The 46,014-nt window shown below is 51.8% G+C and carries 37 protein-coding genes; 16 read left to right on the top strand and 21 right to left on the bottom strand.

Annotated features, from left to right (window positions below; all coding sequences use genetic code 11):
- Nucleotides 1-215: 215 nt before the first annotated feature.
- From EKK48_02735 to EKK48_02715, 5 genes are all read right to left on the bottom strand, one after another.
- Entirely contained in the window at nt 216-857 is a 642-nt protein-coding gene (locus EKK48_02735) for a hypothetical protein (GenBank protein RTL45371.1), read from the bottom strand.
- A 76-nt stretch (nt 858-933) separates the two neighbouring features.
- Nucleotides 934-1,347: a hypothetical protein gene (locus EKK48_02730; protein RTL45370.1), complete on the bottom strand. Its 414-nt coding sequence runs from the start codon at nt 1,345-1,347 to the stop codon at nt 934-936.
- 157 nt (nt 1,348-1,504) lie between these two features.
- Nucleotides 1,505-1,978 carry a hypothetical protein gene (locus EKK48_02725; protein RTL45369.1) on the bottom strand — a complete coding sequence of 158 codons (474 nt, stop codon included), beginning with the start codon at nt 1,976-1,978 and terminating at the stop codon, nt 1,505-1,507.
- A gap of 116 nt (nt 1,979-2,094) precedes the next feature.
- Entirely contained in the window at nt 2,095-3,852 is a 1,758-nt protein-coding gene (locus tag EKK48_02720) for a pyruvate, phosphate dikinase (protein RTL45368.1), read from the bottom strand.
- 134 nt (nt 3,853-3,986) lie between these two features.
- Nucleotides 3,987-6,758, bottom strand: coding sequence for a pyruvate, phosphate dikinase (locus tag EKK48_02715; GenBank protein ID RTL45367.1), 2,772 nt, complete (start codon nt 6,756-6,758; stop codon nt 3,987-3,989).
- Nucleotides 6,759-7,227: 469 nt separating this feature from the next.
- Between EKK48_02715 and EKK48_02710 the strand changes: the two genes are divergently transcribed.
- Nucleotides 7,228-9,060 carry a tetratricopeptide repeat protein gene (locus EKK48_02710; GenBank protein RTL45366.1) on the top strand — a complete coding sequence of 611 codons (1,833 nt, stop codon included), beginning with the start codon at nt 7,228-7,230 and terminating at the stop codon, nt 9,058-9,060.
- Between the two features lie 63 nt (nt 9,061-9,123).
- Here EKK48_02710 and EKK48_02705 read toward each other — a convergent pair whose 3' ends face one another.
- Nucleotides 9,124-11,892: a hypothetical protein gene (locus EKK48_02705; protein ID RTL45365.1), complete on the bottom strand. Its 2,769-nt coding sequence runs from the start codon at nt 11,890-11,892 to the stop codon at nt 9,124-9,126.
- Nucleotides 11,893-12,114: 222 nt separating this feature from the next.
- On the opposite strand from EKK48_02705, the gene EKK48_02700 reads away from it, so the two are divergent.
- Nucleotides 12,115-12,837: an SIMPL domain-containing protein gene (locus EKK48_02700; protein ID RTL45364.1), complete on the top strand. Its 723-nt coding sequence runs from the start codon at nt 12,115-12,117 to the stop codon at nt 12,835-12,837.
- A 12-nt stretch (nt 12,838-12,849) separates the two neighbouring features.
- On the opposite strand, the gene EKK48_02695 is transcribed toward EKK48_02700, so the two are convergent.
- A complete protein-coding gene (locus EKK48_02695) occupies nt 12,850-14,697 on the bottom strand; it encodes a PAS domain-containing sensor histidine kinase (GenBank protein ID RTL45363.1) in 1,848 nt (615 codons plus the stop codon).
- Nucleotides 14,698-14,833: 136 nt separating this feature from the next.
- Here EKK48_02695 and EKK48_02690 point away from each other — a divergent pair, with 136 nt between their 5' ends.
- Nucleotides 14,834-16,996, top strand: coding sequence for a hypothetical protein (locus EKK48_02690; protein RTL45362.1), 2,163 nt, complete (start codon nt 14,834-14,836; stop codon nt 16,994-16,996).
- On the opposite strand, the gene EKK48_02685 is transcribed toward EKK48_02690, so the two are convergent.
- Nucleotides 16,993-17,670 (bottom strand): response regulator transcription factor, encoded by a 678-nt coding sequence (locus EKK48_02685; protein RTL45361.1) that lies wholly within the window; start codon nt 17,668-17,670, stop codon nt 16,993-16,995. The genes EKK48_02690 and EKK48_02685 overlap by 4 nt on opposite strands.
- A 141-nt stretch (nt 17,671-17,811) precedes the next feature.
- Between EKK48_02685 and EKK48_02680 the strand changes: the two genes are divergently transcribed.
- Nucleotides 17,812-19,437 carry a tetratricopeptide repeat protein gene (locus EKK48_02680; protein ID RTL45360.1) on the top strand — a complete coding sequence of 542 codons (1,626 nt, stop codon included), beginning with the start codon at nt 17,812-17,814 and terminating at the stop codon, nt 19,435-19,437.
- A 188-nt stretch (nt 19,438-19,625) separates the two neighbouring features.
- On the opposite strand, the gene EKK48_02675 is transcribed toward EKK48_02680, so the two are convergent.
- A complete protein-coding gene (locus EKK48_02675; GenBank protein RTL45359.1) occupies nt 19,626-19,856 on the bottom strand; it encodes a hypothetical protein in 231 nt (76 codons plus the stop codon).
- A 169-nt stretch (nt 19,857-20,025) separates the two neighbouring features.
- Between EKK48_02675 and EKK48_02670 the strand changes: the two genes are divergently transcribed.
- The gene (locus tag EKK48_02670) at nt 20,026-22,035 is read left to right on the top strand and encodes a CPBP family intramembrane metalloprotease (protein RTL45358.1); all 2,010 of its coding nucleotides are present in this window, start codon (nt 20,026-20,028) and stop codon (nt 22,033-22,035) included.
- A gap of 55 nt (nt 22,036-22,090) precedes the next feature.
- Here the strand turns inward: EKK48_02670 and EKK48_02665 are convergent, their stop codons facing one another.
- Nucleotides 22,091-22,666, bottom strand: coding sequence for a hypothetical protein (locus EKK48_02665; protein RTL45357.1), 576 nt, complete (start codon nt 22,664-22,666; stop codon nt 22,091-22,093).
- 380 nt (nt 22,667-23,046) lie between these two features.
- On the opposite strand from EKK48_02665, the gene EKK48_02660 reads away from it, so the two are divergent.
- The 3 genes from EKK48_02660 to EKK48_02650 all read left to right on the top strand — a co-directional run bounded on the left by EKK48_02660 (nt 23,047) and on the right by EKK48_02650 (nt 27,056).
- The gene (locus tag EKK48_02660; protein RTL45356.1) at nt 23,047-25,086 is read left to right on the top strand and encodes a hypothetical protein; all 2,040 of its coding nucleotides are present in this window, start codon (nt 23,047-23,049) and stop codon (nt 25,084-25,086) included.
- Between the two features lie 161 nt (nt 25,087-25,247).
- Nucleotides 25,248-26,126, top strand: a complete 879-nt coding sequence (locus EKK48_02655; GenBank protein RTL45355.1) for a class I SAM-dependent methyltransferase — start codon at nt 25,248-25,250, stop codon at nt 26,124-26,126.
- Nucleotides 26,127-27,056 carry an SDR family oxidoreductase gene (locus tag EKK48_02650; protein RTL45354.1) on the top strand — a complete coding sequence of 310 codons (930 nt, stop codon included), beginning with the start codon at nt 26,127-26,129 and terminating at the stop codon, nt 27,054-27,056. It begins immediately after the preceding gene.
- Here EKK48_02650 and EKK48_02645 read toward each other — a convergent pair.
- Both EKK48_02645 and EKK48_02640 read right to left on the bottom strand, forming a co-directional pair.
- Complete coding sequence (locus EKK48_02645) at nt 27,019-28,017, bottom strand: serine/threonine protein kinase (GenBank protein RTL45353.1); 999 nt, start codon at nt 28,015-28,017, stop codon at nt 27,019-27,021. The genes EKK48_02650 and EKK48_02645 overlap by 38 nt on opposite strands.
- A 209-nt stretch (nt 28,018-28,226) precedes the next feature.
- Nucleotides 28,227-28,496 carry a hypothetical protein gene (locus EKK48_02640; GenBank protein ID RTL45352.1) on the bottom strand — a complete coding sequence of 90 codons (270 nt, stop codon included), beginning with the start codon at nt 28,494-28,496 and terminating at the stop codon, nt 28,227-28,229.
- A 181-nt stretch (nt 28,497-28,677) separates the two neighbouring features.
- On the opposite strand from EKK48_02640, the gene EKK48_02635 reads away from it, so the two are divergent.
- Nucleotides 28,678-29,139, top strand: coding sequence for a hypothetical protein (locus EKK48_02635; GenBank protein RTL45351.1), 462 nt, complete (start codon nt 28,678-28,680; stop codon nt 29,137-29,139).
- A gap of 10 nt (nt 29,140-29,149) precedes the next feature.
- On the opposite strand, the gene EKK48_02630 is transcribed toward EKK48_02635, so the two are convergent.
- From EKK48_02630 to trxA, 5 genes are all read right to left on the bottom strand, one after another.
- Nucleotides 29,150-32,563, bottom strand: coding sequence for an AAA family ATPase (locus EKK48_02630; GenBank protein ID RTL45350.1), 3,414 nt, complete (start codon nt 32,561-32,563; stop codon nt 29,150-29,152).
- 21 nt (nt 32,564-32,584) lie between these two features.
- Nucleotides 32,585-32,836, bottom strand: coding sequence for a hypothetical protein (locus EKK48_02625; protein ID RTL45349.1), 252 nt, complete (start codon nt 32,834-32,836; stop codon nt 32,585-32,587).
- 328 nt (nt 32,837-33,164) lie between these two features.
- Entirely contained in the window at nt 33,165-33,713 is a 549-nt protein-coding gene (locus EKK48_02620; protein ID RTL45348.1) for a hypothetical protein, read from the bottom strand.
- Between the two features lie 217 nt (nt 33,714-33,930).
- On the bottom strand, nt 33,931-34,437 hold the full coding sequence (locus tag EKK48_02615; protein ID RTL45455.1) for a fasciclin domain-containing protein: 507 nt from the start codon (nt 34,435-34,437) through the stop codon (nt 33,931-33,933).
- 411 nt (nt 34,438-34,848) lie between these two features.
- A complete protein-coding gene (gene trxA / locus EKK48_02610; GenBank protein ID RTL45347.1) occupies nt 34,849-35,172 on the bottom strand; it encodes a thioredoxin in 324 nt (107 codons plus the stop codon).
- A 209-nt stretch (nt 35,173-35,381) separates the two neighbouring features.
- On the opposite strand from trxA, the gene EKK48_02605 reads away from it, so the two are divergent.
- From EKK48_02605 to EKK48_02595, 3 genes are all read left to right on the top strand, one after another.
- Nucleotides 35,382-36,872 carry a HAMP domain-containing protein gene (locus EKK48_02605; protein RTL45346.1) on the top strand — a complete coding sequence of 497 codons (1,491 nt, stop codon included), beginning with the start codon at nt 35,382-35,384 and terminating at the stop codon, nt 36,870-36,872.
- A gap of 88 nt (nt 36,873-36,960) precedes the next feature.
- Entirely contained in the window at nt 36,961-37,182 is a 222-nt protein-coding gene (locus EKK48_02600) for a hypothetical protein (GenBank protein ID RTL45345.1), read from the top strand.
- Nucleotides 37,183-37,334: 152 nt separating this feature from the next.
- On the top strand, nt 37,335-38,126 hold the full coding sequence (locus EKK48_02595; GenBank protein RTL45344.1) for a hypothetical protein: 792 nt from the start codon (nt 37,335-37,337) through the stop codon (nt 38,124-38,126).
- Between the two features lie 19 nt (nt 38,127-38,145).
- Here EKK48_02595 and EKK48_02590 read toward each other — a convergent pair whose 3' ends face one another.
- Complete coding sequence (locus EKK48_02590) at nt 38,146-39,168, bottom strand: hypothetical protein (protein RTL45343.1); 1,023 nt, start codon at nt 39,166-39,168, stop codon at nt 38,146-38,148.
- A 67-nt stretch (nt 39,169-39,235) separates the two neighbouring features.
- Complete coding sequence (locus EKK48_02585) at nt 39,236-40,402, bottom strand: ATP-grasp domain-containing protein (GenBank protein RTL45342.1); 1,167 nt, start codon at nt 40,400-40,402, stop codon at nt 39,236-39,238.
- Nucleotides 40,403-40,591: 189 nt separating this feature from the next.
- Here EKK48_02585 and EKK48_02580 point away from each other — a divergent pair, with 189 nt between their 5' ends.
- Nucleotides 40,592-41,311, top strand: a complete 720-nt coding sequence (locus EKK48_02580) for an esterase (protein ID RTL45341.1) — start codon at nt 40,592-40,594, stop codon at nt 41,309-41,311.
- 157 nt (nt 41,312-41,468) lie between these two features.
- Here the strand turns inward: EKK48_02580 and EKK48_02575 are convergent, their stop codons facing one another.
- The gene (locus tag EKK48_02575; GenBank protein ID RTL45340.1) at nt 41,469-42,482 is read right to left on the bottom strand and encodes a LysM domain-containing protein; all 1,014 of its coding nucleotides are present in this window, start codon (nt 42,480-42,482) and stop codon (nt 41,469-41,471) included.
- Between the two features lie 208 nt (nt 42,483-42,690).
- On the opposite strand from EKK48_02575, the gene EKK48_02570 reads away from it, so the two are divergent.
- Both EKK48_02570 and EKK48_02565 read left to right on the top strand, forming a co-directional pair.
- On the top strand, nt 42,691-43,401 hold the full coding sequence (locus EKK48_02570; GenBank protein RTL45339.1) for a hypothetical protein: 711 nt from the start codon (nt 42,691-42,693) through the stop codon (nt 43,399-43,401).
- Nucleotides 43,402-43,425: 24 nt separating this feature from the next.
- A complete protein-coding gene (locus EKK48_02565) occupies nt 43,426-43,815 on the top strand; it encodes a hypothetical protein (GenBank protein ID RTL45338.1) in 390 nt (129 codons plus the stop codon).
- 8 nt (nt 43,816-43,823) lie between these two features.
- Here the strand turns inward: EKK48_02565 and EKK48_02560 are convergent, their stop codons facing one another.
- On the bottom strand, nt 43,824-44,783 hold the full coding sequence (locus tag EKK48_02560; GenBank protein ID RTL45337.1) for a response regulator transcription factor: 960 nt from the start codon (nt 44,781-44,783) through the stop codon (nt 43,824-43,826).
- Nucleotides 44,784-44,833: 50 nt separating this feature from the next.
- On the opposite strand from EKK48_02560, the gene EKK48_02555 reads away from it, so the two are divergent.
- Nucleotides 44,834-45,844 carry a hypothetical protein gene (locus EKK48_02555; protein RTL45336.1) on the top strand — a complete coding sequence of 337 codons (1,011 nt, stop codon included), beginning with the start codon at nt 44,834-44,836 and terminating at the stop codon, nt 45,842-45,844.
- Nucleotides 45,845-46,014 lie beyond the last annotated feature (170 nt).

Genomic DNA, 46,014 nt, shown 5'->3' with positions numbered 1-46,014 from the left:
AAGGGGTATAACACTATACTCTATAATAAAACGAAAACAAAGAAATAGTCAAGGTGCTGCAATATGATGAGACCCCTGCCGGTTTTTAATTTCTCATTTGAACGACTCTGCTGCAATTTTGTTGTGGTATTGCATGTGGTGGCATGATGGCCAAAAAATAATACGAAGATGGACAGAAGCCAGTCTTTATGTGACTGGCTTCTATCCACTATCTGTCAGATCGACACGGCTTTGCCTGTAGTAACTACCGTTTGGTAGCCGGCAATGAGCGCGTAGATCACATTGGCGACCCTGGAGTAGCGTTCGACGGAAACAGACCATGTGCCGTCGGCAGCTGGCGAGATCGTTGCCAGCAACCGACCATCCGGCGAGTTCACGATGAATGCACCGGAATCGGCATCACGGCTGCCTTGTGCCAGAAGGTTGCCTGCCGCATCGGTGATGCGTATGGCTTGAGCGCCTCTGTCTTCGATATGCACATTCGCCGTCGCCACGCCGTCCCAGTTGAAGATCTGTAACTGGTGCCCGCCGTCGGCTGCAGACAGGTCTGCGCGCATCAGCTTCGAGCCGTTCAGAGCGGTGTAGAAGACCTGAGTCATCACGCCGCTCTTGTGAGACGAAGGTGGAACTGCAATCTCGCCGCGCACGTGCTCGGGGTCGCCGACGAAAAAGCTGATGTACTCCGGATCACAGCCCCAGCACTTTTGCTCTTCGAGCAAGGCGAAGGACTGCGGCAAGTTCAGTGCCGGACTCTCCCGGGTGGGGAACATCCAGATTGCCAGACCCAGACCGGCGGTGACGCCTACCAGGCCGGCGATGACGCCTGCGCCGATGAAGGGAACCCATTTCTTGAACATGACATATCTCTCTGGCTTTGCCGACAGCGTGTGCTGCCAGCATGGTGGAAGGGATATTGCTCGGGAATCCGTCTCTTTAACGGCGCTCCGGCCAGAAGGTCAGCTTCGGATTGATGAAGCCAGTGGCGTAGGCGGCGCCCCATACAGCCATAGTGTTGACGAAAGCGAACGGTACCGCCGCCAGCCAGCCCTGACTGATGACGATGCTGGGAAAAATCCAGCCCGTGATCGCGATGGCGGCTGCACCGGAGACAGTGCCGAGCACCGTGGGCAGTGCATAGCCGGGACGGACGACACGCAGCGGCAGGCAGACCGCTACTCCGACCACGCAGTAGATGAGCCAGGCCAGACCCGTGACCAGAAGCGCCGTGAGCAGAAGGCTGCCGGCGGGGAGGAGCGGGAACGTGCCGAGCGAGAAGAATCCGCAAATGAAGATGAGGATGGCGGTGACGACGAAGATGATCGAAACGCCAATCAGTGGACGAGGCATGTTGTGTTTTCCCTGGAAGACATGGTTGCAAGAGCACCAGAGCGATTGCTCGTTTGAGCAACGGCTCCGGCGAAGTGATTAGACGATCGGCGCACGTAAGGACAGAGCGACTTGCCCGAAGACGGAGCGGCTCAAGCCTCTGCGTGCGCTTTAGTGGTTAAACGACTTGCGCGTTGGGCGGCAGCTTGAAGCGGTTCCAGTTGATGCCGTTGATGTCGTTGCAGGCGTGCCCGACCACTTCGATGAGGCTGTCGGGATAGCGCTGAGCAAGTCCGAGCACGGTCGCCTGGACGCAGCCGTGCACGTTGACGCCGCAGACTCGGAAACGTTCCGTCGGCATGTTCTTGTGCGCAGCGGCATCTGCCACCCGTTCGCTGCCATCGAGCGTGGCTTTCACGCGCATGGCGAACACGTCGCAGTTGCCGGCGGCCGCGGAAACGAGGTACTGGTACGTGTCGCCGAGCGATCGGGGCGGGCTGTGATGCATGTACTCCAGGATCACGATGCCCCAGTCTTCTCCGCGTGCCGTCATGATTTCTTGATAGACGGCTCCCTTCAGCCAGTCCTCGTGAGAGGCGGGCAATCCGGGCTGCATGTCGACGATGACCAGTGTTGTTCCTTCGCGAGTCATATGTTCTCCTGTCTCAAAAGCCCTCGCGGTCAGTGCAGAAAAGATCTGCAGATGAAACCGTCCGCGAGGGGGTTTATGGCATTACTGCCGGTAAGTTTTGGCGAGCGAGGGCGATGCTAGATGGTGCTGCCCGTTTCGCCTTCCTTGCCGGTATCGATGCCCAGTTCCCGAGCCCAGGCGATCAGGGTGTCGAGATGAGTCGACTTCCTGACCGCAGTCGGGTTGACGGTGCCGGCGTAGATTTCGCCGTTGGAGCCATCGATGGAGATGACATCGTTCTTGAAGAACGCGTGCCGTCCGACGATGACGAGCTGGTTGTGCCGGTCGACCTTGAGCGAGTCGCAGCCGGCAATGCACGGTTTGCCCATGCCTCGGGCAGCACCGGCGCCGAAGCAGGTCATGCCACCACGCGCGGTGATGATGCCTTCGGCGGGCGCGATGCCGACGAAGTCTGCCGGGCACATGTCTGAGCCGACGAGAATGACCTTCTCGCCCGCCGCAGTGCGCTCGGCCGCTTCCTTCGGATCAAAGACGATCTTGCCCACCGCGGCACCGGGAGCGGCAGCCAGGCCGGTGGCGACGTGCCGGCCCATCATCTTCGCCGCAGCCAGGTTCTCGCCGCTGAAAACCGGGCGCAGCAGCTGTTGCCACTGCCCGGTTGCGATGCGGCTGACGGCTTCGGCACGGCTGATGGCGCCTTCGTTGGCGAAGTCGACGGCGATGCGCACTGCAGCTTCTGCCGTGCGCCAGCCGGGGCGCGACATGAGCACGTACAGCTCACCATTCTCGATGGTGAAGTGGACCTCCTGCATGTCGCGGTGGTCGTTCTCGAGACGCTCGGCGATGCGCTTGAGCTGCTCGTAGGTGGTCGGCATTTCGCCTTGCAGCCGGAAGATCAGCTTGGGTGTGCGAATGCTTGCCGAAACGTCGCCGCCCTGAGAGTTGAACAGGTATTCGCCGGCCAGATTGCCGGGCTCACCTGTGCGCGGATCGCGGCTGAAGCACTGCCCGGTGCCCGACTGGTCGTTGCAGTTGCCGAAAACCATCGCCTGCACGATCACGCCTGTGCCGGTGTCATGGCAGATGCCGTTGATGTTGCGATAGACCACGGCGCGGTCGCTGTTCCACGAGGCAAGCACCGCCTCGATGGAGCGCTGCAGCTGCTCGTACGGGTTCTGCGGGAACGGTGTTCCCGACTGATCCCAGACGAAAGTCTTGTACTCGTCGACCAGGGCGCGCAGCTGCTCGACGCTCAGGTCGATGTGGCTGGGCACTCCGGCCTGGTTGATGGCGTCGGTGAGCAGCCGCTCGAAGTGCGCCGCTTCGATGCCCAGCACGACTGTGCCGTAGTTCTCGATGAAGCGCCTGTAGCTGTCGACCGCACAGCGCTCGCCGAGCTGCTGGGCGAGCAACTCGGTGCTGTAGTCGGTGAGCCCGACGTTGAGCACGTTGTCGAGCATGCCGGGCATCGAGACGACCGGGCTCGGTCGCACCGCCAGAAGAAGCGGCATGAAGTCGTCACCGAAGCTGCGACCGTGGCTCTGCCCGACGCCGCGAAGCCCCGACAGCACCTCGTTGAAGAGACCTGCCGGCAGAGCCTGCTTGTTGTTGTGGAAGTCGCGGCAAACCGACGTGGCAATGGCCAGTCCGGGCGGAACGTTGATGCCACTGGCAATCATGCTTGCCAGGCGCGCCGCCTTGTCGCCCAGGGCAAAGCCCAGGCTGGCATCGCCTGTGGTGCTTGATGCGCTGCAGGCGCAGCCTGATTGCACCGTCTCTCCGAAGAGAGCACAGGCTGCGGCCAGGGAGAATACTTTCCTGTGAGTAGTGGAGGTCATCCAAAGTCCTCTTAGTGTTCGTTGTAGTTCAACCATGGCGGCACCGGCGGCTCTACTTGCCGGAGCAAGATCGAACCGACCGGTGCCGCTTATGGCTGTGCTCTTCAAGCAAAATCATGCAGGTTGCGTTTTTCTGCAGTCAATGTGCTTGATGAGGTCGAAGTGGCGCGTTACTTGTCGCGCTCTTGAGTGGAGGCAATGCTCGCCTGGGCGGCAGCCAGACGAGCGACGGGCACACGGTAGGGCGAGCAGCTCACATAGTTGAGCCCCACCTGACGCGCGAAGGCGATCGAGCTGGGCTCGCCGCCGTGCTCACCACAGATGCCTACCTTGAGCCCGGGACGCGTGGAGCGCCCGCCCTCGACGGCTAACTTCATGAGCTTGCCGACGCCACCCCGGTCGAGCACTTCGAACGGGTTGCGCGCCAGCACCTTGCGCTTGCTGCCGTTGACGTTGACGCCGTCGAGGTAGTGCTGCAGGAAGCGGCCCTCGGCGTCGTCGCGGCTGTAGCCGTACGTCATCTGGGTCAGGTCGTTGGTGCCGAAGCTGAAGAACTCGGCGTGATGCGCGATTTCGTCAGCCGTAAGCGCCGCCCGCGGCACCTCGATCATGGTGCCGAACTTGTAGTCGATGCTCACACCCGCCGTCTCCATGGTCTGGCGAGCGACGCGCTCGAGCACCTCGCGAGCGAACTGCAGTTCTTCCACGACGCCGACGAGCGGAATCATGATCTCAGGCAGCACCTCGATGCCGTCGCCGGTCACCGCGATGGCAGCTTCGAAGATCGCCTGCACCTGCATCTCGTTGATCTCGGGATAGAGCAGCCCGAGGCGGCAGCCGCGCAGACCCATCATCGGGTTGGACTCGTGCAGTTCGTCGATTTTGCGCAGCAGGGCCTGCTTCTGCGCAATGGCGGCGAGCACTTCGTCGGTGCCCGGCAGCGCCCGCAGCGTCTCGATTTCTTCCTCCAGCTTGGCGGCTTTCGGAATGAACTCGTGCAGCGGCGGGTCGAGCAGGCGAATCGTCACAGGCAGGCCGGCCATGGCCCGGAAGATGCCGGTGAAGTCTTCGCGCTGCAAGGGAAGCAGCTCGGCCAGGGCGGCGCGGCGTTCGCCCTCGTTGTTGGCCAGGATCATGCGCTGCACGACGGGCAGGCGGTCCTGGCTCATGAACATGTGCTCGGTGCGGCACAGCCCAACCCCTTCGGCGCCGAAGTTGCGTGCCAGCTCGGCGTCTTCCGGCGTGTCGGCGTTGGTGCGGATGCCCAGCTCGCGCACGTCGTCAGCCCAGGCAAGCAGCGTGTGGAAGTGGCTGGAGAGCTTGATGTTCGTCGACGGAATGGCGCCTGCGTAGATCTCGCCGTTCGACCCGTTGATAGAGATCACCTCGTCCTTGCGGAAGACGCGACCGCCGACCGTGAAGGTCTGACCGGCAAGGTCGATCTTCAGCGCTTCGCAGCCCGAGACACAGGGTTTGCCCATGCCGCGAGCGACGACTGCCGCGTGGCTGGTCATGCCACCGCGGGCGGTGACGACGCCCTGGGCCGGAACGATGCCGTGGATGTCGTCGGGGCAGGTCTCGATGCGGACGAGAATCACCTTCTCGCCTGCCGCGCCCAGTGCCGCCGCTTCGTCCGGGTCGAAGATGATGCGCCCGACCGCAGCACCGGGAGACGCTGCCAGACCCGTGGCGATGTGCCGGCCGGTCATCTTGGCGGCAGCCAGCGCCTCGCCCGAGAAGGAGGGCAACAGGAGCTGGTTGAGCTGTGCCGGCTCGACACGCGTGAGCGCCGTCTCGCGAGAGATGACGCCTTCGTTGGCCAGGTCGACGGCGATGCGCACAGCCGCTTCCGCGGTGCGCTTGCCGGTGCGGGTCTGGAGGATGTAGAGCTTGCCGCTCTCGATCGTGAACTCGACGTCCTGCACGTCGAGGTACGCCGCCTCCAGCGCCGCCGTGGTGCGCAGCAGTTCCTCGTAGGACGCGGGCATCTCGTCGGCCATGCGAGCGATCGGCTTGGGCGTGCGAGTGCCGGCGACCACGTCTTCACCCTGCGCGTTGAGCAGGTACTCGCCGTAGAGCACAGGCTCGCCGGTGCTCGGGTTGCGCGTGAAGCACACACCCGTGCCCGACTGCTCGTTCAGGTTGCCGAACACCATCGCCTGCACGGTGACGGCGGTGCCGATGGCGTGGTCGATGCCGTTGAGGTTGCGGTAGTAGATGGCGCGGTCGTTGTTCCACGACTTGAACACCGCTTCGACAGCCCCGCGCAGCTGCTCCTGGGTGTCTTGCGGGAAGTCGATGCCGACGCGATTGGAGACGAGCAGCTTGTAGTCGACGATGAGAGCGCGCAGCTGGTCAGCGTTGAGCTCGGCATCGGTCTCGACGCCGGCGCGTTCCTTGGCGGCATGGAGCAGTTCTTCGAATTCGTCCTTGCCCAGGTCGAGCACGACGTTGCCGTACATCTGGATGAAACGCCGGTAGCTGTCGAGCGCGAAACGTTCGCCCAGCTTGGCCGCCAGCCCTTCCACGGTCTTGTCGTTGAGGCCGAGGTTGAGGATGGTGTCCATCATGCCGGGCATGGAGAACTTGGCGCCGGAGCGCACCGAAAGCAGAAGCGGATTGGCGACATCGCCGAGACGACGACCGACGGCGGCTTCGACCTGCGCGAGGTCAGTCAGCACCTCGTCGAAGAGCCCATCGGGAAGCGTCTTGCCGTTGTCGTAGTACTCACGGCAGACGGAAGTGAGAATCGTCAGACCAGGCGGCACGCTGATGCCGCTTGCGGTCATCTCAGCCAGACCGGCACCCTTGCCGCCCAGCGCATCGCGCATGCTCGCGCGGGCAGCGGAGGTCAGCGAGGTAGCGCCGCCTGCGAAGTGGTTGAAAGCGGCAGCGAAGAGGAAGACCCTCTTTTGGGCAACTGACGTGGAGGTTTTCGACATAGATTATCCTTACGGGATGGTGGTTGATGAACGGGTTGGAGCGTTTGTCTCCGCCAATTTCCTCAGTCGGCAGCACAACCAGACCACCATCGCCATGCTTCTTTGAGCACTTGCGAGGGCGGCTTTTGTAGCTGGATGGCTATTTAGAGAGTTAAAGGCCTTGTGAGCACGAAAGAGGAAGTACCTGAATCTATCAAGAGATCTGTAACAGACCCTATTTACAATAGGAGACTCTGTTACTTAACACAGCAGTGAAAACCAGCGCCTGTGCCGGATATATACTTCATGAAGAATTGTCGTTAGTAACAAAACGCAGTCTTTCAAAAATCCTAGAAATCAGTCCCTATGCCAGCTTTCAGCGCCAAAAACGAACAAAATCTAAATGCTTGATCGTGAGCTCGCACCAACTAAAAACGAAGAAAAGCTAAATCGCTGATCGCGAATTCGCACGAAAGCTCGCCCGAAATCAATGTGCAACGTGCCAGAATGTCTATTATTCGCTTTTGAGAAATCTATGAAGATCCGTATTCGTTATTTTATTGCGCTGGCGCTGACGATTGGCTGCAACACCGGCGCCCTGGCTCACCCGGCGCTGTTCTCGGATCTGACTCTGGCAGAAGCGAAAGCTCAGGCAAAGCAGGAGGGGAAGCTCCTTCTCGTCGACTTTACTGCATCATGGTGCCCCCCATGCGGTGAGATGGATAAAACGACCTGGCAAGATCCGAAGGTCGTTAACTGGATTCGCAATAATGCAATAGCCGTTCAAATTGATGTGGATAAAGAGCAGAATCTCGCCAGGGAGATGAGCATTGTCGCTATGCCATCACTGGTGGTGTTTAAAGACAGCGCTAATGAGGCTGACAGAACCCTGGGCTTTCAGGACAGCGACGAGCTGCTCAACTGGTTGAAGGCGGTGAAAAGTGGCGTTACTGCTGTGGACCGAATGCAGAAAGAGTTGAATGTGGCTAAAGGGAAAGGTGGCAGCGATGAAATGGAAGCTCGTTACGAACTAGCCCGGGCTCAACTCGCTTCGGGCCGCTACGAAGATGCCCGAGATAATTTCATCTGGGTCTGGCAGAACATGGCGAAATTGACCCCCGAACTTGCTGGAGTGCGCCTGACTTTTCTGGCTTCCGAGATTTCAGATTTGATTGCGAAATATCCTTCTGCTCGAACTTCGTTCGTTAAGTTGAGAGATGAGGCTCAAACGCGTAATCTGGCGGACTGGGTGACTCTGAATCAGATTCTGGGAGATGATCAAGCCTCATTTGAATGGTTCGACAAAGTCAAACATGATCCCGCACAGAGCAGTAAATTGAAGGATGTGGCCTTCAAGCTAGAGCCGCTTTTAATCAGGTCGGGGCGATGGGCAGACGCGGCTGTTTTCATCAAAGACCCGCTAGTTGTGTTGAAGCATAAATTTGATTTCGCTCAAGAGATGGCGAAAGAAACGGGCGATGTCAATCCATTCCCTGAGGATGCCGGTCGTATCTATGCCTGTCTGCTCGCTGCTGGACGAAACAGTGAAGCTGATAAAGTGGCAGCAGAGAGCCTGAAACTTGAGAACACGACTGAGGTTAAGGAAGCACTGGTCTTTTATGCAGCCAGTGCGGGGCAGATCACGCCGACTCTAAAAGCGCGACTAGATGAAGTCGATTCGACAAAAACTGATGCTTCCGGATATCAAAAAAGAGCTGCGGTTTATTTAAAACTCAAGGCGTTTGATCAAGCCCTGGCCAATCTCGACAAAGCAATCGAATTGTCACCATCGGAGCCAGCTTCTTACGATACTCGCGAGTCCGTTTACTGCCAGTTGAAACAATTCGATCGTGCGCTTTCAGACGCCAATCATGTCATATCAATTTATCCGAAAAGCGCTCGCTCGTATGTTTCGCGAGGCTTTATCTACATGAAGCAGAAAGATGACGCTCGCGCTCTGGCTGATTTCGAGGAAGCGATTAGACTCAACCCCAACGAGCCGCTCAGTCACATTAACGAAAGCGCTGTCTACATGCGGATGGGCAAGTATCAACTGGCTTTTGATGCAGCGGAGAGAGCGGTAAAGCTTGACCCGAACAACGCCGGTGGAATTTGTAATCGCGGAGAAGCAGCCTTTAAACTAGGAAGGTGTGACGATGCACTGGCTGACTTGAGCAGATCGATCGAGATGGGCAAAACGCTCTGTGGCGGAGAAAACTTCTACTATCGGTCAAAGGTTTATGAAGCACTGGGAAAAGCGGAATTAGCAAAACAAGATCAGGAGACGGCATCGAAACTGGGTTTTGTTGCTGACGCACCATGATTTTATAAGCTGAGGACCCACCGCTTGCGGCGGTGAGTCTCAGTCCCTGCTATAAACCTGGCATTATTTGAATATGAGATTATCTCCCTGGCGTGTGATGATAACAGTGCGTCCATCAGCGAGACCTACACTAACAGCTTGCTTATCTGGAATTGTGTCTTTCAGAATTGTTGCTGCTGCCTCAGAGTACTGAGGAATTTGGTTGGCAGTGCAGTACATGTCTGCTGCCACTTTCTGAGCCCTGGAGCGTGCATCCGCCACTGTTGATTTGCTCAAGACGGAGGCTGCTGCCAATCTGACCGTGGCGTCTTCAGTCGGGTTTTCTGCAACTCCTGCCAGTTTCGCATAACCGGGATCTTTGGCATCACTGATTTGTTGACTTCCAAACGCTCTTATTACTGCGGCGGCACGTTTGTCGGCGCGAGGATGCGCAAACTGTTCGTCAAACGCTTTGTGCCGGTCTGCTTGAGCTACCAACGGGTCGCTGACCACATCGCGGCGCAATTCTGCCACGGTTGGATGAATCTTGGCGATAGTTTCTCTGGCAGCTCTGGCAATGGTTGGATTGGCGTGTGATGCGCTGGCTGCTAAAAGGTCGGTTGCTTCGACTGCTTTCAGTTCGCCCAATCGTTTTATAACTGCGGCTTGGAATTCAACCTGCGAGCGCTTATCGCTATCTTTGAAGCCTTGCTGATTCTTGTAATTCATGCTGGATGCATAACCGACAGCTTCAAAGTTCTTCTTTCGGTCTTCTTCAAGAGCTCTGGTTAGAACAGCAATTTCTTGCTCGCGTGTAATTGCCGGCTTACCATCAGCTCCATTTTCTCCAAGTTTTTTGAGACCGTCCAGTAATTTCAGTTTGCTGCTTTCGGGAACATTGTTGTTGGTCAGCGCCAGAGGCACTGTATCTACAGCGATTTTGCGATCTAGGCTCGGGTCGCAAGTTGCAACCATTGCTTCTGCTGCGCGCGATGTCCATGCGCTGCCGTGGTTCTGAATGATACCGCCACCGGTGAGCTGGAGATCGAAGGATGATGAGAATGGCTTGCCGGCTTTGGTGACCGCGTCATACAGTAATTTTTCCTTGTTGCTTTTGTCTTCGCTTCGACCGGGCGATTTAACTTCGTCTGCAAGTTGTCTCCACTGTCCCATGCGTTGTCTTTCGGCAACGTTAGCCATGTCGTCGTGCTCTGTTTTCTCTCCTTTCCACATGGATTTTTGTTCGTTCATCTTCGCGCGTGCTTTGTAAGGATCAAGCAGTTCATACGGAGTGCCTGCCTTGATGGCATCTTCCGGTTTGGGATACTGGTTACCTAGATTTGTCCTGGCACCATCGTGTCTTAATTCCTCCTGTTTGACGGTTGCACTCCATTTGTCACGATCTTCATTGTCTTTTCTAACAGTGGCGTCATATTGAGTCTTGGATTGCGTTGCAGCATTTTGTTGCGCTTTCAAAGCTTCTTCTGCTGCCTTCTTGTCTTGTTCTGCCTTTTGTTGAACTGCTTTCAATTCTTCTGTTTGTTTTTTCGTTTCTGCCTTTAGCAGTTCAGCTTGCAATTGCGTCTGCAAACCCGCAAGACAGGTCTCATTGGCTTTCAATTTGTTACCGTACTCCTGGGCCAGCTTCTCGGTTCCAGGAACTCCGTCAAGGCTTTTTAGCGCTTGAGTGAGAATTTCCGCTTCCGCTTTTCGCTGCAGTTCGGCCTCATTTGCCAGTTTTACAGCAGTGTCTAGCTCTGTTTTGTTAGCTGGACCGCCTGGTTTACTGAGGATTTGATTCAACGCGATGGCGCTTTCTGAGAGCTTCTTGTGTGTTTCATCGTAGCCAGGGTGTCCTTGTGTGCCGTCATAGATCTGTTTGCTTGCTTTCAGCTTTTCGTATTCTTCAACGGTGTATCTTTGTGGTTCTGCTGGTTTTGCTGATTCGCCCTTTTGTTCGACTTTCGGCTCCGGCTTTTGCTCGGCTTTGGGTTCCGGCTTTTGCTCGGCTTTGGGTTCCGGCTTTTGCTCGGCTTTGGGCTCCGGCTTTTGCTCGGCTTTGGGCTCCGGCTTTTGTTCGGCTTTAGGTTCGGCTTTGGGCTCTACAGCTTTTGGAGCTGGTGCTTCCTCTTGTTTCTTTCCGCCAAACTTGTAAAGGTCATCCAGTGGTGGCACTTCCAGGACCGGGTCATCGCTTTTCGGCTTCTTTACCGGTTCTTTGACATCTTTAGGTGGTTCTGGTGTGTCGTCTTTTTTCGTGTAAGGATTGTTTTTCTGGCGTTCCGTTGCATCGGCTACGGCTTGCTGGAAAGATGGCACCATAGATTTGCTGTCGCCGATCCAGCGGTATTTGTATTCGTTTGGCTGAGCGTTTCCATCTTTGTCTTGTTTAACATCGAATACGATCGTCGCGGTCGCGTTGTGTCCGCCGGCCAACTGTTGTTCGGCAAACTTTTTCAAAGCTGGGTCGTCGCATTTTGCCGGGTCGATGTACAAATAAATCGCATCTTTGCTCTGTCCGCCACCTGGTAAAGCGTCCTGCAGCAAACCGCGAGAATTGTTCTTGTCCCAACTGCCAAATATTGCGACAACTGGCTTTTTCTGTTCGAGTGCATCTTTTAGTGCTTGTCCATAGTTTTTATCAGAGTATGGAATCTTAGCCACCATCGTGTCGTAGCCTTTTTTATCCTGTCCGTCAACTGATGTAGTCACACCAACGCTTGACGGACGGCAGTAGGCATCGCTTGCACAGCTGTTCCATCTTGTTGGTTCTTCCGGTTGTTTGTAATTCTCAGCCGGTTTGTACGGTCTGCAGGTGCCGTTTAATTCGCAACTAGTAAGTGGTTGACCCATGCGTTTTTGCCCTCGCTTGTCCAAAAGGTGTTGCCAAGAACACCGACAATTGAAGTCTATGTTTTGAATGTTGCAACAATGTTGCTGCTCGATTTGTTCGACGGACGAACTGATCCGTGTGGCTTTTATGCTCAAAAGCGTTGCGCATATCAGGTTCTAGTGTTGCATGTATTCCAGAAACGGCTGGCGTATAATTGCATGCACTGAGAGTTGGAGATAATCATGACCAGACTTTTTCTGTCCCTGTCGTTGAGTTTGTGCGGAATAGTTAGCGCGGCGCTGCCAGGTTTAGCTGTTGAAATGAAAGATTTGCCACCGTCAGTTTCTGTAACTGGAGAAGGGCATGCCTTTGCCAAACCGGATCAGGCTCAGATCTCCATGGGAGTGGTCAGTGACGCCAAGACTGCTGCAGTTGCGCTGAAAAACAACACCGATAAGATGAACAGTCTTATGAGCACACTGAAGAGTAAAGGCATCGCAGAAAAAGACATATTGACCAGCAACTTCAGCGTTAATCCTCAATATCGTTACGACAACATCAACGGGCAGCAGCGCCCCAGTATCGTCGGCTATCAGGTGAGCAACGAAGTGCATGTGAAAATTCGCAATTTGCCAACCCTTGGCGATATTTTGGACGCCGTCATTACTGCCGGTGCCAATAATGTAAATGGAATCAGTTTCTCGCTGGCGGAGCCTGACAGCGTGCTCGACCAGGCTCGCCAGAAAGCCATGGCTGATGCGAAGCGAAAAGCCGAATTATATGCCGGAGCAGCCGGTGTAAAAGTTGGTCGGGTGCTCTATATCACCGAATCCAGTGGCACGATTCAGCCACCTCGACCGATGATGATGATGGCAGCACGGGCTGAAATGGCTCAATCTGTACCGATATCTGCAGGTGAGCAGGAGAGCACTGCCGCAATCACTGTGGTTTATGCTATCGAATAGGAAGTAGCTGGTTTAAGTGTTCGCTGCTACAGACGTCTGGGCTTCAGATTTTTTTGTTTCATCGTTTGGCAGCGTAAACCAGAATGTGCTGCCTTTATCGATTTCGCTGATGATGCCAATTTTTCCGCCGTGTCTTTCGACTATGTCTTTACAGATTGCGAGTCCCAGACCAAATCCTGAGCGACGTTTGCTGCCGTCCTGATTTTTCGCTTGAGTAAATCGGTCAAATAGAATTGGAATATCGTCTTTGGCAATGCCCTTGCCCTGGTCGATAATTTCGAATCTGGTGTCGTGCTCATCCTGCACTACATTTAGTTTCACGATCTTGCCCGGAGCCGAAAATTTTATCGCATTGCTCATCAGGTTCTGTAACACCTGAATTATTCGGGCTTCGTCGCAAGCCAGCATTTTGCCTTTGCATTCGCTCTCAAGCGTGATCTGCTGCTGCTCGGCGTATCCCTGCACCATTTCCAGACTGGCTTTGACGAGGTTGTTCAAATCTACCTCATTCTTGAAGATCTGGAATTGTCCCGACTGCATTTTTTCAATATCGAGGAGGTCGTTAACCATGGCTGTGATTCTGTTTAATGCACTGCTAAGGGCGTTCGCACGCGAGGTTCCGGATTCGTTTATCGCACCGTAGACGCCCATCGGAATCATCTCCAGAAAAATGGCCATGCCGCTTAGCGGCGTTCTAATGTCGTGACTGACCATGTTTATGAAGTCGCGTTTTGCATTCTCCACGCGCCTCAGCTCGGATACGTCGTGTGCAACACAGAAGAGCAGGTCTTCTTCTGGTGACCAGAGCACGTTCCAGCTAAAAGTTTTAATTCTGCCATCGTTACAAATAATAGGAAGATCTGATGTTTCGGAGTTGCGAGTATTTTTTGCACTGGCGAAAAAATTTCGGGCGCTCTCCTGAGACTCTGATGGTATGAGGCTCATGACCCGCTTTTGCAGCAGGTCACCTTCGGCGTATCCCCATTGTGTCTGCGCTGCTTTATTTATAGTTGTGATCATGAAAGATTTGTCGATGCACAAAATGACGTCAGCTGCATTTGAGACAAGTGCTGTTTCGCGCCTCGTTGCGTCTTTCAGGCTTTTCGCCATACTGTGCAGCACCCTATCTAATCTGGCAATTTCGTCGCGGCCTTTCATGACAGGCTTCATCTCTTCACCGATTGTGATCAACTCGGCATTTTTTGAGATGTTGTAGATTCTGAAAACAATGTCTTGCAGAAAGTAGGCAGCGGAAAGCAGGGCAAGGATTGTACTGATAAGCAGTCCGATAGAAAGCATGAGCAGGATGAAAGCCGTTTTTTCGCCCTGCACTGGGCTTTCTGCCAGTCGACTTTCTTCTACCTGTCTGATTATGGCTAATTGTTCTTCGCCCGCACCTCTTTTCAGGGTGTAATTGCGGATTTGCATGGCGCTCATGGTGAGCGCTATCTGGTCGTTCTCCTTGATCGCTTCAATGATTTTTTCTACATTCTGCACAAATAACTTTGTCATCGGCAGTAAACGCTCGACATTTGTTTTTTGCACAACGTCATTTTTTACCAGATTCACCAGTTCGGCCTGGCTGGTATCAAGGCTCTGTGTGGCTGCGTTGATAGTGCGAATCACTCGAACACTTTTTTCAACGGATAAGCGTACACATTCTTTAGTAATCGTGTAGCAGGCTGACTCAATACGACCGGCTTGCAAGAGCACCTGAATTGCCTGTGTTTCTCGTTCTTGTTCCTCGTGTGCCTTCAACCCGATATAGGCCAGGCTGATGCCGAAAATCAGCTGAAAGAGGGCCGGAATTGCGATGATTAGCAACCCTTTTCCCATCAAATTTGGAACTCTGACTGTCACCCTTTTCGCCCCTACCCTTCGCGTTCAAGGTTGTATCACAGTTCCCGATTTTACATAGCCAATTTGTTGAAACAATTGCCACCTAAGATGCGGAAAAGGCAACCAGAAGTGTTGCGATTCTCAGGAGGGCTGACAGATGGGCTTCATACGTGATCGAATTGCCGCCAGGCATCAGTCATCCTGTCAGCCGTGTGATTCACAGCCGCACTTTGTACAGTCGCCCTGTGCACCTCAACCGCTCGTTTACAGCACGCCGTATGCGACGATGGGCGGATGTCAACCATGTCAGGTTGTGCCGACTGCTGATCGTTGCACTATTCCAGCTATGCCGGCTATGACGATAACCGATTCGGCGGGACTTGCCGATGAGCGGAAAACCCAGGCGCCTGGAAATCCCCGCACTGGTCGTGATCGAGACGTTCCTCCACGAGCGCCTCGTGAAGAAAAGGAGCTGCCTCCGTTGCCTCGCTTGCGCGCCCTGGAGAAACCGGCATTGCCAGGTTTGACTGTTGAGGATTTGTATAAGTTTGATGGGGTCCGACCAGCTACGCCGGGTATTCGACCGGATGCCCCTACCGACCGTCCGGCTGCCACAGATCGTTCCCGGCAGCTGGAACGTGAACTGCGCATCGCTCGAGACGAGATCGATAACTTGAAAAAGCAAATCGAGCAGCTCCGCGCTGATCAACGAGCGCTTATCGAAAAAATGCAGCAAGGAATTCGCCCTGCACAGCAGCAACCGTTCGTGCCGCAGCAAGTGCCGCCGCCAGTGCAACAGCAACCGTTCGTGCCGCAGCAAGTGCCGCCGCCAGTGCAACAACAACCGTTCGTGCCACAGCAAGTGCCGCCGCCAGTGCAACAACAACCGTTCGTGCCGCAGCAAGTGCCAAGACCAGTGCAACAGCCGCAACCTGGTAAGCCACCGTATGCGGTACCACCAGTTGGCGATATCCAACCCCCTCCTGGTCAACCAGCAGCGCCAAATGTGCGACCCTGGGAAGTTCAGCCCGCACAGCCGGTTGCACCTCCCGGTAAGGTTCAGCCAGAAGTGAAACAGCCTGTGGTGCCACCAGCTTTGCCCCAACCTGAAGTGAAACAGCCTGTGGTGCCACCAGCTTTGCCTCAACCTGAAGTGAAGCAGCCTGCGATTGCTCCACCACCGGTGCCGGTACCATCACAGCAGTTTAAGCCAGAAGTACCGAAGATCAATCCGACCCAGCCGAATCTTCAGCCTGTGGTGCCGTCATTGCAGCCAGGAAAAGCAGAAGTTCAGAAGGTTCCTCAACCGGTCGGTGTTACACCTCCTGTTCTGGCTCCTGGTCAACCAGGTCAGCCTGGAAAGCCTGTCAATCCTATTGGTAAGCCTAATGACGACTTTGTTCAAAAGGCAGTCGCGGATAGTAAACGCTTAGTAGCTGCAGAAAAAGACCGCAAGTTCGAAGATATCAAAGCACCATTTGAGCGCTTCATGCAGGGTGAGCGGGAGCGACTGACGAGAGCTATGGACAATAACTCGAAGGATCATCCTGAGATGATGCCGGCTAAGACGTCCTGGCTGCTAGCGCAGGAAGCCGAGAAACTGATCAAAGATGTCGGATACAAAAAGAAAGTCGATGACGTAACGTGGTACTTCGGTAGTAGTGCCGTCATCAACGATGAAAATGCTGTTAGAGATGAACGAGTCAAACAGTGGGAGCAAGTGCGTCTCAATGCCTGCAATAAGGACGATCCAAACTATGAGAAGAAGCAAGGCGTTCTGAACGAGATTATGAATGGTTGGCACCTCACTGAGGGCCGCAAATTCGGAAGGATGAATGATAAACGTGGAGACAGTCCGCTCAGCAACAACAAGTTGCAGTGGCAGATCGATGCTGCAGAGGCGCTTGTTCGTGTCAACAGTACAAATGGTATCAGTCACGATTTTTCGACGCGTGCTATTGTTCGCGGTCTGGTTGGAGATGTAAATGGACACAATGTCAATTTGCCAGTACCCGAGCAAGCGCGCATCAAACTTCTGGACGCGATAGTGCCAATGTCTAAGGAATCCGGAAATCCTTTCCTTGGTGCCAATCCTAAAGACACCGCACTCGGTACTGTGATCACGGCGCTTGAGCGCAGTCACGCCAGTCGCAGACCGGAAAGTGACTTCCAGATTGCTGCAATCAACAAACTTGTGGAATTAGATGATGTGCGGGGCATCACAATCTTGCAGAAACTGGCTGCCGAGTCATCGAGCACGCAGGTGAGAGAGCTTGCAGCTAAGAAGGCGGAAGCTTTACGTGAAAAGATTAAGCCTTAATCGGAATCGTCTAGCTTGTAGCCAAGTCCATAAATACTCTGCAAAAGTGACTTGCTGCCATCAGTATCTATCTTCTTTCGGATCCTTGTGACATAGGTGCGCACTGCACCCTCAGTCGCCTCGGTGTCTGAATCCCAGCAGCTCCTCAACAGTTCGTCTGCGCTGAAGATTCTTCCCTTGTTGCGCATGAGAAATTCCAGCAGCAGGTACTCTGTCTGGACCAGCTTAACAACGACTCCATTCACTTTTACTTCAGCTTTTTCGGTGTCCATTGTTATGTTGCCGCACTTGAGTACATTCGAAGTGCTGCTCGCGCTTCTTCTTAACAGCGCCCGGACCCGAGCGCATAGCTCTCGGATGTCATAGGGCTTCGTCATGTAGTCATCGGCGCCCGCATCGAGCCCCTGTTCTTTCTGGTGCGTCTGGTTCTTGCCCGTCAAAATCAAGACCGGCGAGGTTTCCCCTTTATTTCTGTAGCGCTTCAATACGTCGATACCGTCCAGCTGCGGCAATCCCAGGTCTAGAATCAGTAAGTCGTAATGGAAGGAAATTGCCAGATCAAGGGCATCTTGCCCGTTGAATGCTAATTCGACTTTGTGATGTTCGAGTTGTAGCCTGTCTTTGAGTAACTCAGCAACTAATCGATCATCTTCAACAACGAGAATTTTTGCCATTATAAGAGCATGCCCATCGGTCAACCAATGAGAGTTTAGCGCATGTCGCGCGAAGCGAACAATCGTTTTGATTCTGCTTTAAATTGGTTTGCCTTTGACTGGGCATGTTAAGAAGAAAGATATCTCGCACTTTCTGAGGAGATGCGATTCGAAGGCATGTTCTATCCGGCACTATGGTTTTGCTCAAACCAGCGGTCTGCAATCCAGCGGAATCAGTGTTCACCAGATATGGTGGCGCCTGTGACGACGCGGTTGCTCGCTCCAGCCGCTATCATTTCAATATGGTTTTCTTTCATGCCGAACTGCGCTGCCTCTGACTTATCTGGACAATCCGCCATTATTGCTAAGTCGCAAGCAACTAAGGACAGCAAAGCGGCATTGCAGATCTTGGAAGCCTATATTGCCACGCATCCAGATGCTGCCGAAGCATATTTTCAAGCCGCGCGCATGTCTAACGCCACAAAAAACAATTCTAAAACAGTTGCACTGGCAACAAAATATCTTGCTCTGAAGCCTGCTCCGATTGACTATTACATCTATCATTTGCGGGCCCACGCTTATAGCGGTCTGGGGCAATTTAATCGGGCTCTTGCGGATCTGGATATAGCCCGTAAGGCTCAACCAAAGGATGCTGAAGTGCTGCTGCTGGCTGGGTTGGCTCATCAACAGCTAGGGCAGTACAAAGAGGCTCTGCAAGAGTTTTCTCTGGCAGCAAAGTTGAATGAACCAAGAGCAATCAGGTGCAAGGCTGAGATTGAATTGGACAAGCATCAGGTTGAAGCAGCTGCTGCTGATTATGTGGAATTCGCGAGAAAGCAGCCTGACGGATTGGGCGTGATTCTGGCAAAACTTCTCGATCTATCGAGAAGCGGAAAATGTGACTCAGCGCTTTACGTTTTGAATGAACTCTTGAATGCAAACTTACCGAAAACAGAGGAAAGGCTTTTAGATTTGAAAGCAAATATTCTCTACGAGAACAATCGCAAGAAGGAAGCACTGGAGGTTTGTGATCTCTTCGAGAAGAAATTCAAAAAAACGGATCTGTATACGATCCGGTACGGGATTGTATGGGAGAAGAAGGACTACGAGTCAGCACTCGTTTGTTTGAATGGCATGCTCAAATCGCGCCCTTCCGAGCGAGCCCTTTATCTTATGAGAGGCGACTGTTATCGCGCCCTTGATGAATATGAGAAAGCACTGGCTGACTACAATCGGGTTCCAGATCTGGTTATGAAAGACGTGCAGAAACGGAAAGAACGAGCTGAGTGCAATTATCAACTGGGGCATTTTAGTGAAGCAGCGAAAGAATTTGACGCTGTCAACTCTATTCAACCTACGGGGGAGGGCTATGAACGACAGGGACGCTGTCTGCTCGCCCTGCAAAGATACAAGGAGGCGCTTGTTTGTTTGAGCAGGGCCGTCAGGTTGACACCGCTGAAAGCTGATTTCGTAGCCACACGAGGAGATTGCTATCGACGTTTGCACGAATATACGCACGCCTTGAAGGATTTTTCCGATGCAATGGTCTTGAAGCCGGACAATATGATTTACGTTTTCGGTCGAGGGCTATGCCTGGCAGAGTTAGGACGTAACGCGGAGGCGATTAAAGACTTTACGGCTGCAATGTCCAATCCTCACTTGTTGAGCAGAGCCTGTTTAGAACGCGCCAGAGCTTACGATAAGATTGGCGAGAAAACCAAGGCGGAAGCAGATAGAAAGGCGGCTCAGAGCGCTAGCAAGTCTGTTGAGGACGACTTCTTTCGGTGAGTTGCAGTTGCTTCAGTCCACACCCAATTCGGTCAGCGCAAGTTTACTCCCTGGCGCCGATCGCCACAGTCAAATCTATATAGATGGGCAAGCCCGTATCTGTGGCAGGGGAATGAATGTAAAAAACACTCGACGGATCACCGAGGTGGTGACCCGTCGAATAAGTCCGAAGGCGTTAAGTCAGTTTTCTATCTTACGATAGCGCGCGACAGCCAGAAGGCTCGCACCTGACGATAAGTTTTCAGAATTTGCTTGTTAATCGGAACTGAGTGCACTGTTGGTGCGACAAATAGTCCCGGAGTTGGCGAGCTAATAGGGCTCAGCATGACTGGTCCGCTCGCAAAACTGGATGTCGCGAACACACCGAGACCAAAGGCTCCGGCGATTGCTGCAACCACTAAACGCTTTGTTTTGATCATTTGGACATACACCTCCGAACTTTCGGACTTCCTACGAAACGGCTTATTCCACTATAAGTGATTATGATAGAGGATAACCAGTTCGCCGAATCTTGACAATATAATAGCATGAAAATGCTCGTTAAAAAATGCCAACTGGACTTATTTTTCCCAGATATAAGGCGGAATCTTGTTGGATTTTATTATCGTTCTATCGATAGGTATTTTGGGGCTTCTGGCTCAAGCCGCCGGTGGTAAGAGGGTTAAACGACTCGTCTCGGCGCCCCGACCGGTGATCGAGCCTGCGTCCGCTCCGGGGGCGGTCGTGCAGCCGCCGGCTGTCGTTGCAGCGACTGAAACTCAGACTGGACACTCGGAAACGTCAGCGGCGCCGCTCTCATCTGCTCAGATTAAAGATGAGCAGCCCTCAGAAATCGATGTTAAATCTGCGATCGGCTCTTCCGCCGAATCTACAGCAGATGAGAACTCATCCACGAGTGCTCCGCAAGGAGTGGGTCCAGGAACGGATGAGCCAGGACCGGATTCAACCAAGCCCGCGACGGAATCCGCAGTTGTCCCTGCTGAGCAGTCAACAGTGCCGGAGTCCGAAGTTGTCGTTGCTGAGCAGTCAACTGTGGCGGAGTCCGAAGTTGTTGTTGCTGAGCAGTCAACTGTGACGGAGTCCGAACCTGTCGCTGCGGGTCAGTCCGCCGTGACGGAACCCGAACCTGTTGCTGCGGATCAGTCCACCGTGACGGAACCCGAACCTGTTGCTGCGGCTCAGTCCACAGTAGCGGAACCCGAAACGGTCGCTGCGGATCAGTCCACAGTAGCGGAACCCGAAACGGTCGCTGCGGATCAGTCCACAGTAGCGGAACCCGAAACGGTCGCTGCAGATCAGTCCGCCGCTGTCACAGCTATTGACGCCAATTCGGAGCCGGCAACCGAGACCGCGTCCGACGCCGTCGTTGCTGTTGCAGGGCAAGCAGCCGCGACTGGGTCTGAGACCGCCGGCGTGGCGACGGCGACGGAGCCGGCAGCCCTCGCTGCCGCTGCGCATGTCGCGGACACCCCTCCGGAGGTCAGACCGGCATCGAACTCCGAACCTTCATCGATTCAGCCCGAGGCTGTGCCCGCAAGTGCTGCCGCGCAGTCTGTGTCACCGCCTGTTATGCGCGAGGAGTTCTATTTAACCCGCAAGCCTGGAATTGAGTGGTTCCTTCGAATAACTATTTTTCTCTGGTTCATCGGTCTGGCCCTCTACTACTGGATGACGAGTAACGGATTGACGTCGGAAACCCTTGGAACGCCTGATCCGTGGGTCATGCAAGTGACTTTTGTCTGCTGCGCTCTGACCGGGCTGAACCTGGTGAAGGGCTTTCGTACACTTTTTTCCTATATCTTCACGGCTGTTGACTGCGTTTTCGACATCAAGCTTGTGAGAGCAACTGTCAAAAGCTGGGCGGCCTTTAAACCGGCATTTGAAGCCGATCGTGTCTTTATGCCGGCATCGATTCCACACATGGTTGGGTTCTTTATCTACGTTCAGACGATGTTTTATTTGCTTGCTTCAATGGCGCCAAAATCAGATTTCCAGATGCCTGGATTGCCGATTCCGATGCCGCTTCCATTGGATCAATTGTTTTCTTATAACGGACTGGGTCTCGTTATGCTGTCATTTTGTGGTTGCGGCATATTCGTGACTCGATCGTTCAAGGAAGTGTTGAACAGGCTGGCGTTGGTGCGCCCCACCCCTCAGCAAATAATGATTGGTCTTGGTTTAGTCTTCATGAGCTTTATGTATGATTTCCTCTGGGCATTCTACACACATGGGCAACACCTTGGGCTCGATAGTAAACTGGCTGGCTATAATGGTGGCACTTTCACCGCATCTGGTGGCTTTACGGGTGCGCTGATACTGGCGCTGGCAACTGCAATTTTTGCCGGGGTTGGCGAAGAAACTCTAATCAGGGGCGCATTACAGCCTGTTCTTGGTTTGGTGCCGGCCGCTATTTTGCATGGCGTATTGCATGCTCAATTCCAGCATGCGCCGATCTTCATCATTCAAGTTGCTGGATGGTCTATTTTGATGGGCATCGTCAAGCGTTACACGAATACGTCTACGACAATAATTGGACACGCCGGTTTCAATTTCGTCACCACGTTTTTGTTTGCATACAATCCGCCCGATATCCTGTAAGAGCACGCACGTGTCTCTAGGCGTAAGTGCATGAAACTTATCCGCGGCTTGTGAGCTAGCTTTCTTTGATGCGCTTATCCAGCGCAGCTACAGGCTGCGTCAATGCGAATTCGAGCAGCTCTGCTCGTTCCGGTTTGGCTTGCAGCAGCAGGTCGCCCAGGTAAATCAGCGCATCATTAGCTGTGGCACCCAGATTGAGTTGCATACACAGGTTAATCGAAACTTGCTGGCAGATTTCAGCAACAGGCGATTCGAGATTGTATTTCTCGTCAGTCTCTTGTGATGTTGGTTTGGGCTGTACCTTGTCGGCAACGTTGTGGCAGGCCAATACGAAGTCCTTAAACCACAATGGCAATGTGCGTGTGGCGGCTTGCTCAAATAGAGTAAGCCAGATGCTGATCGTGAGCAGCTCCTTTACTGTGACGCTGTACTGCTCCATGGTTAGACTGGTCTCGGTGTTAGTTCCAGATGCCAGGTCGCAGTGATCTATATAGTCTTTCAATAGTCTGCTGCCGAGAATGCCTATACCGGCGGTTAAGAAAAGCACACGCGCTCGGAATTCAGTGTCATCAACCGGGCGATGCTTGTCGGTAACTTCAAATGGTTTGGTTTGAGGGTCGGAGGCGTCCACTGGAAACCCTTCCTGGTAATCTCGAACATATTAACAGGGTCGTTTTCGTCGTGAGTGCTGAAATGTCCCTAAAGTGCCACAAAGTTTCGCTTATATTGTTCGCACCTTCCCGCCCGGAACGGTTACGTCTAAAACTCTTCATGTGGGTTATGTCTTGACATTTAATGTTGACTACGTAATTCTCCCAATGACAAGTGTATTAAACGTGTGTAATATACGAGAGCCTGCAACCGAATAACTACCTGTCCGAAAAAGCCACAGCGCTTGTTTTACTACAGTGCCGTGCGTGGAATAAAGCCAACAGCTTATTCACGCTAGGTATCTTTTACACATCTTACTTTTGTGGCTAAACCCGTTTTGGCCCAAACAAGGAGTAAATTATGGCCGTTGATAATGAGAAGGAAGCTCAAGCAACCGCAGATAAGGTCAAACAAGCCGATCACGGTGGTAAGGGTGCAAAGGATGCCTACGACAGCTTGAACAAAGAAGTTCAGTCTCACTACGACCAAATTGGCAAGAACGGTTACACCCAAGAAGATTTCAAAAACTATCAGAACGCGTTGGTCAAAGACCTGCAAGCGAATGGCACGTTGCCTGACTTGTCGCTCTCGTGGGCAGCAGAGAACCAATCGTTGCTGCACAAGCTCAGCTCGCGCCAGCCCAGTGATGGTAATGGTGCAAACAACCTTCCAGACACTGGAATCAGTCATGACGCCATTCCCGCAGTCGTCCAACTGATGCAGAACAACTTCAATTCAGCGCTGATCAAAGCTTATGGAGATCAGCTCGAAAAAGGTGGCACATTTGATGCTGCTACTGCTGCAACTGGTGATAACCCAGGACACAATGCATATCTCGGACCGAAGAGCATCGCGGCTTATTTTGATCAGGAGAGCCGTGGTCAAGACAACCGCGCCATGCAAGCGAAGAACGGTGATAATCAGGTAACAAGTAGTCTGAGCGGTTTGTTCAAGACCGGACCAAACGGTGAAGCTCCGCTGATTCAGCAGCTTGATACTGCCAAGAATGGTGGGAAACCAGACGGCAATATCAGCAGTGGTGATATGGATGCCTGGTTGAACTCACATGATGCCAAAGACCCCAACTATCAACTGGTGAGAGACCTCAGAGATGGTAAGTACGACGGTCTGAAGAAGAAAGATGGCACTGACAAAGTCAGTGACGGCTTCAACGTCGATGAATTGAGTTCCGACCTCGGACTCGCTGGTGTCAGCAAGGATGACATCGCCAGTGGCAAGAAGAAATATAGCGATCTCAGCGCTGCTTATGACAAAGCTGTCGGCAGTGATCCTGTAGCAGCTCCGAAAGTTGACAGAGGTGCTGACGGCAACGTTAACAGAATCGCCTATGCCAACGGCAGAACCGAGCAATTTGAGTACGATTCGACCGGTAATATCAATCGCATCACTGAAACTCCCGCCAATGGCGGCTCTCCTGTGGTCTACAAAGCCGACGGTAAAGGAAACTGGGGACCGATGAAGCCAGATGGCTCCATTGACACATCGGCCGGTAACCACAATCCAGTAGTTACTTCAGATGGACAGTATGCTTATCAAAGTAAAGACGGAAAGTGGAACGTCGTTGATAGCCATGGTAATGCCAGCGCGCCTGCAGGTGATTTCACTTACACGCAGCACACGCTGAAGTTAGATAGCTCCGGCAATCCAATTCCTGGACAAAAGCAAGATTCGCAAATATCTGTGAATGCCAACAGTGAAGTGACTCAGGTCAAATATCCTGATGGCTCCGCTTCGAAGTTCACCTACGATGCTGCTGACCCGACCAAACTGACCAGTGTTGTTCGTGCTGATGCGCAGGGCAATGAGTCCGAATTTGTACGAAATGCAGATGGTAAGTGGGTCGCAGCGGACAAGGACCACAAGCCTACAGACAAAGCAGCCAAGTTCAGCGACATCTCGGTTGATTCATCCGGGAACGTAGCTGTTAAAGGCGGTGACGGTAACACTATGGTGATCACGCCAGACAATGTTGCTCATAAAGACACCGCTGATGGTCCAGTAGTAGGCGCAGACGGCAAACCGACCGCCACCAAACCTGGTGACAACAGCAACCCGAATCCTAATCCAAACGGCGATACTCCGCCTGCTGGAAAGGTTCCTTTCGAGACCAAGCAAGACGATCAAGGCAACACCACGTTCAAACTTGAAGGTGGAAGCGGACACTGGTTGTGGAACTACGCCGATCAACTCGCTAAGGCGACCGGCAAAAATACCAATGACGTGTTGGATGCCATTGTTAAAGCCAATCGCGGTAAGAACGGAATTCCAGCCGATGCTACAGGTGCTAATCCTGGCAGCTACAAGAAGGGCGACTATATCATCCCTCCAGACCTGTTGCCAAAGCAGGAACAGCCACCGGCTGATCCGCAAGACGACTAATTGGAAAGCCTATGCACTTATCAGAAAGGAGCCTTATGGCTCCTTTTTTGTTTACTTTGAAAGACCTCTTTGCCAAGCAATGAATTCACGCATAAACTATTGATTCACCTTATCCGCTCCACCAATGACAAAACAGGCAGGAACCACTGACAAGCTCAAGAATGCAGAGAGGAGATGCAATTTGCCCCATTTGCCAAAGCGCAACAAGCAAAGTTGGCGATAAATCAGGGCGAGTAATAAAGAGAGCTTTCTCATTGTTTCATTGCCAGACTTGCGGATTTTACTATGTCGATAACCCTGAAACCGACTATGGGCTGATATACGATCAGAACTACTATCAAGGCAGGGGCGCGGACCAGTCCATAGACTATGTCTACGAATTTGAGCATCATCAGAGCACTGTTCGCAATTACGAATGGCAAGGAATTGCCACCATCGCCAGTCACTTCATCAAGAATCTAGAGGGCAAAAAATGGCTCGACTATGGCTGCGGCACCGGTGGTCTGCTGAAATACTGTGAGCAGAATTACAAAGTGGCAATGTTCGGCTTTGACCATGGCTGGGCAGTCGAGCGGGCAGAGGCTGCTGGACTGCGGATTTTGCCAGAAGAGGCACTCGAAAATCATCATCAGAGTTTTGATGTTATTACAGCCATCGAAGTACTTGAGCATTGTTTAGACCCGATTAGTGAGCTGAGACGTATCAGAAGTCTGCTCAAACCGGGCGGATTATTTTTCTATACAACTGGCAACAGTCAGCCATTTGAAGGCAATATTCTCAACTGGTCCTATTTTGCTCCAGAAATTCATATCAGTCTCTTTCAGCCTAAAACGATGGCCTATGCCCTTGAAAAATGCGGATTCCAAGTTGAGGAGGGATATTTTCTTCCGGGGCTAGAGAAGCTTATTCGCTATAAGGTTTTAAAAGCTCTGAATTTCAAGGATATGAGCTTTACTGAGCAATGGTTGCCCTGGCCAGCGCTGGCTCGCCTGGTCGATAAAAAGTACCGCCTCTCAGAGTATCCAATTGCTCGAGCATAGATTTCAGCATCTTACTTTCACCATTCAAGTAAGCTACTACTATTCTTCTCAAAGGTACGCTCTTTGCTACTAAAAGAACGCAGTGCAATAATTACAGGAGCGAGTCGGGGCTTAGGAAAAGCTATTGCCCGAGCCTTTCTTGCCAACGGTTGCAATATAACCATTTGCGGCCGAGACGAGTACAAATTGCTAGATACTGCCGCAGAGCTGCAAGCTGAATGCCAGACATCAGCCCTGGTCAAGGCTATAAGGGCTGATGTTTCGTGTGAGAGTGACGCTAAGTCCATCGTTGCCAGTGCAATTCAACAATTCGGTCGACTAGATATCATCGTCAATAACGCGGCCATTCTTGGTCCGATTGGACTGAGCGAAGAAGTCGATTGGCAAGAATGGCTGCGCACTATTCAGATCAATTTGGGTGGCCCCGTCCTCTTATGCCGGGCTGCCATTCCCCATCTTAAATCTAAGCGCTATGGCCGAATTATCAATCTTTCGGGTGGAGGAGCCACTGCTCCGAGACCGTGTTTTGGTGCTTATGCTGCAAGTAAGGCGGCTCTGGTGCGCTTCACCGAGACTCTGGCAGAAGAGCTGAAAGAATTCGATATAACTGTCAATGCTGTGGCACCAGGAGCACTCAACACTGAAATGCTTGAGCAGGTGCTGCAGGCTGGTAGCGGCTTGGCCGGACCTAAGGCGTTTCAGGATGCCTGCCTACAGAAAGAACAAGGAGGCAACTCTCTTGAGCAGGCCGCTGCTTTGTGCGTTTTGCTAGCCTCCGATACAGTATCAGCAATAACAGGTAAGCTAATTAGTGCTGCCTGGGATCCGTGGCAGAATTTATCGCTTTATGAGAAGCAGCTTGGCGGCAGTGATATTTATACTTTGCGTCGCATCATTCCAGCTGATCGAGGTCAAGATTGGCAGCTTTGAGCGCGGTGCCCAATTCTCGAACTGATTGGTATCGCTCATCAGGATTTCGATGCAGCGCCCTGGCGACAACTTTTTCAAGTTCTACCGGGAATTTCTGACCCTCGTCGAGATCATTGATCGATGGTGCATCGTTTTGAACTCTCAACAACAAAGTCTCCATGGCATTGGAGCCTTTCAGGCAAGGCGTTCCTGTTAGAGATTCGAACATGACGCAGCCCAGTGTGTACACTTCCGATCTGCAGTCGGCTTCTTCGCCCATGCATTGCTCCGGGCTTAGATATAGTGGGCTTCCGAATATTTCTCCCGGTTGCGTAAGGTTTTGCAATACTGATGCTCCTTCTTGCGACACGAGCATTTTGACAGTGGTTTCTACAGCGTGCGAACTATTCAACGCAGAAGGCGCATCAACAGATGTAACGATGGACTTGAGTGCAGATGCGGTTTCAGGGCAGACCTCCCCTGTTTGTTTGCAGACCTTCGCGATGCCGAAGTCGACTATCTTTGATTCATTGAAGTCGCCGTTTACAAGCATTATGTTGCTTGGTTTGATATCGCGATGGACCACGTTCGATTCATGCGCATAACTCAATCCATCGCAGACGCCTGCAAACGTTGCGAAAAATTCCTGCAGTTCCAGACGATGTTTTTGTTTGAGCACATCTTGCAATGAAACTCCTTCGAGAAATTCCATAACAATGAAAGGCTCGTTGCTTTCGGTGAATCCATACGCAGTTACTTCGACAATGTGCTTGTGACGCAGGTCTATTGCCACTTTCGCCTCGCGCTCGAATCGCATTCTGTTGGTCGGATCATTCTTGAGGTGATTGTGCATCACCTTCAGAGCGAACACCTTGTTGGAATGCTGCTCAACAGCCTGGAAAACCTTTCCCATTCCGCCAACGCCCACTTCCGACACTATTCTGAAGCGATCCATGCTGAGGTCTTGCTCACTGCTGATCATTATTGCCGGTACCTTTGGTTAGCTAGTCGCTTCTGAAGCTATTCCCGGCTTATCGACTTCGGCTTCGATTTCGGTTTTTGTCGTCATGAAACATTACGTGAAACAAACTTGATCTGTTTCACGCAAAAGCAGGTCGCAACCTCTGGTGTTGCGATTCTAAAATTGCAGACGTTTTTCGAAAAGGGCTTGTCTACTGGCAGTAGGGGTATCTATTGTTGACCGCCGTTTTGCATTTTTTGCTGATCCTTTTGGACCTTCTCTTCGGCCTTCTCAGCTTTCTTTGCGGCCCGACCGGCTCTAAAAGAGTGCCCTTTGTTCACTTCACTGTTTGCTTTTTCGTTGTCTGCTGCAGCTTTGGCTTGTTCCTTGGCTACATCTGCGGCTAGATCTTTTGCACTAGCAGCAGGAATGGATGTGAATGCAGGAACTCCCAGCAGAATTACCATAGAGCACAGGATCACGTTCTTGTTCAATTTCATTGATGACACTCCATTCGCAGTTTTCCAATAAGCGTTTCTGCCTACGGGACGAATTTTAACTCATCCATGCCTTCGAATGTTTGAGGGCGGTCCGGATTTGTCTGTGACTATAGCTGAGAGCGCTTTCCTTGTGCCACACTTAGGTCTCGTTTCTGCCGCCAAGTAATGTAAAGGAGCGAAAATGCCTTTCTATGATTATTCGGTAAACGCTGCCGGCAGCTTTGGGCCAGGTACAGAGTACATTGGCGCAAAAACAGACCGTCCTATTTTGATTTCGAAGCTCCATTATGAGTTTCATTATTGGCCGGAGGACGATATGCAGTGCTGGCTTGGATATTTCATCGGTACAGACCGGTTCAAGAAGGCATTGGAGGACATTTCGCCCCCAGTCACTGGTGTTGAATTTGACAAAGTCGAAATATCCGGTGATGCAGATGAATTCGAGCGTGTATGGAGGAAAGCCCGACCAGACTCGGAGCTTGGTAGCTGGCACTGGTTTAAGATCACCGGAAAGCCAGGCGTTGATGATTTCGCTCAGAGGAAGCCGGATTTAGTCGTATCGGAACGAGTTGCGCAGCTGCTCCGTTCGTTCGGCATGAACTATGGAGAGCTCAAAGAGTGTGATGATGAGCCGTTGCGCTAGTGCTTTTCGACTATTCCTGCTGCGGGCTCCAGTGGTCATCCGCATCTTTATCGAAGCGAATATCCTTTATCTGTGGTCCTTTGTTGTTCGTGCTTCCACCCGGGCTGGCTCCGCTGCTGCCACCGCTGCCGATACCAGGTAGAGCCCAGCCCCCGAAGTTGTCGAGGTCGATGACAGGCGGTTTTCCGACGAGCTTGCGTGTTCCGAGAAGATCGATCTCGCGCTGAATATCGGCTTTGGAGCGCTCTGGCTCGAGAATCGCTGCAATGTCAGCGAAGTACAGTGTCTCTTTCTCGACCAGTGCTTGTGCCAGCTTGTCCAGCTGGACGCGTTTTGCTTTGATCAGTTGGGTGACGTTTTCCATGCAAGTGTCGACAAGATTTTTGATCTCCATCTCAATCTCGCGATTCGTCTCTGATGATGCCTGTCTAGGTTCACTCCAATCACCCTTGTATTCGTAGGCAGTTGTCGTGTTGAATTTGAATGAACCCATACCCCAGTTCCTGACCATCAGGTTGGCGATATGACCTACCGAATTGAGATCTGAAGAAACGCCTGAAGTAGTTGTGTCCATGTATATCTGCTCTGCAGCCATGCCGCCCAGTGAGACTTCAATGTCGACAATGTATTCATGCTTGTTCTGTTGAACATAGTCTTCTTTCTCTACCGGCCACATGTAGCCGAGAGCGCCACCGCGGGGCACGACGGTCACGACCTGGATGCGCTCGCGGCGGTTGCGGTAGTAGCAAACCATCGTGTGCCCAGCTTCGTGATATGCAGTCGCCATCAACTCTTCGACGAGTATGTGTCGACTGTACTGCATGCCAAATCGCACTCGTTGCACGGCCTGGAACAGGTCGCTTTGCGAGATCTTCATGTTGCCATCTCTGATGGCGATCAATCCCGCTTCGTTAACAATGTTAGCCAGCTCTGCTCCTGCACTGAATACTGTCATGCGGGCAATGTCCAGCGTGTTGACTGTTTCATCGGTAGCTGTTTTCTTCAGGTAGCTTTGAAGAATGGCATCACGTCCTTCAAGGTTAGGCAACGGCACATCGATTCGTCGGTCAAAGCGACCTGGTCTCAATAGGGCCGAATCCAGCAAGTCTGGATGGTTCGTTGCACCGATAGTGAGCACTTTGTGTTTGCCGAATCCATCCATTTCGACGAGCAATTGGTTCAGCGTCTTGTTGTGGTCTTGAACTGCACCACCGCCTCTTTCAACACCTCGTCTGGCTCCGATGGCATCGATTTCGTCGATGAAGACGATGCAAGGCTTTCCGCCCCGTCTGGCCTGCTCGTAAACGGCACGGACACGAACTGCGGTCTCGCCTGCCCACATCGATTGGAAATCACTTCCTGAGAGTGAGTAGAACGGCACGCCTGCCTCATTCGCGATCGCTTTAGCGAGCATGGTCTTACCTGTTCCGGGTCTGCCAACTAACAGAACACCCTTTGGCGCTTTCAGACCAGATTCCAGAACCTTATCAGCATGCTTCAGGAGAGCAACTACTTCGGCCGCTTCTGCCTTAGCTTCGTCCATTCCTTTCAGGTCCGCCAGGCGAACTTCTATGTCCGGAACGCGCGACATGTTGACACCATGAGTGTTCAACTTGTGACCTGATGTCACGGACACTTTGTCTACGGCTTCTTCCAGGTCTGATTCTTCGACGTGTGTTTTCTTCTTGCGCACAGCCAGTATCGCGGCTTCATTTACTGCTGCTGCGATGTCTGCTCCTGAGAAATTAGTGGTTTGTTTGGCAAGTTTATCTAGATCCGGTTCGGAAGCCAGTTTTATGGTCTTCAGATATTGCGTGAAAATGATTTTTCTGGCTGGTGCATCCGGCAAGCCGACATACACTTTCCTGTCGAATCTGCCACTGCGCATGAAAGCTGGGTCGAGAATAGGTTCGTTGTTAGTCGCGCCTATCGTGATGACGTTGCTGCGGGAGAATCCATCGAGCTCCACCAGTATCTGATTAAGCGCATCAGACCTCATTCCCTCGTGAGATTTTTTGGCCCCGATTGAATCGATTTCATCAATGAATACGATGGCAGCCGGGCTCTTTCTCGCTTGCTGGTAGAGCGCTCGAATGCGGTCACCACCAAAATCACCAAGATAGCTCGCCGAGAGTCCGTAGAACGGCACGCCGGCCTCGTTGGCGATGGCTTTGGCCAGCATCGTTTTACCGACCCCGGGCGGTCCAACCATGAGAACGCCTTTTGGAATTTTTGCGCCGATCAAACGCAGGTCATCTCCGTGCTGCAGAAAATCGACAATTTCAGCCAGATCCTGTTTGACGTCGTCAATTCCGACTACATGCTCCAGTCTGATAGTCGGATCTGCGTTTTGAATTTCCAGCCCTGAACCGACCAGCGTTCGTTCCAGTCCTACGGCAACGCGGTCCAGAGCCTGTTTGATCGAGTCTGTTGTGACATGACTCGGTCCGCCCGGACGCATCGATATCAGAGCTGCTTCGTTGACGACATTGGCGATTTCTGCCGGTGAGTAGTTCGAAGTCAACATCATGATTTCGTCGAGATCGATTTCAGGTGCGTGAGCAACTCGATCAAGATAGTACTGGAAGATCTGGCGGCGTTCAGCAGGCGATGGCGATTGGAAGTAGATTCTTCTGTCCATGCGACCTGCGCGCATCAATGCCGGGTCGAGAATGCCATCATTATTGGTGGCACCGATAATGAGCAGGTTGGTGCTGTGGAAGCCGTCCATTTCTGTCAGTAACGTATTGAGCGTCATGTTCATATCCGACTGACCGCCAAAACCGCGATCGCCCTGGCGTCTGGCTGCCATGGAGTCGATTTCGTCGATGAACAGTATCGCCTTACCGTGACGCTTCAGTTGGGCAAACAAGGTCTTGAGCTTGAGCACGCCCAATCCCATGATCAAACCGCTTACACCGGAACCTTCCAGCACATAGAACGGAATTCCGACTTCGTTTGCTATGGCTCTGGCGTAAAGCGTCTTGCCCACGCCTGGAGGTCCAATAAACAGCATGCCTTTCGGTACTTCGGCGCCTGACTTCAGGTAATGTTCGGGGTGCGCGAGCATGTCGATGACTTCGCGGATTTCCTGTTTGGCTGGTTCGTTACCGATAACGGTATCGAGCGTCTGGGGTGCCTTAGGGCTTATTGAAGGCTGCAGGAAGAGAAAGGGCAGTGCCGTCCGCCAGAATCCTTTTGGCGCCTTTGCGTCGGCTCTGGGCGGCAATGGGAAGAGGATTTTGATCATGATGTAGAACTGCATGATGATCATCAGGGCGCCGAAGACAATGGCGCCGAATGCAGTCACTACTGAATACTTCATCAGAGCTGGAAACGACGTGAACGGATTCCAGAACGTCGAAGTGCCAAGCAAAAGCAACGTCCAGAGGATTAGAAGAGTCCAGCGTGCCCATTTTTTCATGTTCGGTTATCCTTCCTTTGCCTAAAAGTTGCTGCCGTTTTGCGAGTGGCTAGATTCGCGACGGTCTGAATCTTCAATCTGGGTGATTTGCGGAGCTTTTGAAGCTCCGTCTATGTAGTTGATCTCCGGAATCTGGCCATCGGCCCTTCTCGTTCCGGACGAGGTGTCGCTTGTACCTGCGACTCCGACGGGCAGGTTTTCAGCGATGCCTCCTCCATTCAGGAAGCAGCTGATTGCCAACACGACAAAAAACGCGATTATGTAGTCTTTCATTTGGTAATCACTGGGAGTGGGAGATTGAGAGCGCGCTGCTGATAGACATTTTATCTTGACTTGTAGTGGTCGGTCCAATTGCTTAATACCGAACTGGTATCAGGGTTTACCCCAGCGACTAATTGTCTGAACAGTGAGTCGTTTCTCGAATGGACGAGGTTAAGGGTTCTTCATATATAGAAGTGTACCCACTTACGAGGCGAATTGAGCGTCGAATTTAAGTCGTGGCATGGATTTAGCACGATTCTTACGATCCCGTGCACATCAATTGATGCCGTATCTGGTGGCAGGTTCTATACCAAAAGGCTCTGCTCGATGCGCTTTTGAGTTAACCGGCCGGCATTGCAGAGCGAGAGGGGGGCGCGGACGAAGGCGCTGCAGCAGAGGCTTTTATGTGCTGTCTGTTGAGGAAATCGATCAGGTCTGCTTCGGTCATTTCTCCTGCTAGAGCCTGAACCTGTGCGCCATTCTTGAATATCACCATGGCCGGCAGTTGACCGTAATATTTCTTGAAGAGCGTGGGATTAGTCATCAGGTCTACTTTGACTACCTTCAGTGTGTCCTGGAATTTGTCGGCCAGACTGGTGAATATGGGTGCCATGTTGGAGCAGTGCGGGTCGCTGTCTACATAAAACACTGCCAACACTGGTTTCTTTGCGGAGAGAACCTCTTCCTTGAAGTTGTCGTCAGTGCCAATGGCGATTAATGGACTGTCCAGAAGACTTTTTGCTTGCAGTTCCGATGACGAACCGCTGCCCGGTGCTTGCACATCGCTGACAGCTTCGCGCATTGGGTCTTCGTCTTTCGGCATGCCGTTGATGAAGGCGCCCACGCCCAGTACGACGATGAAGACAATCAGCATTTCTCTAAGTGGCATTGGTTCGCTCGTCCTGACAAAACACCCTTTTATATATTGGCACAGGAACTCTCTTCAGTTATCTAAATTTAAGCGATCCGAAATGTGCCATTGAGAAACAAATCGAATTTGCTTCGCCGGTTGCGAGAAACGCGGGCGGTAAAAAAAGAAAACGCACCGCGCGGAGGCGGTGCGTTGACATCAAATGCGATACCAAACGAGGCGGTAGACCGGCTCTCTATTTACCGCGTTCAGGAACCAAAACAGCGTCAATTACGTGAATGACACCGTTGCTAGCCTTGATGTCTGCCTCGGTTACGATGGCTCCATCAACAATTACTTTTCCGTCTTTGGCATTGAGCATCACCGACTCGCCTTCCAGCGTAGTCAAAGAGCGCTTGTTCTGGAGGTCTGCAGCTGAGTAATTTCCTTTGACAACATGATATTTCAAGATGTTTGCCAATTTGGTTTTGTCGCCGCTGAGTTTGTCCAGTGAGCGTGAGCGACCAAATGCAGCGTCGTTTGGAGCAAAGACTGTGAATGGTCCTGGTCCTTTCAGAACTCCGACAAGACCGGCAGCTTCCAACTGACTCAACAATTCTTTGAATGTACCAGCTTTCGCTGCCACAGCTATGATCGTTCCACCTTTGGCAGCGCATGCTTGCTCGCATGCTTTGGATGAGCAAGCTTTCTTGTGGTGGTGATGAGGCTTGCCTGTTGTGTGGGCATCGCTCGCTTGCGGCATCGTCATACCCGCAAGCGAGACGGCGGCAACTGCTAACGATGTGAGTAATCCGAATCGCATAATTTCTCCTTTTCAGAGCTTCTCTTTAGTAATTGCGCGAAACCGCCTGGAATTACGATTTCGTCACGACGCCTGGCTCATCAGCGTTCTGTCTACAGATCGTAGAGCCGCAATTATAGAAGGTTCAAAGTTTTTACATGTGCTCGGTGCGCAAAGAGTTTGTTAGATATGCATCTTTGCAAGTCGAGCCAGCAGGACTATCTTTTCAAGTCCTGTTCGAAAATAGTGCCATTAATTCAGTAAAAAGGGTGCAAAAACAGCGCCGATTTGATCGTCAATTGATCACGCTCGGCGCAGTACTCGCAATTACGTTCGCTGGTATCCACGGCATAACCGTGTCAGCCACTCGTTTTAGACGTGTTTGTTGATTGCAGAGGCGAGGGTTGCCTTCGGCACAGCGCCGACAACCTGCTCGACAACCTGACCACTCTTAAACAGATAGAGGCTCGGAATACCGCGAATGGTATAGGCTTGCGCAGTTTTAGGGTTCTCGTCGGTATTCAGTTTGACTACTTTTAGTCTTCCTTCATACTCTTTTGAAAGATCTTCTACAACCGGTGCAACCGCTTTGCACGGACCACACCATGGTGCCCAGAAGTCGACGAGTACTGGCACTTCTGCCTTGAGTACTTCTTGTTCAAAGGATGTATCGGTTACGTTCACAACAGCAGACATTATGGAATAGGACCTCCAGATTGGTGGTTCTCAAAGATTGCGAACCAATTCCGCATTACGCGGCATCAGTAGTTTGGCATAGAAATTTCGATTTGTGTTAACACTCTTTTGTTGTCGCGCTCAATATGACCATACAGGAATGATAGCCATGTTCTGTGAAAATCAACGAGGAAATGCTGAAATAGCATCATAGAGTCAGAGAGATTTAAATGGGATTTTTCAAAAACATTTATCAATGGCTCTTTCGAAGTCTAGCTAATCAGCTGTTGGTCACATATATATCATTGGTTACGATCGCGCTTTTCGCGGTCAGTATTTGGGCTTTGTTTATGATTAAGTCCGAATCGATTGTTGATCTGCGCAACTCGCTTGAAGTTGAGGCGGTTAATCTCTCGTTGGAAATCGATAATGACCTGGCTCTCGATTCTGAGCAGTCGCGCAATCGCATCAAAATGGCCGTTGATCGGCATGCGAACAAGCTGGGCGTGGCGATCACAGTTGTCAATGATGATGGGCACGTCCTGGCTGACTCAGGCGGGGGACCCGGCAGCACCGACACTGCAAGCGGCGAGAACATTTCCAATCAGTCGGAAATCAACGATGCTCTCGCCGGCGTGATTGGTATTTACGAGCGGAAATCGAACAAGACGAATAGCAACTGGTTGTTCATTGCCTATCCGGTGCGAGCGGCAGGTCACACCACCGGTGTAATCAGGGTCGGTTTGCCGCTCACGGACATCGAAAGGCGGCTCAACAATGACTTGTATGTTTTTCTGAAAATTATCTTGGCAACAGGCGTTGTCACATTGCTGATCAGTTTGTGGATGGCTAAGCGAGTTAACCGTCCCGTTAAAGAGATGAGTGCTATGGCTCGCAACATTGCTCTCTCCGGTGACATGTCCGAGTTTGTACCGGTCGGCAGGCGCGATGAGATTGGTGAGTTAGGGCTGTCTTTCAATCAAATGATCGGTCGGTTGCGTGAGCAGGAGCGGTTGCGTCAGGAGTTCATTGCCAATGCCAGTCATGAACTAAAGACACCGACTATGGCGATAGGCTCGGTGGTTGAAGCACTGCAGGCTGGAGCGGCGGAAGATCCAGTGCTGCGCCCACAATTTCTCACTTCTCTGGAGCGACTCGTCGACCGGCAAACCAGTCTGCTCAGAGATCTTCTGGATATCAGCAGATTGGATGGTGGGCTTGGAGAAGATTGGCATGATGACGTTAACATCGTGCAGGTCATCAACGATGCTGTTGAACAGCTACGCGCTCATGCAACCAAGAAAGAAGTCGAGCTGGTTAATTTAGACGGTCTGGATGGTAAGAGCGAGACGGCTCCGATTATCCGTGGCAACGCATTGCAGCTGCAACGAGCGATCGTCAACATTGTCACCAACGCCGTAAACTACACCCCGCCTGCTGGAACCGTTTCAGTCAGTGCGCGTCTGGCTGATTCTGAGCGCGTGGCCATTAAAGTTCAAGATAATGGTGTCGGAATCGATGCCGCAGATTTGCCTCATATATTTGAGCGCTTTTACAGAGCTGATAAAGCTAGAACCAGAGCAAGTGGGGGCACGGGGTTGGGATTAGCAATTACGCGTGAAATCGTTGCCAGGCATCACGGCACAATTGAAGTCGAATCAGTATTGGGCAAAGGATCGACATTTACTATTTTCTTGCCTGCTGTTTCGAAGTCTTCGTGATTGACTGCAGTCTTCACTGATTGCTCCAGGTCTTCCTGGTGATTGACTGATTGATTGAGAGAAGTTGGGGATCTGTATGGTGTCATTTTTGAATCGACTGATTTCATTGTTCAGGAAAAACAAGCCTGAGCCTGTAGCAACTGAACCTGAAGATGATCTTTGCTGCGAAGGCTTTGTTCACATCGCCTATAGAGGTGTCAGTGACGATCGTATGTACATCGCGTATGGACGTAAATGGGGAGATGTGCGCTTCTTCAAACCGCATGGGCTGCGGGTGTTTTGCGCCAAATGTCGAAGGCGATTGCTGTAGCCTTTAGGCTACGAGCGTGCATGCAGACAAGTAGGCTCAAGTGGTAATTGCTGTGGCTTCTCGGCTACCACCAATTTTGGTCTTTTCCCACGAAGATTGTCGTCATGTGATTTAATGATCTCAGCATTGGTAGAACTGAAGAGATCACCGTTATGCGAAGACAGTTCAAACTTTGGGTATCCTGTCTGGCATCTCTTACGTCGTTTCTATTAGTGCCATGTGTAGTGGCACAGCCTAAGTTGGCCTCTGTTGCTCCTCTAAGCGATGAAGCTTTTTCCGTGTTGCAGAAGCATTACTTGCTCGGGCGGTGGCAGATTTTCGTCAATAAGGATAAGGTGAAAGCCGTTAACCTGTCCGAGGGATACTCCATTGTGACGATGGCACCGACCTGGAAAGTAATGTTCTATCGAGACGGAAGTACTCCCAAAATGTACGAGACAACGATGCGAGAGTTCCTTGTGGCGGGCATTCCGTTGAGCAGCTATTACGTTATTGAAGGACGACTCGACCAGGCGAAAAAGTCGCGGGCTCAGTTTAAGGGTTTGAATACAGTTCTCTTCACTTTGATGCGAGCTGACCGAACTAAAGTAAAACCGGCATGGACACTTGGTGATCTGCCACCGGAATCACCTGTTGTTCTTTCGAAGTACTGGCTTGCACCTGCCATCTCGAATAACGATACTGTTTGTAAGTTTGTCCAAAAGCTATTCATGATGCCGGCTACGAACGGCTATCCCGTTGCGTTCGTTGATGTGCGCGCTGACAATACACACACCGCCGTGCTCGACATAACTTCATGCAAAGGCTTCCCCCCTGCGGCTGTACAGATCGTTTATCCAACTCCAGCTAAGTACAAGGTGTGCAAAGGGCAGCGCGATGTTACTCTTTCTGCCGGTAAAAGAGAGGGTTTGAACGATTGGGCTGAAGTTTTAGGCAAGGATTGAGTTCTGTTCACCCGGACTTTCAGTCATCTTTTGCGTTCGGTTCAGAATTCGGTAAGTCCTTTTGAATCAATTCGGAGTTCATCAGCTGATCGATTCGCAAAATTCCTGTTTCTCTCTGAATGTCTGAAAAGGGCAGCCGACTTGCAAGAGCTGGAACATAACGTTTCCGCGTCGCGAGCGGAGGTTGAACGTAGATTTTTCCGGCGCTCTCTGGCGCCTGACTAACCGCCACTTCCGTTACTGCCGCTGCGGTCTCTGAGTCCGTCCCTGCAGCCGTCGTTATTTCCTCACTGACGTCTTGTTTTTCATTTGAATGCAATGGTTGTTTGCGTGGTGATTCCAGATCTCGCAAGAGATCTTTGGACCTGTTCGTGGGACCAAGTTGAATATTGCGCCTGGGCTCAATGCCGTGATGTGGGATGAAGGGTGATCTGGGAGTTTCTGGTTTCGGTAGTTTAGGCTTGCTGCGCGATTGTTTGTATACCAGGTCACCCTGCGGAATTGCTTCCAGTCCGATGTAAACCTTTTGTTGATCATCATCATTATCGTTCGGGGTAATCGGTGCCGTTTCAGTAATTGTTGGAGTTCGTCGCGCAAACATTGGCGGCAGTACGATCGCTTTTCTTGTTGGTTGGGGCTGCACTGATTCCTGCAAGTCCTTCTTGGTGTCTTCTGTTGGCTTAACATCCGTTTCTTTAGACTTAGGTTCTGGTTCCGGTGCAGATACAGGTTTTGGAACGGCTGTGGGTTCCGATTCAGATGCAGGTTCAGCCTCAGGTTTGCGTGCGGGGGCGGTTTCAGAGGGATTATGGCTGTATTCGACCAGAGCGTTTTCCGGCAGTCTCAGCGCCAGCGACAAAAGCATCAGCGTGCCTTTTGAATACAGTGAGTCATTCGGGGTCGACCCCTCTATGTCCGTAACAATCTCAGGCGGCACGCCCATAGCGTCAGCGAGGTCCTCGCTGGACATGTTTAGTTCAGCGCGACGCTGCTTTACAGTGACTGCCAGAGCAACTGCTAGTGGTGATCTGTGAACATGCATACAGGGTATTTTCCCTGTCGCTCGCTTGTTGCGTGTCCCTCAAAGGGATTATTTCGCGACTGTACTGTCACCCGTTGCGGCACTGTATGTCATCGGCTGCTGCTATTAATGGTTCCAGCTCGGCGTGGCGCAAAATGTATCCATGATTACCGATCGCTCCTGTAAACACTGAGCTGATCCGCTCTTCGTGCTTCATGATTGATCCGTATTTCTGGCACACATCGTGGTGGGAGAGTTTGTAGGGGATGTGATCTTTTCGACCGACATAGATGACGAAATTCGGGCGCGGTCCCATCGGTTTGGAGACACCGTGAACAACGAGCTGTGCCCATGTCTTGTAGCAGTCAAAGTCGTAAATGTAATTGAACATATTCAGAGTCAAACCACCCGGAGGACGCATGTTGACCTCTAGTGGAGTAGCTGTTTTGCCATCTTCCGAAATGAAATATTCGAAGTGGAAGAATCTCGAGCGCACATCAAAAGCTTTCAGCGTCTTCAGACCAGCATCTGTGATTGCCGGTTCGATGTCTCTGACTGTGTAGTAGTAGATATCGGTATTCTCGTTGACTGCGTCCATTACTCCTTTCGAGTAACGCAGCGATGAGGTGAAAATAGGTTCGTTGTTCTGATCGACAAGTCCGTCGAAGGTAACAATTTGACCGCTGATGAATTCTTCTACAATGTAGTCGCAGTGGAGTTTTTCTTTGATGTAAGGTGCGATGTCGGCTTCGCTCTTCAAGTTGAAAGTTTTCGCCGCACCAACTCCGATATCAGGTTTTGCCACCACCGGAAAGCCAACTTCTTTGATAAAGGCACGCAGTTCAGCCTCATCTCGACAGACGCGACCGCGCGCCGGCTTCAATCCCGCCTCTAGAAAGACACGTTTCATCTCTGATTTGCGTTTGACTTTCGCTATATCGTGCATGTTAATGCCAGGAATATTGAAGTCTGTGCGCAGTCTCGCTTCGGTTTCGAGCCAATACTCGTTGTGCGAATCTATGTGGTCGATCTTGCCGTATCTGTGGGTGAAGTGGCCGAGTGCCCGCACCAGTTCATCATAGTTGTGCATATCAGAGACACGATAGTATTCGGTGAGCGAACTGCGTATCTCGTGACTGAGGGAGTCGTAAGGATCGTCGGCGAGTCCCAGGACTGTAGCGCCTGCCTCTCGAAGTTGGGTTGAGAAAGCTGCAAAGTTGGGCGGGAAATTTGGAGATAGAAAAACTGAATTCATGACACGCCGATCGTATTTTGTGCGGGAGGATGCGCAGAGCAGTGGACTGCCCGGCAAGCACTGAACAGTATATCCACTTGGTTAACTAATTGATCCTTTCTGAGCTTCTTGAAATCAGCTGACCGTCGACGTCCTGTACACTCTAACTTTGCAGATATAAGCAGGCGGCGAAATAAGGAATCCAAGTGGATGTTGCGAGAATATCATAAGTGGCATAGCCCTCACCTCAACCGGGACATGGAGCTGACCGTCTTTGGTCATGCCGGAGCTCGGGTTATCGTTTTTCCTACATCCGAAGGGCGTTTCTTCGACTGGGAGAACCGGCGCATGAACGACCCGATCCACGAGCATTTGGAACGTGGATGGCTGCAACTTTATTGCGTCGATAGCGTTGACCCGGAAAGCTGGTTCAATCATCACGTCAGCCCCACAGATCGCGCCAGACGGCATCTGCAGTATCAGGACTACATAATTTATGAGGTATTGCCATTCTCTCAAAAGAAGAATGACAACCCTTACACGATTGCTACTGGCTGCAGTTTTGGCGCTTATCATTCGATGAGCATCGCATTGCGCTTCCCATGGCACTTCAACCGTGCTCTTGGAATGAGTGGTGTTTACGATGTTCGCGAGTGGACGAATGGGGAAATGAATGAAGTTATTGCGCAAGGCAGTCCTTGCGAGTTTTTGATTCAACTCCATAATCAAGAGCATTTAGACAAAATCAAACAGCTCGAATTGATTATTCCAATTGGCAACGAAGATCCCCTGTTCGGCAATAACCGCTGGTTCTCCGATTTGCTCTGGGAGAGAGGTGTCTGGCATGCTTTCCGTGAGTGGAATGGATTTGCGCATGACTGGCCTGAATGGTTGAAGATGCTGCCACTTTATATCGGTGGCGCAGATTAGCATCTGAGCATATGCGCATTATTCCGGCGCTCTTGCTCACAGCATAAAATCGCAGGTCCAACTAAAAAGTGAGAAAGGAAGAAGTCCTCTCTCACTTTTTTGGCTCGGCGCCTAAATCTATTGTGCGATTATTTTGAACCGGAAGGAACTTCTGGTGCTACTCATGGTGACGCATGAGGTTGATTCGGCGTACCGTTTCGTGTTGCACTTCCTGTTCGGTGCGCAGCATCAGCGACTGTCCGGAGCGTAACTTCTCATGTGGTGCCAGGTGATTAAGAGCGCGAATTTTTTCTTCTTCGAATCTGATCGCTTGTGGCGTGAGGTGGTCTCTTCCCGCCTTGTGCAACGCAAGGCAAGCCATGTCGTAGAGAGTCTCGCCATGCTTGACAGTGTGATGAGCGTCTTTGATTACTCCGGCTTCCACTTTAGCTTTGAGCTCATTAGCCTTTTCCAGCTGCTCGTGAAATTTCTTTTGCTCCGAGACCTCTTTGCTGAGGCGATTTATTTCGTTGTCTTGCTTCTTGTCATAGTCGGTGGCGCGTGGGTCGACCTTGTCTTTCTCGATATTCTGGCTTTTCATGTCGTGCCAGTTTGATTCCGGTCTGTGGAAGTGATTGAAATTATTCGGCGCGAAATTACTTTGTGGACCTTCTGAATTGCGGTCGTTGGAGCGCGGATAGGCGTCCTCCAGAGCACCACGCATGTCGGCTCTGTTTTGCTCCGCCCAACGATTGATGCGGTCCATATTGATGCCGCCGTGGTTTTTGCCCCAGAAGTTTCTTTCTGCGTGCGTGTCGTGTATTTCTTGAGCGTTCGAGCTGAGTCTGTGCATCAGCATGGCTTCTGTGTGGCGCCCTGAATCACGCAATTGATCTTCGTCTTTGATCAAATCTTGGGTTTCGACGTGCTTATTCTTTTGCAAGGCTTGCATGGCTGGTGTGTCACCCGCTGTGACCATATTGAGTTCTATTTTGGGAAGCAGATTCCTGTCTTGCAGTTCATTATTCATCGCCGTCATAAATGACCTGGCATAGTCTGAATTGGCTCTGTTCAGCTTCTGGTCTATATTCCAGCACTTGTTTGTGAAGTCGTCCGGACGGTTCGCCATGGCCAGATCTACAGCTGCGCGTCTTCCATCAAGTTCTGCCGAGCATTCGTTGTTTGCACCCATGTTCTTGCTCCCGATAAGTAAGCGATGCCGAGTCGTAATGAGAGGTTGCGGAGATACTTCAACCTTGTGAGAGGATAATAACTTCGGCTTCTTGCAGCGTAATTGCGGATTCCTTGCAAATTTCTTGCATGGGCAAGTTTGTTGACGGGCGGCAGCACGCGATTCGTTCTATACTGAGTTCGCGCTAAGTTTTTATTGTGGAGGCGGAATGCAAAGATCTAAGTGGACGACTCTCTCTCTGGCGACATTGCTTGCAGGCAGCATTGCCGGCAAAGCTTTTGGCGCAGATGCCGTCAATGCCGTCACACAAACTCAGAATGGTCCGACAGGCGCGACACAGTACGCGGCGCCCTCGGCATCTGATTCTGCCCAGGACCCGGTCAAGACTTGTCAGGCTTACCTCTCCACTTTGCCGGTGCCCGAAAAGAAGACAGGATTTCACCCGGTTCGACTGGTAGCGAAGGCGATGGTTTCAGAACTGGGAACTGATGCAAGCGGCATGCTCAAAGATAGTATGTTTGTTTTTTCAGCCAAAGATTTCGATCCGTACGATAAGAAAGCACCGAAAAATAAACCTTACACATTGCTGGAAATTCAAATGATTGACGGCAGCCAGGCATCGGTTGTTAAGTACCCTGATAACAGCGGCAAAGTTGTGGGCGGATTCGCTGATGGAACAATCATTGCGCCGAGTGGTCCTAACAGTTATATCGTCGCGTATCCCAATGGTGCCCGCGGAAAGCTAGTCAAAATCAACGGCATCGAGTATGACGTCTACCGTCCGGATAACACTGTAACGCGTATCAAAAAAACTGCCAGTGGTGACTATGATATGACCAATAATAAGCTGGGATATCTTGGCACGGCACGCACGGACACGCTAGGCATGCAGTTTGAGATGAATAGCAGTGATTTTTAGGTTGCCGCACATGGGAGCGAAGTCGTGAAGACACAGCTGATTCGAATTACATTAATTGCTCTGGCATTCTATTTTATATTCCCGTTGATTCCTGGTATCGATGTACATGGCGGCTTTGTCCATGTCTTCTTAGCTGCGATTTTGTTTGGAATTTTTGGCTGGTTGGTCGAAGTTTGCGCAGTTGCGTTGACGGCTGTGCTGACTGTAACTACGCTTGGAATGGCGCTCCTGGTCTTGATTCCCCTCTGGTTGCTCGGTTTCTGGCTGCTGCCGGCTGTGACCTTGAAGGTCATGGCTGATTTTATGCCGCATACTCTGACCATTCAGGGCTGGGTTCCGGCGATCGAAGGCGGTTTGCTGATGTTGCTGATTGGTATTGTCACTGGTGGCAATCCGAACAAGTACAAGAAGTGATCAAAGCGCTAAGGATCGAAGCGGTAACCAACTCCGTGCACCGTTTTTATAATCGAGTTTTTGGTGCCTTTGTCGTCGAGCTTGGTCCTGATTCTGCTTATGCAGGTGATCACAGCGTTGCTGGTGGCATCCGACTCTGAAGCCCAGAGCCTGTCTAGAATGGCGTCTGGTGTGAAAACTCGATTAGGATTCGACATCAGAAATTCCAGCAGACCAAATTCCTTGGGCAGTAGTTTTATCTCGGTATCGCCCTTGGTGACTTTGAAACTGGTGCTGTCCAGCTTAACGTCGCCCCAGCTGTAAGATTTCTCTGCCACTGTTCTGGCGCGTCGCAAAAGCGCCTGGATGCGCACAGTCAGTTCCTTCATGTGAAATGGTTTGGTCAGGTAATCGTCGGCGCCGCTGTTGAATCCTTCTTCTTTGTTTTCGATTTTGTCTCTGCCGGTGAGCATCAGTATCGGGCATTGCCCGCCTTTGGCTCTGTATTCTGAGCAAATCTCGATGCCGTCTTTGCCCGGCATGTTGAGGTCGAGGATGATGATGTCGTAGGCGTAAGTCAGTACTTTGTAGAGCCCGTCGTTGCCGTCGCTGGCTATTTCGACCTGATGATGGTCGAATACCAACCAGTCACGCACCATTTTTGTCAGGGCTTGATCGTCGTCGACTAGTAATATTTTGGCCACAAAGAATCGCTTGGAGAGTATTTTAAAACGGCTCGATGCGTCATTTTTACCACAATCTTTCCGGGCTGTACCAGAGAAGGACCTGAACTTTCTTGCGGTTCCTTTTCTCGCACAGCCGGTCGCCTGCGCCGAAAATGGGTCAATATTCGCTCTGTTATGTTTTGGTAACAAGAATTTGCCAGTATCACTGTGGAAAATTCTGCTGCAGGATTCTAAAAGTGGCCATACCAGAGCGCATTGAGAGGGTAGATAGTCGAGATAGTCGAGTTGGCAGGGCAGATGCATTCGATCATCGCTCTTCCTCTGCTGCTTTCTCTCGAGACGCGCTTGAGACTATGCGCCTGAATAACTCCATGGTGCCGCCTCAGCTAGATGCGATGGGGCGCTCTAACAGCCAGCTCAGTAGAGCGGGCTATCCGCCTCCTTTGACTCTGGAGAATTCGGTTGCTAATCCCGATCAGGAAGCCTGGCGTCGTAGCAACCCATTCGACAAACACTACGTCGGACGAGGCGCTGGAGCGATCGGACCTTACGACCGTTCGCCGAACCCTCAGTATCGAACGGACGGTGCTCCGCAGGAGGCGCCTGCCGGTAATTACCGTGTGGCCTCGAACAATTTCGAGCCCAGATACGGGCAATCTCCATACGCTGGAAACAATCAGTACGAGAATCCCTATCGGCGTACTTCTCTAGACCAATCTTTACCACCCGCAGATCGATATCCCAGAGTTGAAAACAGCGGTACAGTCTTTCGTTCTTCCTCCGACCGCAATAGTTTCTACGCTCCTCAAAACGATGGTAATAGTTGCTCTGCGTTTAGCATGGCAATGATGTGCAGTGATTGGAGCACCGGTCGACCGGCGTCTAATGCCGAGAGTTCGCGATGGAAGCAGATCGCCGGCACGATTGGTCACGGCTATCGTGGCACCCTTGATCAGGTGGCGTCCAATTTGCGTCAGGGAATTCCTGATTTGCACACCAAAGTCTACAACTATGGAATGGGTCGAGTTGGACCGCAGGCGATGCAAGACTTGAATCGAGAGCTTGCTCAGGGGCACACAGCTGTAGCGAAAGTGATAAACCCTCACACGGGTAATCCGCACTATATCTACATCGCGGGCAGAACTCAAAACGGCGAATACATCATCGGTGATCCTGACCGCAAGAATCCTCACCATCAGCCGATCAGCGGGCAACGTCTAATGAGTATGATGTCGCGCAGAGATGGATTTGTGGCCGGATGGAAAGACTCGATGAGCATGGCTTCTCGCGCTCCCGGTAGTGCAGCGAATCGATATGCGATGGCTCGTTATACAGGCGAAGACGACCAGAGAGCGCGGGTCTAGTTTCTGAGGCGCTTCAGGCTGGCGCTGGGATTATTGGTTTGCCCTTTTACAACTATAATTTATAGTGTTATTTCTTTTTTCCTGCGTTTCACGATACCGCAGCATACGAAACTGGCGTGTGCAGGGAGCAGGCAGTAATAAGTCGGCATGCCAATTGATACCACTGGTAG

It is taken from the genome of Candidatus Melainabacteria bacterium (assembly GCA_003963305.1).
GTDB lineage: Bacteria > Cyanobacteriota > Vampirovibrionia > Obscuribacterales > Obscuribacteraceae > PALSA-1081.
The sequence above is the reverse complement of the archived record's forward strand: the minus strand, read 5'-3'. Positions and strand labels throughout refer to the sequence as shown.

What these genes read in the sequence shown, in the direction of transcription:
- EKK48_02690 (RTL45362.1), top strand. Translation starts at nt 14,834, where the DNA reads ATGGGCTTCATACGTGATCGAATTGCCGCCAGGCATCAGTCATCCTGT.
- EKK48_02700 (RTL45364.1), top strand. Translation starts at nt 12,115, where the DNA reads ATGACCAGACTTTTTCTGTCCCTGTCGTTGAGTTTGTGCGGAATAGTT.
- EKK48_02715 (RTL45367.1), bottom strand. Translation starts at nt 6,758, where the DNA reads ATGTCGAAAACCTCCACGTCAGTTGCCCAAAAGAGGGTCTTCCTCTTC.
- EKK48_02560 (RTL45337.1), bottom strand. Translation starts at nt 44,783, where the DNA reads ATGCATCTGCCCTGCCAACTCGACTATCTCGACTATCTACCCTCTCAA.
- EKK48_02590 (RTL45343.1), bottom strand. Translation starts at nt 39,168, where the DNA reads ATGCATGTTCACAGATCACCACTAGCAGTTGCTCTGGCAGTCACTGTA.
- EKK48_02620 (RTL45348.1), bottom strand. Translation starts at nt 33,713, where the DNA reads ATGCCACTTAGAGAAATGCTGATTGTCTTCATCGTCGTACTGGGCGTG.
- EKK48_02605 (RTL45346.1), top strand. Translation starts at nt 35,382, where the DNA reads ATGGGATTTTTCAAAAACATTTATCAATGGCTCTTTCGAAGTCTAGCT.
- EKK48_02725 (RTL45369.1), bottom strand. Translation starts at nt 1,978, where the DNA reads ATGACTCGCGAAGGAACAACACTGGTCATCGTCGACATGCAGCCCGGA.
- EKK48_02730 (RTL45370.1), bottom strand. Translation starts at nt 1,347, where the DNA reads ATGCCTCGTCCACTGATTGGCGTTTCGATCATCTTCGTCGTCACCGCC.
- EKK48_02640 (RTL45352.1), bottom strand. Translation starts at nt 28,496, where the DNA reads ATGAAATTGAACAAGAACGTGATCCTGTGCTCTATGGTAATTCTGCTG.
- EKK48_02660 (RTL45356.1), top strand. Translation starts at nt 23,047, where the DNA reads ATGGCCGTTGATAATGAGAAGGAAGCTCAAGCAACCGCAGATAAGGTC.
- EKK48_02555 (RTL45336.1), top strand. Translation starts at nt 44,834, where the DNA reads ATGCGCCTGAATAACTCCATGGTGCCGCCTCAGCTAGATGCGATGGGG.
- EKK48_02570 (RTL45339.1), top strand. Translation starts at nt 42,691, where the DNA reads ATGCAAAGATCTAAGTGGACGACTCTCTCTCTGGCGACATTGCTTGCA.
- EKK48_02720 (RTL45368.1), bottom strand. Translation starts at nt 3,852, where the DNA reads ATGGTTGAACTACAACGAACACTAAGAGGACTTTGGATGACCTCCACT.
- EKK48_02585 (RTL45342.1), bottom strand. Translation starts at nt 40,402, where the DNA reads ATGAATTCAGTTTTTCTATCTCCAAATTTCCCGCCCAACTTTGCAGCT.
- EKK48_02655 (RTL45355.1), top strand. Translation starts at nt 25,248, where the DNA reads ATGCAGAGAGGAGATGCAATTTGCCCCATTTGCCAAAGCGCAACAAGC.
- EKK48_02685 (RTL45361.1), bottom strand. Translation starts at nt 17,670, where the DNA reads ATGGCAAAAATTCTCGTTGTTGAAGATGATCGATTAGTTGCTGAGTTA.
- EKK48_02710 (RTL45366.1), top strand. Translation starts at nt 7,228, where the DNA reads ATGTGCAACGTGCCAGAATGTCTATTATTCGCTTTTGAGAAATCTATG.
- EKK48_02675 (RTL45359.1), bottom strand. Translation starts at nt 19,856, where the DNA reads ATGATCAAAACAAAGCGTTTAGTGGTTGCAGCAATCGCCGGAGCCTTT.
- EKK48_02680 (RTL45360.1), top strand. Translation starts at nt 17,812, where the DNA reads ATGCGATTCGAAGGCATGTTCTATCCGGCACTATGGTTTTGCTCAAAC.
- EKK48_02575 (RTL45340.1), bottom strand. Translation starts at nt 42,482, where the DNA reads ATGGGTGCAAACAACGAATGCTCGGCAGAACTTGATGGAAGACGCGCA.
- EKK48_02595 (RTL45344.1), top strand. Translation starts at nt 37,335, where the DNA reads ATGCGAAGACAGTTCAAACTTTGGGTATCCTGTCTGGCATCTCTTACG.
- EKK48_02635 (RTL45351.1), top strand. Translation starts at nt 28,678, where the DNA reads ATGCCTTTCTATGATTATTCGGTAAACGCTGCCGGCAGCTTTGGGCCA.
- EKK48_02625 (RTL45349.1), bottom strand. Translation starts at nt 32,836, where the DNA reads ATGAAAGACTACATAATCGCGTTTTTTGTCGTGTTGGCAATCAGCTGC.
- EKK48_02630 (RTL45350.1), bottom strand. Translation starts at nt 32,563, where the DNA reads ATGAAAAAATGGGCACGCTGGACTCTTCTAATCCTCTGGACGTTGCTT.
- EKK48_02615 (RTL45455.1), bottom strand. Translation starts at nt 34,437, where the DNA reads ATGCCGCAAGCGAGCGATGCCCACACAACAGGCAAGCCTCATCACCAC.
- trxA (RTL45347.1), bottom strand. Translation starts at nt 35,172, where the DNA reads ATGTCTGCTGTTGTGAACGTAACCGATACATCCTTTGAACAAGAAGTA.
- EKK48_02580 (RTL45341.1), top strand. Translation starts at nt 40,592, where the DNA reads ATGTTGCGAGAATATCATAAGTGGCATAGCCCTCACCTCAACCGGGAC.
- EKK48_02735 (RTL45371.1), bottom strand. Translation starts at nt 857, where the DNA reads ATGTTCAAGAAATGGGTTCCCTTCATCGGCGCAGGCGTCATCGCCGGC.
- EKK48_02645 (RTL45353.1), bottom strand. Translation starts at nt 28,017, where the DNA reads ATGATCAGCAGTGAGCAAGACCTCAGCATGGATCGCTTCAGAATAGTG.
- EKK48_02705 (RTL45365.1), bottom strand. Translation starts at nt 11,892, where the DNA reads ATGGGTCAACCACTTACTAGTTGCGAATTAAACGGCACCTGCAGACCG.